The organism is Mesorhizobium sp. WSM4311 (assembly GCF_002295115.1).
GTDB lineage: Bacteria > Pseudomonadota > Alphaproteobacteria > Rhizobiales > Rhizobiaceae > Mesorhizobium.
The window spans coordinates 113,777-169,285 of record NZ_NSFV01000008.1; the positions used below are offsets into that span (position 1 = coordinate 113,777).

A 55,509-nucleotide genomic window follows, 5' to 3' on the forward strand; every position below is an offset into this window, starting at 1 on the left:
GCCGGCCAAGGTCGCCCGTTCCGTCCGCGCTGCCGACGCGAGTCACCATCGTGCCGGCGGCGATCGCGACCAGCAGCGCCGGGATCTGGGCCACCAGCCCGTCGCCCACGGTGAGCAACGAATAGGTCGCGGCCGCGTCCCCCAGCGACATGTCGTGCTGCAGCGTGCCGACGGCGAAACCGCCGATCAGGTTGACCAGGATGATGACTATGCCGGCAATGACATCGCCCTTGACGAATTTCATGGCGCCGTCCATCGCGCCGAACAGCTGGCTCTCGCGCTCCAGCTGCTGGCGCAGGCGGCGTGCTTCAGCTTGATCGATATCGCCGTTGCGCAGCTCGGCATCGATGCTCATCTGCTTGCCCGGCAGCGCATCGAGCGTGAAGCGCGCGGCCACTTCGGCGACGCGTTCCGCACCCCTCGCTACCACGATGAATTGCGCGACTGTGATAATCAGGAAGATAACGAGGCCGACCGCGATGCTGCCGCCGACGACGAAGGTGCCGAAGGCGGTGATGATCTTGCCGGCGTCGGCCTGCAGCAGGATCAACCGAGTTGTCGTGATCGTGATCGCCAGCCGGAACAAGGTGGCGATGAGGATGACCGACGGCAACGACGAAAACTGAAGCGGGTGAGAAACGTAAAACGACGCCAGTAGGATGAGCACGCTAATGGCGATATTTGCGGTGATGAGGAAGTCAACGAGAAAGGTCGGCAGGGGAATGAGCATCATCACCACTGCAACCAGCATCAGGACGGCGATGATCAGGTCGCTGCGGCGTGACAGCCTGGCAAGGAATTGCAGAAGTCGCTCCGACGCGGTCATCAGGCAGCCCGATGCGACAGGAAGCTGAGCAACGCGCTGTGCGCCTCGCTTTTGCGCCCGGCAACGAGCAGGGCCCGACTCTTCAGCAGTGCAAGCACCGGGTGGTCCATTCCTTCCAAAGTCTCCAGCCTGGCAATCGTCGAAAGCGCCTTTTCGGCCTCGCCATCCAGTATGAGCAGGTGCGCCAGTGTCCTGAGAACGCCGGCATTTCCCGGCGAGAGCTGCGCGGCGATAAGCAGGTACGCCGCGCCCCGCTTGGCCTGCCCATGACAACCGTGGAGATAGCCCAGGACATGCAGCAGATGGACGGTGTCATGCGGGTCTGTCAGATTTCGATTCCTTCCTGCATGCGGCCAAGCAGGTCGCGATGACGTTCGATTTCATCCTCGATCAGCGTTCTGGCGAGCGTCTTGAGTTGCTCGCCGCCCTCAAGGTCTGGGACCAGGTTCGCTATGAAATGCTGCAGAATAGGCACCGAGCGGCGCAAGATGGCCGGCTCCGGAATGGCGGGCATGACGAAGTTGCTGAGTATTTCATCCAGCGATTCGCCGGCGGCCTCTCCAGAGGCCTGGAATTCCGCCGTCTCAGGCCTCTCGGCGGCAGCGGCCGATTTCGTCCCCGGAGCACCCTTCGCGGCTTTGTCGGCGCCATTCATCCGTCGCCGGCTGATCGTTTGACCGCGCACGCCTTCGGCCTGATGCACGTCGCGGCCGGCAGTCTCCATCCTCGCCGAATCGAGGCGCGGCCCTTCGAGCCGGCGGTTCACGGATATTTCAGCGCGACCGTGGCGCCGCCCTTGGTCAGCAGAAGTTCCGTCTCGCCGATATGTTTGATGGTCCAGCCGTCATCGGTGAATGCGCCTTCGTGATAGCGTGCGCCGTCGGCTGCGATGACGTAGGGCCGGTCGCCATACCAGATCGCCTGCAGCATCAGGCGCGGCGCCTGCACTGCGTTGCCGGTCATGACGTTGGACACGAGAGTAACTTGACCGCCGAAGGTCTGGTCGAACCAGGATTGGGTCTCGGTCCAGACGCCGCTCTTGTCATCTGGGATCACGCCGGAAACCACGAGGCGCCCGGGCGATCGCTGGACGGTGACGGTGCTTATGCCGGACTGATCGAGACGTTGTTTGAGCTGGCTTTCCGCATCGGCGACTGTTTGAATCTGCGCCGGCGATGAATCGTCCAGCACTTCCTGCCCGCGCTCACCGGCGAATGCCATTCTGACCGGTTGATCGTCCCGAGAAGATGCCTGTGAGCCAATGTCTGACTTGGCGAGCGAGAACCCGTTGGCAGCGACAGAAACGGCAAAAACGGCAAGGAGAACGCTGCCGGCAACCAACATGGAGCGGTTGCCGAGCGACCACCGGCTCGATGGGCGTTCCGGATTGACCAGCCGGATTCGGGCGTCGCCGATACCGATGACGAACGGCAACCTGCAGCGACTGCCCTGTCCTTGACGAATGATTTCGCCTGTGAGGAGTGCAACATCGCCGCCAACGGCTTCGATTTCAAACTGGTTGCCCTTGCGCCGCAGCCTGGCGTGGATTGGAGCGATGCCGGCATCCCTGAGGACGATGTCAGATCCGGTGCTGGAGCCGATCGTATACAGCGCCTCAACCAGACTGAGTTCAGCGCCGGCATGAAAACCGTGGGTTACGCTGAGCGCGATGGACTGTGCGGATGACGGCGACGGGGCGATAATCGATCGCAGCCGACGCGCCGGCACAGCGTCCAGATATCTGCCGATAGGACTAGCGGTCATGCCACTTCATCTCCCGCCGATGGCGATTTCAAATGCAGCCGGACGATGGGCTTCCGCCATGCAACTGCGCCGCCGGTTGCTGTCGGCGGCGCATAGATTTGAGCATGCTTCGCGTCAGGCCTTCTCAGCCGACTCGCCGAGCGTCTTGGCGGTGCTCATCAGCATGTCATGCTGTGATTTCGCGATATCTTTCGTGATCTCCAGGTTAAACATGCGTTCCTGTTGCTTGATCATCTTGTCCAGGTTTTGTTCCGGTGACCCTGCAGAACCGGATGTAATGGGAGGGGTGGCAGCCATCATTGTCTCCTTGAGGGGCTGTTCAGGTTGCAAGCCCAGGCTCGTGCATGCGGTCCAGGACCTTGCAGTCGCAATCTAGGGCAGGGCGATCGAAAATGAAAGTCCGTTTGGAATATGTGAGCCATTTTTGTTCCAACTGTTGCGTTCGAGGCGTTCGCGGAGTAGCCTGAGCGATGGGGTGAATGGGGTGATTGGGAATGGAAAAAGGTCCTTTGGCGGAGCTGTTGGCCGAACGGTTTGAGACTATGCCGCCGCAACTGCGGATCGCGGCGCGTTTTGTGCTGGATCATCCCAAGGATGTGGCGCTGATGTCGATGCGCGAGCAGGCCCAGCAGGCCGGTGTTTCGCACAGTACGATGATGCGATTGGCGCGGTGGCTCGGCCTTGAAGGCTATGAGGACATGCGCAGCCTTTATGCGCGCGCGCTGCGCGAGACGACAGGAGGATTGCCGGCACGACAGGGCATCGAACGGGACGGCGGTTCGGGATTCTCGACGGTCGGCGTCGTTGCCGACGCCCTCGCCGCGCAGGTCTCAAGTCTTGGCGAATACGGTAGCGCCATGCAATTCATCGCAGCCGCCGACCTCGTTGCGGGATCGCGCAATCTTTTCGGCCTCGGCCTACGCTCGGCTTATCCGGTCACGAGCCATTTCGTTGACATCATGTCGTTCGCAGATAGCGGCGGCCGCAAGGTGATGCTGGTCGGCGAGATGGCCGGACAAGGTCTGGAGGCCCTTCAGCACGCGGGACGCGGCGACGTGCTCCTTGCCGTCGGCATGTCGCCGTACGAGCGCACGACGATAGAGGTGGCGCGCCAGTCGGCCCGGCAGGGCGTCGGCGTGGTGGCGATCACCGACAGCAGCGTGTCGCCGCTGACCCGGATTGCGCGGGAAGCGATCATCGTCACCTCCAATTCGCAATCATTCTTCCGAAGCATGGCGCCGGCATTCGCCGCCGTCGAAATCCTGGCGGCGCTGACGGCGGCGCGCTCCGGAATGGATGCCGCGGAGCGCGTGAAACAGTCGGAAGAACAGCTTGCTGCTTTCGGCATCTATTGGAAGCCCCCTCGATAATAGCGGAAGGCTGCGATCGGGGCGGGTGTGACGGCGGCCGGGCTGCCGGCAACAGTGATTTCCGGAGGTCGTCCAGATGGTTCGCCCGATAACGCTCACCAAGCCGCCCCTCCAGACACAGAAGGTCAATGCCAACGCGGATGCCGCCCAGGTAGCACGGCTGGAGGCGCAGGCGGCGGCACTGCGCGATCAGATCAGGCTCGCCAACAGAATGGGCGAGCGCGATTGGGCGGCACAGGCTCGCCAGGAACTGGCGCATGTAAACACGCAATTGAGTTCCCTTCAGCCGAAGCCGGCAACGGCACCGGCACCGGCGACACCGGGCGTCAATGTTGCGAACGCCGGCAATGGCACATCCGGCAATGGCACGACGGTGACGCCGGCACTCTACGTGAACACCAATCTCGCGACGCCGGCCGTGACTCTGGTGGACCTCGATGGGAGTCCGACCAGGGACGATCCCGCAGCAGCAAACACCGCCCGCGATATCGTCAACGACGTCACCGGAGGCAAAAGCATCGACCAGATCGCGTCTGACCGCCATATGACACGCGAGCAGGTTATCGCCGCGCTCAGGTCCGGCGGGATGACCGTGTCGGATGGAAGCGCGCCGAACGGCGACACGCAGACGACGAAAATCACGGATGCCAGCGGCCGCACCGTCACGCAGTTTTATGATTACCAGCACGACAGCTATTATGCGACCGTCCAGGAACAGCCCGGCGGCGCGACGACCACCTCGCCGGTCCGGGATGGGCTCGGACGCAAGGAAACCACCAGCTACAATTCAGACACCGGCGCCCTAACGACGCGCTATGAGGACGACCTCGGGACCGGAACCGTTACCGAGCGGACGTCGCTGCCCAATGGAGCGTCGGTGGAAACCGTGACGCCGGGCGCCGGTCCTTCTCTTCCCGTGACCACGGTCACAGGTCCGGACGGCCGCAAAACCATATTGGCGCCCGCCCAGGATCCAGGCGGATCCGACACGCCGAACATCAGGCAAGGCCTTGCCGACGGAAAAAGCATCGACCAGATCGCAAAGGAAAATGGCCTCACCGACCAACAGGTGATCGCCGAGATTGAAGGCGCCGGCTATCAGGTCAAGGCCACCGACAGCAGCGACGCGCAGTCGGTCGAGATCGTCGATCCGCGCAGCGGCGACAAGACCGTCTACTCCCACGACTATCAGCACGACGTACGCACCGTCACCACCACGGCTGACGGCAAGCAAACCTCGCAATCCGTCGATGGTAACGGAACCGAGACCAAGACCGTCACCGACAAGGACGGCCGGGTGACGACGACGATCACCGAGAAGATCAATGGCGGCAAGCCTGTCGAATACGAGGTCAAGGCGGGCGACAACCTGACCCTTATCGCGCAGCAATATGGCGTGACGCTGGATGATCTCAGGCGCGCGAATCCGGAGCTTTTCAGCTCGCACCGCGATCCGGACATCATCGACACCGGAGAAAAGGTCACCATCGATAACGGTACGCGCACGACCGTGAAGGTTACCTTCAACGGCTATACCCTGACCACCAAGCCCGATGGCAGCTCGACGTTGCACAACAACACCACCGGCACCGACCTGCAGATCGAGGCAGGAAGCACGGAGGAATCGCTGGCCAAGACACTGCTGGCGGCAAACCCCAACAGCAGCGATGCCAAGGAGGCAAAAGAAAGCCAGGTCGTGAAGACCTTCGTCGAGGGGTTGTTGGCCGGGGAGACCTTGCCCAGCCTGATCGCCGCCGCGCAAAAAGCCGGACATGACAAACAGGACCTGATCGACAAATACCACCTGGGTAAGCCCGTCACGCCCAAGCTTGACGGACAGAACAGGGTTGTCGATCCACTCGGCGATCCACCGCAGGGCAACGCGCCCTCCGGCGGAAAGTGGATGCCGATGAAGATGGACGGCGTCTGGACCTGGGTCGATCCCCAGGTTGCTCAGGCCATCATCGACGAGAACATCGCGCTGTCGCGCGTCACCGAGACGCGGGCTCTGGCGGGCCAGGAGCAGGAGCAGCTCAACGTCGATATGCTCGATCCCGCCTACAAGGATGGCGTCGGTGGCGCGCAGACCATCCTGAATAAGGCGTTGGCGCCGCACGGCCTGCAATGGAACGCTCAGAAACCGAAAGGCACGCTTGCCGATGCGCGCGAGCGGCTGACCAAGGCCAACACCTTGCTGCAGAACGCGCGGGATGCCCGCGGCGAATATGAGAACGCCGGGCGCGTCCTTAAGGACGCCATCGCCGGGCAGGGTCCGCTAACCCCGCTGGGCGATCCGAACGCGCCGGCAGTCAGCGCGCGGGGCACTCCCGACCTTCATCCGCAACGCGATCAAAGCGTCGCCGACCACTCTGCCGTCGACAAGCTGTTTTCCGAGGTCGGCCTGCATCTGAGCAAGGGCGACAAGCTCACCGTCGACTTCCTGGTAGGGCAGGCCGAGCTCAACGGCGTTCCCAAGGACTCGAAGGAATACAAGGAGCTCACGAGCCTACAGACGACGGCAGGCAGCCAACTCGAACTGGCTCAGGCCTACCAGAACTATTTCGACGCCCATGCCGACGCAACCAAGGTCAATGCGCGGCAGACGGATCTCGAGCAGAAGCTGTCCAACGAGTATCTTGGCGAGCAGAAGTTTAATTTTGACGAGAAGTACAATCGCATCAGCGGCGATTACCTCGGGCACTACAAGAGCTCGACACTGGAGATCCGTGACGGCCAGCTCTGGGTGGTCAACCATTTCGACGAGGGAACCACCGAACAGCAGCTGACCTACAGCCTGACCGACAAGAATGTCCGGGACGAATATCGCGATCGCCAACTCAACAAGGACTGGCAGACGCTTCTGGCCGGCTACGATGCCAACGCAAAAGTCTGCACGGCAAATGGTCTGCAATCGGTAAAGGCCAGCGAGGAACAGGCGGCAAAGAGCCTGAACGACGTCCTCGACAAGCAACTCGGCAACAGCATTGCCGACCTCAAGACCCAACTGCCGACGCTGCAGACCAATTTCGACAATGCGCTGACGAACCACAAACCAGGAACGGTCGATGCTCCCGCGGGCACGCTACCCGATGGCGCGCAGCCGGTCGAGATCGATGTCGGCGGGCAGAAGATCAAGGTGGCGCCCGACGTTGCCCAAAACTACGCCAAGACGGGGATCGATGCGCTGACCAAGGGCGGGAAGGCGGTTTGGATCGATCTTGACACGGAAGATGACGATACCAGCGGCCGCTGGGTCGACCCCGAAGTCGCGGTCGCCAGGCTCAAGCTGGGTGCCGTCAGGCTTCAGATATCGCAGGCCGAGGATCTGCGCAGGGTGGTGCAAGGCTTCAGCGACTATCACGAGCTTCGGCTCAGCGAGCCTTCGCTGCTGGTGGATGACAACACCACGGTCGACAAGACCTATCTGGACAAGCATGAGCCGCAGGCGCTCGACGGCATGTATCAGCCGAGGTTCCAGCAGTTGCTCGCCAACGGCTACGACAACGAGTTCAGGCAACAGCCGGGCGCGGCCCTTGATGAAACGGTCGCCAAGAAGCTCGGCCTGGACAGTTCGACCGATGATGGGCGCGACGCGATAGACAATGTGACGGACGAGATCCGCGATATCGGCGGCAACAATCCGTATGTGCGCAGCGTGCCGATCTTCTATGTCGACGACCAGGTCGGAACGCAGCAGGTTACTCTCTTTGCGGTGCGCGACGGGGACGGCAACACCCGATATGTCGATGCCACTGGCAAGAAGTTCGATGACCTTGGTGATTTCCAGGACAACAACAGTCAGTTTGGCGAGAACGGCAAGCTTGTCGTTCCCAAAAACCTGGAGATGAAGGCCGGCGCCGACGGCAAGATCGCGCTTGAGGTGGTGAAAGCGCGAAACGTCTCGGTCTGGGATAAGGTCGTCGATCCGCTGGTTGGCATCGGTACCGGCATTGCCACCATCCTGTCATTCACGCCAGCGGCGCCGGTCGCCGCGCCGCTGGCCTATACGGGCGCGGCCTATCTCGGAGCCAGAGCCGTTATAAACGAGGCCAACCACCTGGATCACGGTGGCGAGTGGTACGACACCGAATCGCTCACGAATATCGCAAGCGCCGCGACAACAGTTCTGCCCGTGGCCTCCAGCGGCCTGCGCACCATCGGCATGGCGGCGAAGAGCGAGTCATTGCTGGCAGGCCTTGCTGCCAGCCCCCGCGCCTTCGCCGGAAGCATAGGCGCGACACGGTCGAACTGGGCGTTGGCGTCAGAAACCCGCACCTACATGCAATCGACCGCCAAACTGAACAAGACGGCGTGGGGGCTGGACGTCGGCTCGGTGATTGTCGGCACACCTTTGCTGGCGACATCCGGGTACGATCTCGCCGCCAACGGGGACCAGATGAACGGTCTCCAGCTTGCCAACGCGCTGACGGGTCTTGGCACTGGCGTCACCGGCACGGGGCTCGGCATCCACGGTCTGCGCACCATGCGGCCAGGAACGGGAACACAGGCGAGCTCCAACGGCCCCGGCGCCAACCCGCCGCCGGGCAATGGCGGTCCGCATCAGCAGCCGCCCGGCGGCAAGGGACCGAGGCAGTCGCCGCCGGCGCTTGGCCCCGGCTCCTCCGGGCGCCCGATGAATATCTATGAAATGGGCGCCGATGGCGTTTACCGGCCGACGGGAGAGCAGGTCTTCCATGACCCCAGCCACCTGGTGATCCCGGGAGAAGCGATCAAGGGCGATGACGCCGGCGGCAATGATCCGACGGTACTGACGGGCCGCGATTCTGATGGCTCGACTGCCCAGGGCACACCGCATCCCGCTGATGGCGACTCCATCGTGGTGCCGGGTGAGCCGACAGGAAAAGACGGACCGGTACGCCTGGTCTGGGATCCGCAGACACGCAGCTTTGCCGGCATGCCCGAACGCGACACGAGCGGCTACGTCTACACCAGCGGCAAGGATCCGAAGACGTCCTCGGCCTATCTCGACGGCCTGAGCGCCGAGCAGCTGGTGGCTCGCTACGAGCAGGAGAAAAGCTATTATTCCAGCGCCGAGATGGCCGAGCGCTACGGCCCGGACGGCGTCCAGGTTCCACGCACGCCGCTTCGTGACGTACTGCCGGACTTCCGCGCCGGCCTCACCTTCCGGGTCCGGTTGAACACCGGCGACGCATTCGGGATAGGCTCGCCGACAATTGCGGCCGTTGGCTTCGGTGTCGGAACCAAGACCGATTTCGGCATGATCGGGTGGTCGATCGTCGACAGCGTCAGCCAACGCAGCCTGACGCCGTTCAAGGACGCGCTCGGCACCCAGGGCGTCGTATCCTACCGGGCACGCGAATACAGGAATATCACAAGCCTCCAGGCCGGCGTGTGGCCGGTGTCCAACCAGACGGCCTTCCCGGTTCGCAGCAGCGATCTGTCGGCGGCGGCGAGCAAGGCGATATTCCACGATGCCAGCGGCTATGAGGCCAATCCGGTCGATGCCGCTATCGTCGGGGTGACACCCGACGGCGAAGGCACTGTGATCGAGATGATCTACAAGCCTTCGCTGACTGGCAAGGAGGCTACCCTCGCGCCCGGCCAGCATGATTTCTTTGGGGTGCCGGCGGAAAACAGCTCCGGCCATGTCACGCTGCAAGGCGCGCTTCCGTTCGATCGTGTCATGACCGAGACCAAGGCCGGCATACGCCTGCCGATCGTAGCCAATCACGTCGCGGCGGTGGGCGAGATGCCACGCGTCGGCTTCGAGAGGCGCCCGGAACTGTCTGTCAAGGACACGTTGCAGCCGGGCGACATAGTGTCGACGCAGGCATTCGACCAGATCCAGTCCGCGCTCGGCTCGACAAGCCTGAAGATCCAGTTCGCGGTCAAGGACCCGGCGAAGGCGTCCGAACTGATCGCAGCCATCGGCCAGGGCGATGGCATCCGCTCGATCCGTGACCTCGTCAAGGCCGGTCAGATCGATCCGTCGAACACGGTTTCTCTGGTCGATGAGCCGACGCTGAGCGGATTGCGTCTTTCGGCAGTGCCGGGCAAGGCGGCCAGGGCAGACATCGTTTTGCTGACCGGCGAGAAGGCTCGCGTTGTAAATCCCGAGGCGATGCTGGTCGACGTCATCTTCAACGATCACAACAACCTGCCGGGCGTGCTGGGTTTCAATCCCGACCGGATGGTCACGTCCGCGACCTACAAGGTGAAATCGACAGTACAATCATGGCTTCCGGCACGCTTCCAACCCGACGGACCGCCTCAGTCCCGGTACATGCCGAGCGCCGGCAACATCTACAAGAACCTCTACGGTTCGCATGGCAGCCCGGCCACGCGCTACACGGTTTCACTGTCGACGCATCCTCTGCCCGCGGGTGCGCTGACTTTCAGCGCCGAGGTGAGGGTCCAGTACAAGTCCAAGGCGGCCAGCATGGCTCCTTCGATCGCCAAGAACGAAACCGCGACACTGACCTTCGATCGCGCCGACGGGCAAACCGAGGAACTGACGGTCCCGGCCTGGCTTGCCCATGCCGTGGAAACCTCGCATGACGGCGCGGCGACAGGCATCCCGAAGGGCGGCAAAGCCTCCCTGGAGCAGTTCCTCGGCGGACTGGAAAAAAACGCAAGACCTGATCAGCGCACCGCGATCGAGCAGTTCCGGACGGAATTCGGCCCGTCGATCGTCGATGGCGGCTTCATGCGCCAGAACGTCGCCGACGGTGTGCTGACGTTCCTCTCCTCGCAGGTGGGCAGCCGCCGAAACGGCCCGATTCAGATCAGGGACGAGCACGGGCAGTCCGTGACGGCAACCCGTTATGGACCGCTGCCGAAGAGCGCGGAGAATGTCTATGTGCCACCCGCCGACGGACCACCGGCGCGTGGCGACGAACCGGAGTTGATGCACAAGTCGCATATTTTGTTCCGCGATCCGGAGACCGGAGAAGCATACGTCCTGCCATGGATGCGCGGCGCCTCCGAGGACCATGTTCCGGGCAGTCGGCCGGAGGGCGAGGCCGTGTCGCCGGCGGCAACGCCGGTCAGGAAGGCGATCGAGACGGCGCCTCCAACGACCTATTCGCTGCAACAGGTCCGCAACATGCGGCAGCCCGAGAAATGGAAGGCCGGCGAGATCTATACGCGCGAACTCAATGGGTCGCCTGGAGAAGCGCATTTTCCGGTCGATGCCAACCCGGGTGGAGCCCACCCCGTCTCAGGCGCGGGTGGCCGGTATGTGGATGCGCCCGTCTTCAAGAGCGACGACGTGATCGAAGCCATCGAGGTCAAGACCTACCATCGCTGGACGACGATCAACGGTGTCGCGCAGATGCGCGAAGTGCCGCTCACGCCGAAATTGCAGGAGCAGATCAACAAGGATGTGGCGCTGCGGGATGAGAACCCGGGCTATCAACCGCGCTGGGTTTTCCTTGACGCGCCGCCTTCGCCCGAGTTGCAAGGGGCGCTCGATGATGCCGGGATCGTCGGCAACATCTTCGGACACAACAAACCTGCCGCTGCAACTTCACCATCCCAGTCCGCGGCGACCAAAAGCAGTTCGGGCCGAACTATCCAGCTCGAAGACGAGAGCGGCAAGGTGATCACGGCGGCGATGCTGGGCACCGAGCCAAGGGGACCGGAACGGGTCTATGTTCCGCCTTCCGACGGTCCACGGGCGTGGGGCGACGCCCCGGAGCTAGCGGACAAGACGCACATACTGGTGTACGACCCCAGTACGGGCGAAGCTGTGGTGCTGCCCTGGATACGCGGTGCTTCCGACGAACACGTGCCGGGAAGCCTGGATCGTCCGGAAGAGGGCGATCAGCCCGCTGGTGTAGACGAGGGAGCAAGCAATGTCGGCCGACCGTTGCGCGGCAATGTCGGCCCCTATGTTTTCCGCGCCGACACGCGCTCGCCGGGCGAGATCAGGGACGCGGGAGGCTTCTCGCCGCCGCTGCCGACAGGGATCTGGGTGGACAACCCGCAAGGCATCGCGCTGAGCAATTATGTCATGGGCAATACCCATGGCCGTTTCGTTGGCACGAGCCAGTCGGTCTCAGGGGCGAAGGCCTTCGTCTCGGAGGAGTCGCGGGCCGCGCGCCAGCAAGGCTACACCTATCTCTACACATTGAATCCGAGCCGGCCGCGCCTCCACGTACCGACCGAGTTCGAGGCGATGGGCCGGCCTGTCGGCGACAGGATGGCCCGTGTCGACGAGACCGCAGTCGACGGCAGCATACCGTGGGGCGAGGTCCATGGTTGGCGGATGATGGGCCCAGACGGCACCTTCGTCAGCGGATTTACCCGCAACGAGGATGCCGTTGCTCCAGGCGCATTGACGCCGAAACGCCCGCAGATCATCTTGCGGCCAGCCGACGAATTCTGGGATGTCGGCGCTCCGACGGAGGCGCCGGTAACCGAAGCGGTGGTCGACGAGACGCCATCCGTGACGGCCAACGAAACGCCGCAGGTGGTGGACACTTCGGCCGACACGTCCTCGCCGAGCGTCACTTGGCCGCCCGCGTCCGACGACGGCAGGGCGGTTTTTGACCCGGCAAGCGGAAGGATCGTCAGCCTTGAGCTTCCGGCGAGTTCCGCAGCGCAACCGGGACATGCCCAACCGGTACGGGCGCCGACCGGGCTGGAAGTCAGGGCATTTTCCACCGATCAGATTTCAGGGCTGACCGGCGCGCAGTTGCACGCCATCAAGCCGGAGCACATCGCCAAGCTGACGCCCGAGCAGGTTGCCACACTGAGCCCAGAGCAGATCGGGCAACTGACGATTGATCAACTTGCGGCGCTGCGGCCGAAGCAGTTGCGGGCGCTGAGCAGCGAACAGCTCCAGGCGATCAGGCCAAGCAGATTACAGGCCATTGCGCCTGGCCGCATCAGCGGCTTGCGACCGGATCAGGTTGCCGCCTTCTCGCCCGAGCAGCTCGCTGCCTTGACCTTGGAGCAAGTGCGCAAGCTGACGCCTGACCAGATCGCCAAGCTCAGCGATGAGCAGCGCAACGCCTTTACGTCGGAACAGTTCGCGGCCATGAGACCTGCCCAGTTCGGCCATCTCGATGGGACGCAGTTCGCGGCGTTCAATCCCGACCTTGTCGCGGCACGCAATCCCGCGACAACGGCAAAGCTGTCGCCGGACCATATATCGGCGCTGACGCGTGAGCAGCTAGGGACCCTGACCGTTCATCAGATCGAGGCGCTGACCAGGCAACAGATCGGCGCCCTGACGCCGAAGCAGCTTGGCGAACTGAGCCCCGGCCAGTTGCGCAAGTTCACGCCCACGCAGTTTACCTGGATGTCGACGGAGCAGACGAATGCGCTTTCCGTGCTGCAGGTGACAACCTTTCGGGCTACCCATAAAAAGGCGCTGACGCCGGATCAGGCGGCCGGCGTCGATCTGGCGCTGAGCCACACCAGGATGCGCGAAAACGCTCAGGCTCTCGCCACCTTTGGCGGCATGTCGACCACATCCTACGTGCTGTGGAGCTCGTTGCCTCCGACCTGGACCGCCACCGCCGGAGCGGTTGCGTTTGGCGTGCGGGGCTTCGTGTTCGGCACGCAGGCGATCTTTCCCAACGCGACGGCAAGCCACAGGCCGTTCGGGCGGTTCCTCAATGCGCTTGGCGGCGCCACGTTCATTGCCGCGGCGCCAGGGGCCGCGACCGGAATGGTCCAGGGCAAGGATCTTGTCGTCAACAGCACGTTCTCGCTCGGCAACGTCGTCTATGGCACGAAGTCAATGCTGCAGTCGTTCACCGGCAGGCCGGTGATCCGGAACCTGGCCGAGCATCTGGCTGGCCCCGGTTATGTGCTCGGCTGCGCTGTCTATACACTTCACTCCTGGCCGGCGCCGATCGCCACGGTCGCCGGCACCATGTTCACGTTCGGCTGCGCGGAGTTCTGGGCGTCGGCGATAAGGACGGACCGGATGAACCGCCGTTCGGTGCCGCGAACCGATGCCGATATCGCGGCCGCTGCGAAGTCCGACAAGAAATGGGCTGCATGGGATCGCTGGACGCTGGGCATCACTTTCGGCATCGGAATGCTTCTCTTCTCACTGGACTCGCTGCTCGCCCAACCTTGGGACCCCAAGACGGTCGCCCCGCCCGATCCGAACAAGCCGGATGGCGATGCGTCCTCCCAGCAGCCCGACGATCACCCGGATGTCCCAGACGAACCGAAGACCCCGCCCGAACATTTCCCGCAACTTGTGGTGTCGGCGGACGATGGCCTGAATTTGCGGAGCCAGCCCGAGGGCGACGCCGCCGTGGTGACGGTGCTGCGACCCGGCTCATTCGTCGAACAGACCGCGAGGCCTTCGACCGACCCGTCGGGAAAGGCCTGGATAGCCGTCGAAGGTTTCGGAACGGATGGCAAAATGCACAGCGGCTGGGCTTCCGGCAACTATGTCGAGGTTCATCCCGAAGGCAGCAGCAATCCGCAGGGCCGCACGAACCCGACACTGGAGCAGGACGGCTATCAGTGGGTCGAGGTCAGGAACGGTGACAGCATCCGCCTGATCGCCAAGGCGCATTCAGCCGATGTTGCCGATACGGTGGTGCTGAACATGGATCATATTCTAAGCCCGGATATGATTTTCTCCGGCGACCGCATCTACCTGCCGATTGCGGCGGTTGGCTGAGACGGCGCGGGTTCTAATCGGCAGGTTGGGCCTTGCCGATTCTTGCGGCGAATGCATGTGCGATGCAGCCGGCCAGCTTTGCCGCACGCTCCGCTATCGGATTGGACGGTTCGGAGGAGTATGAAGCGGTGAACCGCAGGTCGGAGGGATGCCATTCGCAATCGACGATGCGCAGCGAGCCGCTGGCAGTATGATCCTGAACGACTTCCCTGGGGAGGGAGGCGATACCGATCCCGTTCAGCGTCATCGTGATGGAGGCGGCCAGCGAATTGGCCGGAAAGATACGCGGCGTCGCTTCAAGCTCGCCGGTCAGCTTGCGGTAAAGTTCGCTGTAGGGTCTCGTCGTGCGCGCATAGCTGATAATCGGAAATTGCATCAGGTCGCTTAGCGTCAGCTTGCCTCGATTGGGCAATTTCAAGGACGGCGAGCAGACCCATACGAGCGGAAAGGAGGGCAGCTCCATATTCTCGATGCTGTATTCCTGAATGGGGCCCATCAGCACCGCAAGATCAAGCCGGTGGGACATGAGCTCATTGCGCAGCGTCGTCGTCGTGTCGACGACGATGTCGGTATCGACGAGCGGATAGTTCGCCTGCAATTCCTTAAGGAAATCCGCCAGCCAGGTGTGCACGATGGTCTCGGCAACCCCGAGCCTGAGCACGCCCGCTGTTTCCGAAAGGGAGCTTGCGGTCAATTGCAGCCGTTCGGCGACACGCAGGACCCGCTGCGCCGGCGGCAGCAGCCTTTGTCCCTCGGCGGTCAGCCTTACGGTGCTGCTCTGCCTTTCGAACAGCTTGGCGCCGAGCGCTTCTTCCAGACTGGCTATCCGGGTCGATACCGCCGGCTGCGTTGTGTTCAAGCGTTCCGCAGCCTTTCGGAAGCTTCCGAAAGTCGCCACCAGGAGAAAGGTTTCAAGCTGCTTGATGTTGAAAGGGATCACGATTCAATGCCGGACAATAATCTGGGCGCCGATCTTCACTCGGTCATATAGGTCGATAACGTCTTCATTGGTCATTCGAATGCAACCGGAGGAATTGGCCTGCCCGACGGTCCATGGCTGATTGGTGCCATGAACGCGATAAAGCGTGTTGCCGATGTAGAGCGCGCGTGCGCCCAGCGGGTTGTTCGGTCCTCCTGCGACGCGCGCCGGCAGCAAATGGCCCTTCGATGCTTCCCTGAACCGCATGTCGGCCGGTGGTCGCCAATCCGGCCAGTCCTTCTTGCTCGAAATCGTGTCGCGACCGGACCATTCCAGACCCTCCTTGCCGACGCCGACCGCATATCGCAGCGCCTTGCCGTTTCCCAATATGTAATAGAGACGCCGCTCCCTGGTGTTGATCACGATTGATCCCTTCGGTTGCGTCTCAGCGAAATCGACGATCTCCCTCGGTATTGCCGACCATGCCGGCCGTATTTCGCCATCCGAGGCCTGGCCGGGGGCGGATGGCGAGACAAGCACATTTCGGGCTTGATCGTAGCTCCAGCTTCTCGGGTCGTAGCCGCTGTTCGATTGACCTTGCGCCGGCGCCATCGCGGCAGTCAACGTGGCAGCGACCAGAACCGATTCACCCAAGCCCTTGCCGAGCCGCTCCCCGATCAGGGGCCATTGCCAAGCAATGCCGGTCGGACCATTCAGGCTCAAGAGCAGGTTCTTGCGTGCCGCCACCTGGGCTGATCCCTTCAAATCCGAGCAACAAACCGGCGACCGCGAGCCTTCGCTGCCCGATTCCAGCCCGCACCATATCGCTTTGCTCACTGACCGCAACATTTGGAACTAACTACGTGAGTTCAATCCAATTGGACTTCCATTTTAGCGACGCACGCGATAGGGTGAAATTGGCGGGTAACCCATGAGACGGGCGACGCGGGCTAGCTCCGCGCGTCCGTGATAGGATCAATTTTGACGGGTCGCGTTACCTGCCTCGTGGACCGGTTATCGGGAGCCAACGCTGCCTTCATGGCTGGTGTGATCCTGCTGTTCACGCTTGCTGCTTCGCAGGCGAACGCCGCCGAGCCGCGCTGGCCCGCGGGCCCCTACAAATATATCACCATCGACCAGTCGGTGACGGATGCGCTCGCCGAGCTTGGCCGCAACATGCGGGTGCCGATGCGCGTCAGCAAGCTCGTTAAGGGACGTTTGAGCGCCGGTATGCAAGTTGGAACGGCGCGCGAATTTCTGGAAGATATTTGCAATCGATACGGTCTGGTCTGGCATTTCGACGGTATCGTCATGAACGTCGCCACCGAAGCTGAAATCCAGACCGAACTGATCCCGCTCGATGCCAACACGGTCGCTGGCGCGGAAGATCGGCTTTCGCGGCTGGGCGTCATCGATCCGAGGTTTCCGACCAAGGTCTCCAGGCAAGATGACGTCGTCTCGGTGTCGGGGCCGCCCTCCTACATCGAACTGGTCAGGAAAACGCTCGGAGTTCCTGCGGCGACGGGCACCAAGCAAGAGCCGGGCAAAGTTGTTTCGGTCCGCGTTTTCCGCGGAACGCAGGCGGAGGTGTATAATGTCCCCTCCGCCCAACCGAACTAGGAAAGAGGAGGGCAGGTCCATGCAAATCGCGCCGATTGGAGCTCTGGAAGCTACGCTTGCAAACTTGACCACCAGCATAAGCTCACAACAGCAGATCACCGCCGGCCCTGCAGCGCAGCCTGGCAACGGAATGGTCGGAGCCAAGCAGGAAAAGCACGACGCCGCGAAGGTCAACACGCCTGAGCGCGGTGATGTCGCCACACGTGCGGGTCAGCAGGTGGCACAGGCATCGTCCGGCGCCAGTCCGGCAACGGCTGGACAGTCCTCAAAACCGGGAAGAACGGAGCCGATCGTTGAGCGCAAACTCTTCGACTATCTGGCCGAGGTGGAAAAGACCGGAGGGGGCCCGGCCACGGATCCCTCGGCCTTGTTCGGCTCCGCTGTCCAGTCGCTGGAAGGAACCATGCAGCAGGTCCAAAAGGCCCTTGGCAAGGCGAACATCCCGGCGCAAGCCGAAACCGCCGCCACGCCGGATGCCGCCGCGGCAGGCAAGGAAGCCGAAAATGCGCCGGCAAAGAATGCCCAGCACCTGCTCGAGCGATCCATTTCGGTGATGTGGGCAGCAGCCAATCTGGAAGTCGTGACCAGCAGCGTGAAGGCCGTGACGTCGTCCACCAGCACGTTGATCAAGCAACAGTAGGCGCCGCGGAATGCTCGTGCCCGAATTGTTCCCGTCGCGACGGTCGGCGCTGTTCAATCGATGTGCCGCACGGTGCCGCGTGGCGCTTGTCGTCGCCGGCATGCTGATGCTCCAGGCCTGTTCGGTGGAACTCTATTCCAACCTCGATCAGCGGCAGGCCAACGAAATCGTGGCCACGCTAATGCGTCACGGGATTTTGGCCCAGCGCGAGGCCGGCAAGGACGGCAAGATGACGGTTTCGGTGCAGAAGGGCCGCTTTGCCGAGGCAATGGCCCTTCTCGACGAAAGCGGTCTACCCAAACAGGAATTCCAGACGCTCGGCGACGTATTCAAGAGAGGCGGGCTCGTATCCTCGCCGGTGGAAGAGCGGGCAACGATGATCTATGGCCTGAGCCAGGAGCTGTCGCAGACAATCTCCGAAATCGACGGCGTGCTTTCCGCGCGGGTTCACCTGGTCCTGCCCGAGAATGATCCGCTGAGGCAGCAGTTGGTGCCGTCGTCCGCGTCGGTATTCATCAGGCATCGCGCATCGGTGCCGATGAACGAGCTGATCCCGCAGGTCAAGATGCTGGTGGCCAAGGGCATCGCCGGGCTGACCTACGACAATGTCTCCGTCACGCTCATTTCGGTCGCCGCGACCGCCCCGGAGCAGGAATCTGAGCCAGGGTTCATAACTTTCCTTGGTCTCTGGCTGCATCCGGACAGCGTGGCGGCGGCGATGTGGCTGTTCTACGGCATGGCGGCCGCGATACTCGCGCTGGCCGCCCGGTTGGCGTACCTGCAGTGGTACCGACGGCCTAATGTCTACGCCCTTGAAGCTTCCGCAATCCCCGCGAGGAAGGCATGACCGGGGCCGGCTCGGAGCAAGCGGCCAGCCCGGAATGGCAGGCCTTCATCTCTAGCCTCGCATCCTATGCGGACGCGGCCCGACTCGCCGAATGCTTTGACGATGCGATCAGCGAAGCTGCGTGCCAGCGCATGTTGCAGTCGCAACGCCTGCATGAGCGGTTGTCGAAGCTTCTGCTCGATCACTACCGGCTCTCTTGCGCGACCGATGAACCGTCGGACTACGTGGATCGGGCGATTGCCTTGTCGTCGGGCGAGGAATTGGAGGACCTAGCTCTTCGCTCGGGTGCGATCTACTGGGCCGGCAATCTTGCCGCCGCCATTGACGGGCGCGAAGCCGATGCGTTGCAGACTGCGCTGGGCGCGGATCTCTGCACTTTTGCGGTTGCCAATCGCGATCTGGCCGGTCCAACGCGGCCGTTGCACCCGCTTGAGGATATCCGCGGTCGTGTCTATGCCGATGGTTTGAGCTGCCTTGGCGGATGGTGCCAGGCGATGCCCCGCGAGACAGGCGCGCGCGTCCGCATCAAGCTCATGCCGCACGAATTCGTCGACCGGACCGCCAAGCCGTTCATCGAGGCCGGTCCGGCAATTGTGCGGCGAGCGATGGGTTAGCGCGATGGCCGAAGCGGACACCGCGACCGTTGAAATACCAAGGCGCCCCTATGCCCGCATCCTGCGCGCCGCTGAAGCGCGGGCCTGGCAGGATGGATATGCATTTCTCGATGCCGCGAGGCGTGATGCCCAGCAAATGCGCGAAGCCGCCCGGCGCGCCTACGCAGCCGAATACGCTCAGGGTTATGAGGACGGCAAGGCGCAAGGCGACGCGGATGCCAGCCGGCTGATAAGCGAAACGGCAGTCAAGGTGGATCGCTATCTCGGCGGGCTCGAAGCCGAAGTCACCGGGCTCGCCCTCGAGGTCGTCAGGCGAATTCTGGGGGAGTTCGACGTCGGCACGCTTGTCGCGAGGGCTGCTGGACAGGCCGTGACCGAAATTCGCCGTGCCAGATATCTGAAAATCCGTGTCCATCCCGCTTCCGTGGACCGGGTCCGCGAGGAGCTGGACACGGTCTTGCGCAACAGCGATCTGGGCATGATGGTTGAAATCGATGCGGATGATGCGCTGGCGCCGCCGGCCTGCATCCTCTCGACCGATATCGCCGTCATTGACGCCAGCATCGACGCCCAGCTCGATGCCGTCGCCGCCGCAATCCGGTCAAGGGCCGAGGCGCCGGCATGACAGGTCCCGCCATCGATATCGAAAGCCGTCTGGCGTCCATCATTCCAAACCTCCGTTCTGGCCTTCGCGACGATTCGAGCCGTCCCCGCAAAGGACGTGTCCGGCGGGTCACCGGAACGGTCATTCATGCGACCGTCGAAGAAGCCAGGATCGGTGAGATATGCGAGCTGGTCGACCCCAGAACCGGCCGGACGACCAAGGCGGAAGTCGTAGGCCTCATGGATGAGATGGCGGTCCTTGTTCCACTGGGCGATCTGGCCGGGCTTTCAAGCCTAACCGAAGTCGTTGCGACCGGGAAGGACCAGCTGGTGCCCGTCGGCCCCGGCCTTCTGGGCCGGGTGATCAGCGCGTTCGGCGAACCTTTGGATGGCAAGCCGCTTTCGCCGGACGGCATTGTCGGCAGCTATCCGGTCAATGCCTATCCGCCATCCCCGCTGGAGCGCAGTTTGATTTCCGAGCCGATCCAGCTCGGAATCCGCGCCCTCGACGGGCTGCTCACCTGCGCACGCGGGCAGCGCGTCGGTATCTTCGGCGAGCCAGGCGTCGGCAAGTCCATCCTGCTTTCCGATATCGTCAGCGGCACCGACGCCGATGTCGCCGTGGTCGCCCTGGTTGGCGAGCGCGGGCGCGAGGTGCGTGAATTCCTCGAACACCAGCTTGGATCGGAAGGGCGCGAGCGGGCGATCGTCGTCGTCGCGACTTCGGACCGGCCCGCCATCGAGCGTGTCAAGGCCGCCTATGTGGCGACAACCATAGCCGAATTTTTTCGGGACCAGGGCAAGCATGTGCTGCTTGCGATGGACAACATAACGCGGTTTGCGCGTGCGCAGCGCGAGATCGGCCTGGCCTCGGGCGAGCCGCCGACGCGCCGTGGTTTCCCGTCTTCGCTGTTTGCGGTCCTGCCGCGTCTGCTCGAGCGCTCGGGCCCCGGTCGAGTCGGGTCCATCACAAGCCTCTACAGCGTTCTCCTGGAAGGCGACGGCACGCTGGATCCGGTCGCCGAGGAAATCCAGGCGCTGCTCGACGGCCACGTCTTCCTGTCGAACGAGCTTGCGCAACGCAACCATTTTCCCGCCATCGACGTCCTGCGCAGCCGAAGCCGCCTGATGGATGCCGTCGTGCCGCCGGCACATCGGGCTGACGCCGGCCGCTTGCGCGAACTGCTCGCCCGCTATGCCGACATCGAACTGCTCCTGCGCGTCGGCGAGTACGAAAAGGGCAGCGATGCCGTGGCGGACGAGGCGGTAGCGAAGATCGATGCCATCAACGCCTTCCTGCGCCAGCCGTCCGCAACATATGAGACCATCGACGGGACACGCCAGCGCATGCGGGAGATCGTCAATGAAGGAGCCTGACATGATCGCTCGACTGCGCGACCTCAGACGCCGCCGCCAGGAGCGCGCACAGGAAGAGGTGATCATAAGGCGCGCCGCCGCCAACCAGGCCGCGAGGGAAGTTCAGGAGGCGGCCGCGGCCGTCACGGAACACCTCCTGCGCACTGCTAACGCCGAGGATGCGGCCTTCGATGCGCTGGTCGGGCAGCCGGTGAATGCCGCCAGCCTCCACCGGCTGCAGGGACGGTTCGAGGTCGCCGCCAGGAAAACCGGGCAGTTGCGGGAAGGCGAGAAAATGGCCGGCGTCGTCGAGAAGCGACGGAAAGTCGAGCTGTCGGCAGCCCGCAACGACCACCGTGCGAGCATCAAGGCTGTGACCAAGCTGGACAGGCTGTCGGAGCAATTGGCCAAACGCAACGCGCGTCGCCGCCAGGCCCTCGCCGAGCTTTCCGAGGAAGAGGAGCGCGGCCAGCCGCGCTTGTCCACAGAACGATAGCCCAATCCGTGATTGATATGGATGTGATGCCTCAAGACTTCGCGCCGGCAAGAACGAAAGCGCGGGCAAAACCGGCGAAACGCGCGGCGGCACAGTCGAGCAGCGGAGAGCCACTGACTTTAGCAACCGTAGCGACCGCGGATGTCGGGGCGTTGAACGCCTTCTACCGTCGCCGCACTGCCGCGCAGATCACGATTGCCGGGAAGGCCATGGCGATCGCGGCCGCCTGGCCGGGGCTGAATTCCGCGAACCAGCCGCTATGCGCTGTTGGCTTCACTGTCGGGGACATGGCCGGGCAATTGCGCCTGCCGCTTTCTGTTGTCGAGCGAGGTCTCGCCAGGGTCGACGGGGCGGTCGATATGAAACGGCTTGCGCCGGCCCACGCCGCGCTCTTGTTGGAGGCCACGTTCGAAGACGATCTCGAATATATCGAGGCCAGACTGGGCGAGAAGATCGCGATCACCTCGCTGGCACCGGCAGATGCCGTTTCGGGGGAAACTCCATTCGCTTTCGCCCTGACCGACAAGGATGACACCATAGGCTGCGTCCTGACGACGAATGACACCGGTCTGCCGGTACGGATCGGCCGCCTTCTCGACGAGCTCGGCAAAACCAGGCCGCCGATCCCGGCCGAATTTCCGCTGTCGGTCCGTCTTTGGCGCGGTCCGCTTGCGATCACCATTGGCGAGCTTCAAAGCCTGCAGGCTGACGATGTGGTGCTGTTCGACGACACGGCGGAAGAGGGCGTGGCGACGCTCATCATTGCCGAGCGCCTTTTCGCGCCGGTGGGCCTGACCGCCGGCGGCCCGCAATTGCTTGCCGCGCCGACCGCAATCACTGGATCGAACTGGGAGTGGGCCATGAACCAGAATACGCCGCCGCCGGACACCTTGGAAGAATCGACTTTGGACGAATTGCCGGTCGTCCTTGCCTTCGAGGTCGGCCGCACGGCAATGCCTCTTGGAGAAGTAAGGCAGCTTGCGCCCGGCGCCATCATTCCGCTCGTCGAGGTAACCGAGGCGACTGTCGACATCCTTGCCAATGGCAGGCGTGTCGGCCGCGGCGAGATCGCGCGGATCGGAGAAAGCCTGGGCGTGCGGGTCCTGCGCATGTTCGACAATGCTTGATAACTCGCCCAACCTGCTTGGAATCCTTATCGCCGTCGGTGTGGTTGGGTTGCTGCCTCTGGCAGTCGTCACGATGACGGGCTTCCTGAAGATATCGGTCGTGCTGTTCCTCATCCGCAACGCGCTCGGCGTTCAGCAGATGCCGCCCAATCTGGTGCTCTATGGCATAGCGCTCGTGCTGACGGTCTATGTCACCACGCCATTGCTGAGCGAAATGTCGAGCCGGCTTCAGGAAGGGCAGGTGCAGTTCCAGACAACGGATGACCTTGCCAGGGCAGCACAACTCGTCAGGGAGCCGTTGCAGCGCCACCTCATGAAGTTCACCCAGCCGCAGGAGCGGCAATTCTTTCTCGACGGAACGAACCGCCTTTGGCCGGAACAGGCGCGGCAAAACCTCAAGGACGACGACCTGTCAATCCTTGTCCCTGCCTTTGTCGCATCCGAGCTTACCCGTGCCTTCGAGATCGGCTTCCTACTTTATCTGCCTTTCCTGATCATCGATATCGTCGTTGCGAACGTGCTGATGACGCTCGGCATGATCATGGTTTCGCCGGTCCTGATTTCGATCCCGCTGAAACTGTTCCTTTTCGTCGCGATAGACGGCTGGTCGCGGCTGATGCATGGCCTCATCCTGAGCTACTCATGACGCCGCCGGGGTTTTCGCATGAGCAATGATTTTATTCTGGCGAAGGTCCAAGGCGCTCTTCTCACGGTTTTGCTGGCCTCCAGCCCGGCCATCGTCGCGGCACTGGCCGTCGGCGTGCTCGTCGGCCTTGCCCAGGCACTGACACAGATTCAAGATCAGTCGCTGCCGCAGACGATAAAGCTCGTCGTCATCCTTCTGGTTATCATCGTCTTTGGTCCATTGCTCGCGCAGCAGATTGCGCAACAGGCGTCGACCGCGCTGGACGAGTTTCCCATCGTCACCCGCTGAGATACGAGGATGCCGGTCGAACCGCTCTTCACCTCGGTCAAAGAGCTCCAGTTCTATCTTCTGGCAGGTGCTTTCGCGCTGGCGCGCATGACCGGGTTCATGCTGCTCATGCCGCTTTTTTCGCGTGTGCCCCTGTCAGGGCTTCTGCGCAATGGTGTTGCGTTGGCGCTGGCGGTTCCGGTCTTTCCGATGATCGTGAGCAAGCTGACGACCACCGATCTGCCGATGACGATGATCGTGCTGTACATGCTCAAGGAGGTCGTGGTCGGGGTGACACTCGGGCTGGCGATGGGCATACCGTTCTGGGCGGCGGAAGCGGCGGGCGATATACTGGATCTGCAGCGCGGCTCCTCGATGGGTGCGCTGATCGATCCGATGATGACCCATGAGACAGGGGCCACGGGCACCTTGCTCGCCATCATCATGGTCACGATCTACCTTGCAGCCGGCGGCCTGCAGCTTTCGCTGACAGGCCTCTACGACAGCTATGGTCTTTGGCCGATCGATCATCTTCTGCCTGTGTTCAGCAAGGACGCGGCTGGAATCTTTCTCGATCTCATGAACCGCATCCTGGTGATGGCGCTGACCCTCGTTTTCCCGCTCATCATCAGCATGCTCTTGTCTGATATTGTGCTGGCCTTCCTGGCGCGTGCCTCACCGCACCTGAATGTTTTTGCGCTTTCGCTGGTCGTCAAGACATTGGTCTTCAGCCTCGTCTTCGTCCTCTACGCGGCTTTCCTTCTCTCTTACATGAATCGCGATCTCGCCTTTCTGCACGAAGCGGGCCGGCAGATCGAAGCGATCGGCTGCCGCGATTGTCAGTGAGAGTCAGTATGTCTATGCAAAACTGCTAATAACTTAGACTTTGCCATCTAAGCAATAAATACAATTTATCGACGAGGAAAGATTCTGTTGATTTGACAATCCGCTAGGTCGCTATGATCCTACACTCTTTCCTGAAACGTGCGTATTTTCGGAAACCATGCCTCGCCAAGTCACTTCATTGTTCTATGACAATTTGCGGCTAGTCAATGCAGACAAACTGCGGACACTGGTCAGGACGGGCGAATATGAAGGGCGCACAGGAGGGCTTGCAGGAGGCAAGCTTCAAGCCAACGTCGTGATTGTGCCCCGTCGCTTTGCAAGCGATTTCCATCAGTTTTGCGTCCGCAACCCTAAAGCCTGCCCCTTGGTCGCGGTAGGCCGCGCCGGCAGCCCATTGCTTCCAGCGCTAGGCGATATCGATATCCGCACCGATGCTCCGCAATACAATATCTATCACTTTGGGGAGGTGATCCGTCAGAGGACAGATATCATCGACCTTTGGCGGGACGATTTTGCCGCCTTCGCGCTCGGCAGTGCGCTTACCGTCGAAGCGGCCCTCGTGGAAAAGGGCGTCAAGCTCCGCAGCATCGGCCACGGCAAAGCCCTCCCAAAGTTTCGGACCAAGATCATGACGCGCGGCGCGGGACCTTTTGGTGGCGAGATGGTCGTGTCCATGCGTCCCATGAGACGCTGCGATGTCGACAAGGTTCGCGCCCTCACCGCACGCTTCCCGCTTGCCCACGGTTCTCCCATCCATGTCGGAGATCCATCGATTATCGGAGTAAGAGATCTGACCGCTCCCGATTGGGGCGATGCGGTCGAAATCCTGGAAGGGGAGGTCCCAGTGTTCTGGGCCAGCAGCCTGACCGCGCAAGATGCACTTGCTCGCGCCGAACTCGCGATCTCGATCACGGTATCGCCAGGGCATATGTTGATTACCGACGTCGACGCCAAAGCGGATGCGGGCACTTTCAAGGTGTGATAGCAGCGGTTCTGGCATCCAGCGATACCGTTGTCCTCATGTTCGGAAGTTGACGACCGAGACATGTTGGGAGCATCCGTCGGCTTTTCAGGTCTAGCCCCGAACCCGTCAGTCCGCTTGCGACCCCAAAAGCGGTTCTGCAATTTGGGGGTTCCTGGAAGCCTTTCGAACTTTCTGCCTTGCGCCTCCAGGTGAATTGCGTTCGCTTATGATGGAAGTTCGATGTCTCTATCCGCAGCTATGCGAACTTGAGCAATACGAATTCTAGGGTTGGAGTCGGGAGAGGGCTACACAGCGAGACCCACTATCGAGGAAGCACTCTTCTACTATCGGCGATGCTCAGTCGAGAATTTAAACGTCGAAGAGGGCCTGGTATAAGGTGGTGCGCCCCCGGCACGTCGCCGGTGGGTCGTTTTGGTCGAAAAACCAGAGCGCCCGAGGTGGGACGCTCCAGAAGCCTGTCTCTACTAGGCCCTGGACTTGCGCTTGGCAGGGACTTTTTTAGCAGAGACCGGCCGCGGTTTGCGTCCTAGCCCCGCCGCCTTCGCAAGTGTTGATCTTTGAGCCGCGTAATTCGGCGCAACCATCGGGTAATCCGGCTTCAATCCCCATTTCTCGCGATATTCATCCGGAGAGAGTCCGTAGTGTACCGAGAGATGCCGTTTTAGCGATTTGAATTTCTTCCCGTCTTCGAGGCAGATGATGTAGTCCGGCGCTACCGACCGTTTCCGATTGATGGCTGGCTCCTGTTTCGGCAGCTCGGCCACATTCGGCTGGCCAAGGCCTGTCAGTGACGAATGGATCGACGCGATGAGATCTGACAACGCAGCAACGGGTAGTGGATTTTGGCTTACATAGGCAGAGACAATGTCTGCAGTCAGCCTGACGAGATCGGCCGTCTGGGCTTCGTTTTGATCGCTCAAGTATCAGCTCCTACGATAGGGATAAAGCTCGCCCCACGCATCTGTCGTATATCGCAATTTTGAGCGATGCCGAGAGAAATTCCACCAGCGGATACTGTTAGATGGATGTCACGGAGACCAAGCCACAGAGCGCATCCAATTCGCCTGGGCCTTCCTGGAAGCTTTTCGAACTTTCTGGATCGCGCCGCAGCCCGAGTTGCAGTTGCTTATGGACAAGGTGGGTCAGTAGATTCGATTTCGGATAAGAGGTGTCGACCTCTGGCACGTGTGCCTTGCTGATAGCGAGCGTCAGCACGAGCGCCTAAGTATTCCCAACGACAGCTTTGCGCCCATGCAGGCAGCGGCATACGTCAAAACAACGCTTAAAGCGTGTCGTCTGAATCCGTTGAGACGTGACGCTCGGTTCTGCCGCCCCATTCCTCGGGCGCGACATCGGCGATCGTCTGCGAGAAAGTCCAGGCGTGGCCGGCGAGATCGCGGCAGGAATATTGCCGTTCGCCATAGGGGTAGCTCGTCGGCGCGGTCAGCGCCATGGCGCCACGGCGCATCGCGCGGCGGTGGTGCGCATCGACATCCTCGACACGCACCATCACCGAGAATTCCTCGTCGCCGGGCGACGGCGCGGATCCGCCGCTCTTCAGGGTCGTGACCACGACGGCCCCGTCGCCGAAGCCGAGGTGGACGCGATGATTGCCGATCGTCAGCCGCAATTCGAATCCGAAGGCTTCGCAGAGCCAACGACTCGCCGCTTCCACATCTGGGTAGGCAAGCACCGGTATGACCGTATTGGCAGGCATGGAGCGGTTCTGCATGGGCGAGCCTCCTTCCGGGGTCGATGACGGCAGCGCCGCGTTTCAATTATAGGGCGACCGGCATTGCTGTAGAGGGCCGTCATAGGGCTGGTAGCTGTTATCCCAGGCGCGGTAGGAGCGGTAGTGGTCAAAGCACCAGCGCACATGGGCGGCCGCCAGGCGCGCCGCGGGGGGCGGCGGTGGCGCTACCGTGGCGGCCGCCACGCCGGCCGCGAAGGCGGCGGCCGGGAACCAATAGCCATTGTAGTAGCGGTAGCCGGGCCGTACACGCCAATAACCCCGGTAACCATTGTAGTAATAGGCGCCGCCGACAACGTAGAAACCGCGCCGGTACCAGACCGGCGTTGCCTGGCTGGTCACGGACGCCGGAACTGCCGGCGCCGCAAGCGGCATGGCCTCGGCCGGCGAGGCCAAGATCACGGCGCCGAGCATCAGGCCGCAGAAAGCAGTGATCATTCTCTTCATCGATAGTCTCCTCTGATTTGGTTTGGCATGGATCACGGGCGCTTCAGCGCCCGCAGTTCGGAAATCGAAAGCGCGCCGTCGCCGTCGGTGTCTGCCTGCAGCAGCCGGTCGGGAATGGCGGCCGTGAATTCGTCGCGCGAGATTTTGCCGTCGCCGTTGCGGTCCATGCGCCCCGCCTCGGCCTGCAGCCCCGTGAACCGTGCGGCCTGCACGTCGCGCTTCGCCTTGACCTGTGCCATGGCCGCCTGCACCTCGTCGGGGTCGAGCACGCCATTGTGGTTGGCGTCCAGCCGGTCGAACATCAGCGCCCGCGCTGCCTGGATCTCGCTGAATTCGAGCTTTCGGTCGCCATTGGTGTCGATGCGCCGGAACGCCTCCCTGGCGCCTTGGTCGGCTGCGAATGCGCTGCAGCCGCACAGAAGCAGCCCCGCAAAGGCGGTCACGATCTTGGTCATCTGGGTCTCCGCTGAAATCGACGGCCCGCCGCGGACCGTCCTTGCAGCGTCTCCTACGCAAGAGTTCGCCGGCTCCTACGCGCCGTCTTCGAATTTTTCGGAAGGTCGATGCACGGGGCACCGCGGTATGGCGGCCGCCAAAAATATCCGGACGTCGGCGTAGGAGCACGAACCGGGCTGCGTATTGGCCGACAGTCGCTCCCCCGCGACGTCACAATCGAAAGGAACCACCCATGAAACGCTCAGCGATCCTTGCGGGCCTGCTTCTAGGCCTCACGCCGATCTGCGCCGCCGCGGCGCAGGACATGCCCGGCCAGCGCATCCTCCAGCGCCTCGACACCAATGGCGACGGGGCGATATCGAAGGACGAGATCCTTGGCGCCCGTGAACGTCTCTTCAAAAGGCTCGACCGCAATGGCGACGGCGTCATCGACGAGAACGAGATCGAGACCGCCCGCCAGGCCATCGATGACCGCGCCCTGGCAGCCGAGGCCCGCCTCGGCAATCGCTGGCGGCGCATGGACAGGAATGGCGACGGCAAGGTCACCGAGAGCGAGTTCCAGGCCAGCACGCCGCTCTTCGATCTCGCCGACCGCAATGGCGACGGCAGGCTCTCCGCCGACGAGATCGCGGCGATCCGCAAGATCGTGGCTGCTCACGCCAACTGACCAACCTGCCTGCCAGAAAGGAAATGACATGCTTTCAAGACTCAAACTTCCGCTGCTTTGCCTTGGCGCGATGGTCGTCTGGTCGGCCGCTTCCCCGGCCTCCGCCGAGGAGTGGACGCGCAAGACCGCGCATGGCGGCGAACTGAGCCGCAGCGTCGACCGGGACGGCAATATCTACACCGGCTCGACCACGCGCACCGGACCGAACGGCGGCACCTACACGTCCAATGCAGCCTGCAAGGCCGGCGTTGTTGACCGCTGCTCCAGGAGCTATTCTGCCACCGGGCCGAACGGCAAGACCGTTTCAGGTCAGCGCTACAGCGCGGCCGGACCGTTTGGCGGCCGTTCTGTCGGCAGCTTCACGGGCCCGAACGGCAACACGGTTCACGGCTTCCGCCGTTGGCGCCGCTGATATCTGGTGGTGGACTTGACGTCGGAATTCGTTCTTCTCCCGAGCCGGATCGTCGCAGATTTCTCCCTCGCCGCCGGGGGCTCCTCGACCGGTGCCCGCCGCCGTGCGGGATGAAGCCTCCAATGGCGACGAGGAGCTTCTGGCCCGCATCGCCGCGGGCAGCCAGGCGGCTTTGTCCGCGCTCATGGCCCGTCACGGCCGTGGGCTGCGGACATTCGCCACGCGTTATCTCGGCCATGCGGCCGATGCCGAGGACGTGGTGCAGGAGGTGTTCGTGACCGTCTGGAAACAGGCCGCGCGCTTCGATCCCGGCAGGGCGCGCGCCTCGACATGGCTCTACCGGATCACGGCCAACCGCTGCATCGACCAGCGCCGGCGCCGCGCGCTGCGCAATTTCTTCGGCCTGGACGACATCGGCGAGGAGCCGGCCGCGCTGGAAGCGAATGCCGAGACTGCGACGGCGGCAAGGCAGGAGCTGGCGATCGTGCGCGATGGCCTGTCGCGCCTGCCGGAGCGCCAGCGGATGGCGCTGCTTCTGCGGGCGGTGGGCGAGCTTGACATCGCGGCGATAGCCGAGGTGATGGGCGCCAGCGCGGGCTCGGTCGAGCAGTTGCTCGTGCGCGGACGCCGCGCGCTCAGGGATCATTTGGCAGATGCGGCCGGGGGCCGCGAAAGGAAGTCCTCATGACACGCGAGGAATTCGAGAACAACCGGCGCCGCTTCGGCGACGACATCGACGCCTGGCCGGCGTCCTTGAAAGGCCCGGCCCTGGCATTCATGGCGCTGGAAGGCGATGCCGGCGCCGACGCGGCGCTCGACAGGCTCGTGCGGCAGGCCGCGCTGGTCGAGAGCGACGACCGCGCTTTGGCGCGCAAGGTGATGGCGCGCATCGATCGCGGCGCGGCGCGTCCTTCGCTGGTGCCGCGCTTCCTCTTTGCGCCGACGGGCCTCGCCGCTTGCGCCGCCGCCTTGCTTGTCACTGCGACAATCGCCGGCTACCAGGTGGCGCGCTTTCAGGACCAGTCCCAGGATTCCGAACTTCTGGCGCTCGCTGCGGGCGCCAGGCTTGCAGATGACGGAGGGTCGGCGATCACGGCCGATCCGGGCGAGGGGGATCCGCTATGACCAGGCGCTCATGGACCTGGGCGGCCGTGCTGGTTGTGCTCGCGCTGTCGCTTGCCCTCAACTTCTTCTTCATTGGCTATGCCACGCATGGCCTGCGCCAGGCGGCCGTTGCGCGCGGGCTGCTGGCGGAGGTCGCGGGCGCCTATTCACCTGAGGTGCGCAAGGAGTTCCGTGCGGTCATGCGCGACAACCGCGCCCGCACGTTCGAAGCGCTGCGGCAGCTGCGCGCGGCGCGCGCCGACCTTGCGGCGGCCGAGCAGGCCCGACCCTTCGACGAAGCGGCGGTCAGGCAGGCGATGGTCGCGGTGCGCGCCGCCACGACCAATCTTCAGGCAACGGTCCAGGATTATCTGCTTGCCGCCATGAAGAACGTCAATGCGAAGCCGGCCGGCGGCGGATGAGCGGTCGCCGCACTCGCGGCACAGTTGCCGTGACCTATTTCAACATCGGAAACATGCTGACGGACCGATGCTGCACGACAGGCTTGTCCTGATATTGCTCTGGCGAGAGCTGGTCGCCGGCCTGCGCGCGGTGCGACGCCGCGATCTTGCCTGGATTGCGTTCGGCGGCGGCGGGCTGCTCGTTTATGCACCTTTAAAGGCGGGTTAGTCGCGCGTCGTACACCGCGCACATGGTTGGTTCATCCAAAAAGGGAACGGACGCGCGACGGAGGCCGCTCGATGAATCGGGTCAAGTATCTGAAATGGGCCGAAAGTCGCAGCAGCAACCGACGCCAGGCCAGCCCCCTTTTTACTGTTTCTGCAAGCCGGACGCCCCCAGCAGGGACTAGACTAGACGCCTCACCTAGCGCCATGACGCATCGCGTCGGCAGTCTGGCCGTCGACGACATTGCCGCCGTCGCAGCGAAATAGCTTCCCGGGCTGCTTCTTCGAAACAATCCTGACCGCTGACTCGTCTGACGGGTAGGTTCTCGTGCCTCAGTCCGTGGCTTCGACAATGACAGCTAACCTCAACGTGCCAGGCGAGGCGCAATGTTAGCGGTCTGGCGGATGGAACTCGCGTAGAGTCCGCCAGAACTCGCGTAGATTTCGCCAGCGATCCGTCCAACTTGGGTTGCAGCTACAGCGCGTACGGCCATTCGGCGGCCACGAAACGGTAGCTGCCATTTTCGGAAGCGATGTGGCCAAAACCGGGAAACGGCATGTGCATCCCGGCTAGAAGGATGCGATCGTAAGCTGCCTGGTCAAACGCGCGCTTGCGGGACGCTGCAGCTTGGTTTCCATCAACGTCAAAGGCAGGACCCCATTCGGGATGGGCGAACTGAAATGCGGCATGGTGTACAATATCGGCCCAAATGAAGAGGGCATCGTCTCCGGAACGGACCATAACGCCGGTGTGGCCGGGTGTATGGCCGGGGAGCGGCACGGTCCTTAGCTCGCCGAATACCTCGGTTTCATCGGAAAACTGTGTCAGACGCTTTTGGTAAGCTTTGGCGACGGCGCGAGCTCCAGAGAAAAATGGCTTGAATGCTGCTGGAGCCTGGCCAAGAGCGCCCTCGTCGTGCCAGTAGCGAAAGTCAGCTCCCGAAACAATCAGCTCCGCGTTTGAATACACGGCCTTCCCATGCGGATCGATGGCGCCGCCAACGTGATCCGGATGCATATGGGTGAGCAGGACCGCATCAATCTGCTCGGGTTTGACCCCGACCGCGGCAAGTGCTTGCGACACCTTTCCGAGCGTTGGACCGAAGAGATCAGCTGCCCCTGTGTCGATCAGCACAAGGCGGTCGCCCAGGTTGATTAGATAGGCGTTGACCGGGCTCAAGCGCGGCGAGGGCGGCTGGAATTGTTCGCGGGCGAGGCGGGCAGCTTCTTCCTCCGGTGCTTTGAATAGGGTGGCGGGCATTTCCATATAACCGTCAAGAAGAGCGGTCACCTCGATCTTTCCGACCTTCCGGCGGATCACGCCGGGCACCGGGGTTGCGGCAGGGGGAACCGCGGCAAGAGCGGCAGGGGACCCGGGGAGAACGGCGAGCGAAGCGAGGCCGGCAGAGACGGCGAAAAGGTTTCGACGTGAGATAGACATGTCAGCTCCTGGAAGTTTCGGACGATTGGCTGAAGTGCTATATCGCGATTATCGCCGCTGATTAATTCCGCCAAACTTGATAACATTTATCTCGGCTACTTATAAATGGGACCGCCACCTTGGATCGTCTTTCGATGTTGTCGTGTTTCGTGCGCGTCGCAGAAAGCGGCAGCTTTTCGGCTGCGGCTCGTGATCTTCAGCGCGCGCAGTCTGCCGTAAGCCAGCAAATCCGGGCTTTAGAAACCCAGCTGCAGACTCGGTTATTCGATCGAACAACGCGAAAAGTTGCTTTGACGGAGGCGGGTGCTCTTTATCTGCAGCATGTCAGAGGCGTACTGGAGCGCATGGAGGAAGCCGACCAGATCGTCAGTGATCTAGACGCAGGAATCACGGGTCGATTGGCCGTTAGCGCGCCTGTTAGCTTTGGGACCCAAATTCTGGGCGCATACCTTTTTCAGTTCAGGGAAGAGCACCCGGGCATCGATTTGGACGTCTCACTCTCCGATCGCTTCGTTGATCTGGCCGCCGACGGCCTCGATCTCGCGGTTCGAATGGGACCGGTTACGGAAAGTCAGCTGATCGTGCGAAAGATAGGGCTACTGAAGCGCAGTCTCGCGGCGACGCCTCAGTATCTTGATGGGCATGGACGGCCGAGCCATCCTGCGGATCTGAAGCATCACGATTACGTCGTACGCTCGTATCTAGAAGGCGCCGAACAGATCCGTCTGACGCGATCCGCAGAGGTCACGGAAGTTCTCGTAAAGCCAGTACTCAGATCTGACAATTCACATCTTATATGCGAGGCGATCGTCGCAGGCATGGGTATTGGACTCGTCCATGACGTCCTTCTGGATCCGATGATTGCGTCGGGCACACTTGAACGCGTGCTTCCCGATTGGCGGCACGAGCCACAGGTCATTCAGGCCGTCTATCTTTCGAATCGCTATGTTCCTAGAAAGGTGCGCGCCTTCGTCGAGGGTCTGGCAAGATTTCTGCGGACACGTGGAGCGCTCGCAGAATGAGGGCACAAGCCGATCTTAGCGACAAGGTCGTCGCGGATAAGATCGATTCCGCGATTTTGATGGAGACGCATCCAGCCGTGCCAGCGACAGATTTCGTTCTTGCCGCTTCTGACCAGAAAATGATTCTCTCGCAGTCGCTTTGGCCGACGATGCCTGGCGCCGGTCGTCTTTCTCTTGGCGCTCGTCTTGGTTCTTGCAGAGCTGGTGCTGAGCCGGACTTGGTTCGGCCGGGCGCTTTATGCCGTCTGAGGTAACCGGACGGCTGACTCCGGATTTCGGAATTCCGGATCTGGGTCGCTGCCTATGCTGCCAGCGGCGGCATTTCGGCAGCGGTGAAGATCATCGTCTCCAGCGGCCGGGCGCTTGGCTCGCCGGAAAAGTTTGCCGAAGTGACCGCCGGCAGGCTCAGCGCCGCCGTCGGCGTCTCGAGCCGCGGTAGACGCGGGCTACGCGCCGAAAGACTTGCAAGTCGGCCAGACCGGAAAGATAGTCGCCCCGGACCTTTACATCGCCTGAGTGATTTCCGGCGCCGTACAGCATTTGGCCGGCATGAAGGATTCTAGGGTGATCGTGGCGATTAACACCGACGCCAACGCGCCAATCTTCCAAGTCGCCGATTACGGAATCGTTGCCGATCTTTTCGAGATCTTGCCCGAGCTCCAACAAACCCTCTGACGACTAGACGGACGACCGCAGCAGGGACCGTATCCAGCCGAGCACCGGGTCGCCATCTCTTTGCGCGAGCCACATCATATTGGCTGTGAAGCCAGCAACAGGCAGCGGCAGCTCGCGCAATCCTAGCGGCCAATGTGCCGCCGCCATCTTGCTGAAGCGCCGGCCGAGAGCGATGACGAGCCCTGTTTCGGCGACGATCTGCGGAGCGTGGAGGAAGTTCGGAACCGTGAGAAGGACTCGGCGCATTAGCCCCAAGGGCCGAAGTGCATCGTCGACCTGTCCGACCGGATCCCCAGAAGAGGAAACCAAGGCCCACTCGAAGCCCGTCATGTCGCGCGGCGCGAGGGTTTCCGCAGCCAGGATCGGATGGCCCTGATGCGCGACGATGACAAAGTCGTCCTCAAACAGCTGCTCGGTCCATGGAGCGCTCAACGCGGTCCCGACTGATGCTGCCACCCCTCACCACCATCATGCAGCCTTTGTCGCGTGGATGGTATGAAGCATCTCCGGCTTTAGACGAGTGTATCGCCGTAGCATCTTCCAATCTTTGTGCCCTGTGACCAGCGCGACTTGTTCAATTGTGAACCCAGCTTCAAACAGACGGCTCGTTCCTTCGTGCCGCAAGTCGTGAAAATGAAGGTCGTGGATGCCAAGGTCAGCACACCCCCGACGGAAGGCGGTGCCGACTGACCTATGATTGAACGGGAAAATTCGATCATCGTCGTTGCTGCGCCTTGCGCGTTCCTCCTCGATAATAGCCCACGCATCGTAGCCGGTTGCGGCGAACAGCGGTATGCGCTGATTGTTCCCGTTCTTGTTCCGAGGATCTTTTCGGTCGCGGATGAGTAGCATCCGCGTGCGAGAATCGACGTCAGACCAACGCGCCTTGCAAATCTCCTCCTGCCGCATGGCCGTAGCGATGGCAAAGCGTATGATGCGACCGACAGGCGCTATCTGCAGAGGGTTTGAATTGAAGTGGGCGATGAGCCCATCGATCTCATCTTGGGTGGGACGTCTGTCTCGCTCGTTCCCTTTACCCACAAGGCCAAGCCTTGTCAGGGCGATACGCGCCAGATCAACCGGTTCGACCTTGACTGGCAGACCGTGAACCGCCGCAGCATGAGAGAGGACAAGTTTTACAAAGCCGATATCGATACCAAGAGTCATCGGCCCGGCGCCCTGGACGGCCCGCTCTCGGCCGAAACGAATGATCCGTTCGCGATCGAGAGCCGCTATGTTGCACTTCCCCAGATGTCTTCGCAGCATATTGAGGGCTGCGGCCTTGGAGCGGCGAGGGGACTTGCCTACATCGCTCATGTCGCCGATATGAAGGTCGATGAGGTCGCCGAAAGTTTTCAGGCGCGCTATGCGGGACTCGGTCGGCGTCTCACCGCGATCGACCTGGCGCTCGGTGTCGGTCGCCCAGCGCCGTGCGTCGTCTCGGCGAAGGAAGGTCTCGCTAGCGTAGCGTCCTTTGCGACGGACCTGGAGGAACCGGACGAGAGCTTTGTGTAGGTGGCCATTTTTTCGTGTGCGCTCCGTGTGCACTGAGAGATCGAAACGTGGCGAAAAGGGTCGTATTCTGGCGTAAATTCGGGTTGGGCCGCCAGGACCTAAGAATTTGATGTTAAAGAAAAAATGCTGAAAAATCAAGATCATAGAGTCGCCGTGGCCCCGATGATGGACTGGACGGACCGGCATTGCCGGTTCTTCCATCGCCAGCTGACGAGCCATGCGCTGCTCTACACCGAAATGGTGGTGGCCGACGCGGTCATACAGGGCGCGCGCGAGAGGCTGCTCGGCTTCGATGACGTGGAGCATCCGGTCGCGCTACAGCTCGGCGGCTCGGATCCGGCGAAACTTGCCGAGGCGGCGCGCATTGGCGAAGCCTTCGGCTATGACGAGATCAACCTCAATGTCGGCTGCCCGTCCGACCGCGTTCAGTCGGGCACGTTCGGCGCCTGCCTGATGAAGGTGCCCGACCTCGTCGCCGACTGCGTCGCGGCAATGAAGGCGACCGTGACAATCCCCGTCACCGTCAAGTGCCGAATCGGCGTCGACGAACAGGATCCGGAGCTGGCGCTGGATGCGTTGGCGAACGGGGTTTTCGCGGCCGGCGCCGACACCCTGTGGGTGCATGCGCGCAAGGCGTGGCTGGAAGGGCTGAGCCCCAAGGAAAACCGCGACATCCCGCCGCTCGACTATGACAGGGTCTATCGCCTGAAGGCCAAAAAGCCGAACGAATTCATTGGGATCAACGGCGGACTTCAGTCGCTTGAAGAGGCGCGCGCGCATCTCGATCATGTCGACGGCGCCATGCTCGGCCGCGCCGCCTACCACACGCCAGGCATACTGGCCGGCGTCGACGCAGCCTTCTACGGCGCAAGGCCCGAGGCGTTCGATTTCGCTGGGCTGATCGATGCCATGGCGGACTATTCGGCGCGCCACATCGAACGGGGCGGGCGGCTCGGCCATGTTACCCGCCATATGGTCGGGCTGTTCCATGGGCTGCCCGGTGCACGCCGCTACCGCCAGATCCTGTCGACCGACGCAAACCGGCCCGGTGCCGGGCCCGACGTGCTGAAGACGGCTTTCGCGGCCGTCGAATTCGGTGGAAGGGCCGCCGAGGCGGCCTGAGCTCAGTCCCTGAGGATCATGCGGTCGCCACGCACGTCGAAGCCCGACAGCGAGCCAATGAAATTCATGCCGAGCAGACTTTGGCTCAGCATGCCGGGTGCCGCGACCATCACCGGCATGTCCTTGCGCACGATGCCGCCGATCGCCACCGCGTCGGTCTTCACCGCGGCGGCGCGCGCCATGCCGTTGGCTGTCGAAACCGGTATCGTGTAGTTGAGCGCCGCCGGATTGAAGCCGGCGGCCTGCGCATCTTCCGACGTCAGCACAGTGCTGGTCGCGCCTGTGTCGACAACGGCCCGGATCGGGTTGCCGTTGACCAGGATGCGCGCTTCGAAATGGCCATTGTCGGCCTTGTCGAGGGTCACCGTGGCGTGGCCGTCTTCGACACCAAGCGCCAGCGGGCTGCCGGGAACGAGGCCCGCGGTCACCCGGCTGGCGACGTCTTGCAGTTCGTAGCGGTACTGGTAGCCGGCGATCAGCGCCAGCACGATTGCCGCCCAGGCGCCGAAATTCCGTGCCAGGTCGCCCAACGGGCGGCCCGATCGCAGCAGGCCGGTGGCGATCAGGGCGCCGAAGGCGCCAAGCCATATCAGCCTGCCAAAATCGTAATTCTCGACGCCAAGCGTGCTGCCGGCGGAATCATTGAGCACGAGCAGGGCCGCTCCAACGCCGATCACCGCCATCAGAATCCAGAACAGTCGGCTGCTCATCCGTGCCTCGCTAGAGCAATTCCAGGAAAAGTGTGAAAACGGTATTCCATAGGAATTGCGTTAAAACAAAGAGTTGGAGCGGTTCGCCGCTTCCGTGAAACGGTGAAGGCTTTAGAGTACGTCGCGTTCGCGCGCCATGCGGGTGCGGCGCGTTTCGCGGCGCGGCCGGCGCTCGACCGTTTCCAGTCGGGCCGGCAGTTCGGCCATCACATTGCGGCGTGATTCGGGCGTCATCCCCATCCAGGCGCCGATTTCCTCGCGCGTGCGGCCGCAACCGAAGCAGAAGCCGGTTTTCATGTCGATCGAGCAGACCAGGATGCAGGGGGATTCGATGGCCGTCATGACTTTCTCTCGAGGGATCCGTGCGGACTCCGCTCTTCCACCTCCACATGGTGCAACGGCAAAGCCAATGCAAGCCCTCGCGATCGCGCCTTCCCGGGCCATCTTTGCGGCAATCAAGGCTGATGTTTGGGAGAGGTTGTGCCGATCACGCAACGCGGCTATGCCGCTCACCAAATCCAGGAATGATTGCTCACGACATGACCAGCGCTCTGCCTTTCGACGATTTTCGCAACCTGCTCGACAATCTGCCGGCAGCCGACCTGAAAGCCGAAGCGCGCGTGCGCGCGCTGTTTGCCAAGGCCGACAAGCCAGCGCATTCACTCGGCCGCATCGAGGACATCGCGGCGTGGCTTGCCGCCTCGAGCGGCCGGGCTCCGCCCGCGGTGACACGGCCGCTGATGGCAATCTTTGCCGGCAATCACGGCGTGACCCGTCATGGTATTTCGCCGCGTCCGGTGGCGGCAACCGCCAACGCGGTCGAGCTTTGCGCGGCAGGCGGTGCGGCGATCAACCAGATCTGCATTGCCTATGATCTCGGATTGAAGGTGTTCGATCTTGCCCTGCATATCCCGACCGGCGACATCGCAGAGGATGCCGCGCTCGACGAGCGCGGCTGCGCGGCGACCATGGCCTTCGGCATGGAAGCGATCGCGGGCGGCACCGACCTGCTTTGCCTCGGCGATCTCGGCGTCGGCAATTCCACCGTCGCCGCCGCCCTGCTCGCCGCCCTGTTCGGGGGAAGGGGTGCCGACTGGGTCGGTCCGGGATCCGGCGCCGACGCGGCGATGCAGGTCCGCAAGGCCGATTTGGTCGATGCGGCGCTGGCTTTTCACCACGGCCATCTCGACGACCCGCTGGAAGTGCTGCGCCGGGTCGGCGGCCGCGAGTTCGCCGCGATAGCCGGCGCCATTCTCGCCGCGCGGATGCAGAAGATACCCGTGCTGCTCGACGGTTTTGCCGCAACGGCTGCCGCGGCGGTGCTTTATGTCGCAAACCCCGCTGCGCTCAAGCATTGCCTTCTCGCCAGCCTGTCGCCGGAGCCCGCGCATGCAAGGGCCGCCGAACTGCTTGGCCTGCGCCCACTGCTAGACCTCGGCATAAGCCATGGCGAGGGGGCGGGGGCGGCACTTGGCGCGGGCCTGGTCAAGGCGGCGGCGCTGACCAGTTCAGGCATGGCGGCGGCGGTTCGGATCTAGAGGCTTCCCACCCGGCGCATCACCGCCTGGGATTGGGGAGACGATAGACGACCGAGGTGTATTTCGGATTGGAGCGGGTCTCGACGATCGAGCCGCCGAGGCTTTCCGCGATTCTTCGGCTCGCCACATTCTCTTCGGCGACAGGATATTCGAAGCCATCCGGATCGAGTTCCTCGGACGCCCATGCCACCACGGCGGCGACGGCCTCTCGGCCGATGCCGTTTCCATGGACGTCCTCCCTTATCCAAATTCCGATTTCTGGACAGGCCGTCTTCGCCGCATGCAGGCCGACAAGACCCAGACAGCGATCGTCCGCCAGCGAGCGCACAACAAAATGCAGATCCGATCCGTCGAGGATCGGCGCCAACCAGGATCGCCATACCTCGGCAAAGGCCGTTGATGATCGAAGTGGTTCCCACTGCATGAGACGGGTGATTGCGGGCGTGATGGCGGCAAAGACCTCGTCAGCATCAACGGCCGTAAACAGCTCGAGGCGAAGCCGCTGCGATTTGATTTCGACGCTGCCGGCATCCCAGTCTGCGGTCATTGCGGTCCGCGTTCCCCTTTGAGGCCGGTCGCCTAACGCCTTCGCGCCGCCACCGCCGCGGTTGGCAACGCCGGCAGCTCTTCCATCACCCGGCTCAGGGGGAAGATGGCAATCGCCTCCGTGCCTTCACGCAGCTTGGAATGCAGCTCGAATTCGCCGCCATGCATGGCAAGCAGGCCTTGCACGATCGGCAGACCGAGCCCGGTGCCTTGTTCGGCGCTCTTGATGGCGATCGAGCCCTGGCCGAAAGCCGAGAGCACGACCGGGATCTCGTCCTCGGGAATCCCCGGGCCATTGTCCTTGACGGAGATGTATTGCCCGCCGCCCGCCGTCCAGCCGACGCGGACGCGGATCTCGCCGCCGGTGGCGGTAAATTTGATGGCGTTGGAGAGAAGGTTGAGCGTGATCTGGCGCACGGCACGCTCGTCGGCGAACAGCCGCGGCAATGTCTGTTCGAAATCCTGGATGACGCGGATATCCTTGTTGCGCGCCTTCAACTCCATCATGTGGCAGCAATCCTCGACGATGTTGAGCAGCATCACCGGCTCTTCGTTGAGCTGGTAGCGACCGGCCTCGATGCGCGACAGGTCGAGGATCTCGTTGATCAGGTCGAGCAGGTGCTGGCCGGAATCATGCACGTCATGGGCATAATCGCGATAGGTGGGATTGCTCATCGGCCCCAGCACCTCGTTCGCCATCACCTCGGAAAAGCCGAGAATGGCGTTGAGCGGCGTGCGCAATTCATGGCTCATCGAAGCGAGGAACCGCGACTTTGCCAGATTGGCATCCTCGGCCCGCCGCCGCGCCTCATCCGACATGGATTTCGCTGTCTCCAGTTCGGCGATCAACGCATCCTTTTCGGAGCGGAACGACAACAGCATCAGCGAAGCGCGGTTGAGCTGACGGGCGACATAGACGAAGAAAGGCAGCGACAGGACAAGCAGCCCGGCCATGACCGCCTCGACCGGCATCCACAGCCTGGTGCCGACATAGGCGTAGAGCGCCACCGGCACGGCAAAAGTCGCCAGCAGCGCGCCGCTCAGCGATGAAGCCACGAGCGCCGTCCCGGCCATGGCAAAAAGCAGCACCACCGCCTTGACCACCTGAAACTGGTCGACAGCGCAGGCGCCGCAGCCGAGCACGACGAACCAGCCCCAGCCGAGGCCGCAAAGGAAATGACCGACCAGGAATTCCCGTCGCGTTTGCAAGGGGTTAAGCTCCGACGCTTCCGTGCGCTCGATGCGCCGCGCCATGAAGGCGACGATCGTATAGCAGATGAGCGTGAACAACGCCCAGAGCCCGATCTCATTACCGACGCCGGCGAGCCAGCCGCCAGCGGCGATCGCCAGGACGAACAGCGGGATCGCCACGGCGCCGCTTGTCATGGCGCCGGCGTGGAGTTTCAACAATTCGCGGTCGAAATCGGGATTGCCGGCTTGCTGCGAAAGACGGTCGCGCGTCTTGCGCACCGCACGCGCGACATCGCTGTTGCGATGCCGTTTCCTGCGGTCCACAATGAACTTGTCCGCTGTGTTCGAGCGTTGCAAGGGCATCAAAAACTTCGATTTATGCGTGCAGCGGTTCCAAGGTGTTAAGCTACGTTCGAATGATTAACCAACCGTTTGCCATATGAGCCGTTCCTGGTCGCCAAGATCGCGCCGGCGGTACGCGGCGCCGCGCCCGAGAAGCCTGTGGCGCAAGGTGCTGGACTATGGGCTGGCCATCATCATTCTGGGGCTGCTGATCCTGTTGGCGGCGCGCCTCGATCAGGTGGAGACGCGCCAGACTCAAGGCGCTGCCATCATCAATGATGGCGACTCGATCACGCTCGGCACCGAGCGCATCCGCATGCGCGGCATCGACGCCCCGGAATACACACAGACGTGCCGCAGGAACGGCGCCGACTATGCCTGCGGCACGCTTGCGCGCCAGTCGCTAGTGCGCCTGATCGCCGGCAGGCCCGTTACCTGCAGCGGCTGGCAGCGGGATCGCTATGGCCGGTTGCTCGGCGACTGCAAGGCCGGCGGCACCGACCTCAACCGCGCTCAGGTCGAGGCGGGTTGGGCGGTTGCCTTTGGCGACTTCGAAAGCGAGGAAGCGACCGCCCGGGCCGCCAAGGTCGGTATCTGGGCTGGTACGTTCGATCAACCGCAGGACTGGCGCGACAGCCATCACGGCGAAGTGGTGGAGCGAAAACACGGCACGCTGGCGTCGATCGGCGACGCCGTGCGGGAGATTTTTCGCTTCTGGTGAAGCGTATCGGCTTGGAAGGAAAGGGAGGATCGAAATGAAGCTCTTCGACGGTGGCCGGGCGCCCAATCCGCGGCGGGTACGCGTCTTTCTCGCCGAAAAGGGGATCGCGGTTCCGCTGGTGTCCGTCGACATGGGCGCGCTGGAGCACAAGGGCCAAACGGTGAGCTCTCGCAACCCTTTGCAGCGCCTGCCGGTGCTGGAGCTTGACGATGGCACCGTCATCACCGAATCCGTCGCTATTTGCCGGTATTTCGAGGAGTTGCATCCGGAGCCGGCCCTGTTCGGACGCGGCGCGCTCGGCAAGGCACAGGTCGAGATGTGGCAGAGACGGATGGAGTTCAACCTGCTCAGCTGCGTCGCGCAGGCGTTTCGCCACATTCATCCGGCCATGAAGGAATGGGAAATCCCACAAATCCCCGAATGGGGCGAGGCCAACAAGCCGAAGGCGTTGGAGTTCCTGAAAATCCTCGACGGCGAGTTGGCGAAGCGGGAATTCGCCGCCGGCGACAGCTATTCGATCGCCGATATCACCGGCCTGATCGCCATCGACTTCATGAAGCCGGCGCGCATCAACGTACCGGAGGAGTGCACCAATGTCCTGCGTTGGCATCAGGCGATCTCCAGCCGGCCGAGTGCCGCCGCTTGACCCTGGAACTGGACAATTTTGCCGCAGAAGTCCGGGCGTGCCGCATCTGCGTCGAAAACCCCGCCGGCAGGCCGCTGCCGCATGAGCCGCGGCCGGTGCTGCGGCCTTCGTCCAGTGCCTGCATCCTGATTGCCAGCCAGGCGCCGGGAACCAAGGTTCACCTGTCGGGCATGCCGTTCACCGATGCTTCGGGCGACCGCCTGCGCAACTGGCTCGGCGTGACCAGCGACGAATTCTACGACATCGAGAAATTCGCCATCGTGCCGATGGGCTTCTGCTTTCCCGGCCAGGATGCCAAGGGTGGTGACCTGCCGCCAAGGCGCGAATGCGCGCCGGCCTGGCGCACGCCCTTGATGGCGCTGATGCCGCGGATAGACCTGGTGCTGACGATCGGCATCTACGCGCAGTCCTGGCATATGGGCGCCGCGCGCCGGCCCTCGCTGACGGAGACGGTTAAGGACTGGCGGGCCATCTGGGAGAATTCCGTCGGCGCAAAGGTGCTGCCGCTGCCGCACCCATCCTGGCGCAACAGCGGCTGGCTGAAGCAGAATCCGTGGTTTGAAATGGATTTGCTGCCTTTCCTGCGCTCGGAAATCCGCTATCGCCTCGGTTAGGCATTCAGCAAGAAATCACTCGCTTTCATAGCGATTGGCAGAATTTCTTTCTTGTGAAAGCCCGAAATAAAGGGGAATATAGCCAAACTATTCCTCAGGAGCCTCTAATGGACCGCCTTGACCGAAAAATTCTCCGCCTCCTGCAGGAGGACGCGACACTCGCGGTGGCCGATGTCGCCAAGAAAGTAGGCCTGTCGACCACGCCCTGCTGGCGCCGCATCCAGAAGCTCGAGGAGGAAGGCGTCATCAAGCGTCGCGTCGCCATTCTCGACCATGAGAAGGTCAATGTGCGGGTCACCGTCTTCGTCTCCATCCGCACGAATTCGCACAGCCACGAATGGCTGCGCCGCTTTTCCGAGGTCATCCAGGAGTTTCCCGAGGTGGTCGAGTTCTACCGCATGAGCGGCGACGTCGACTATCTCTTGCGCGTCGTGGTGCCTGACATCGCCGCCTACGACGCCTTCTACAAGCGGCTGATCGCCAAGATCGAGATCCGTGACGTGTCGTCGTCCTTCGCCATGGAGCAGATCAAGTACACCACTGAAATCCCGCTCGATTACATGGTGCTGGACAAGGAATCGGGCGCCAACGCCGCCTGAGCGCAAGCCCGATTAGTTCTTCTTTTTGTTCAGGAACGTCCAGGGCGAGTTCACCGGCAGGGTGACGGCATCAGGCACGGTGTCGACCCCAACCACCTCTGCTCTGTGCACGCTATAGCCCGACTGGATGACGCTGACGCCATCCAGAATGAACAGCTGGCTTTTCTCCATGTCCGGCTTCAGGGCGCCGGTGACGGCGACCGACTGGTAGGCTTGCGACATCTTGTAGGGATGGGCTGGCGTCACCAGCACGATCTGATTGGCTGGTGGCGTCGGCATGTGGCTGCACGCGCCGGTCCATGGCACCAGCAGGAACTGATAGACGAGGTCGCCATCGCGATCGACCGGCAACGCGTAGCCGGCTAATTGTACCGTCTTGTCCTGCAAGCCGAGCGACAGCGTCTCACCATGATCGGGTAGTTTAGCCGCAATCATCGGCAGGCCGGCGTCTTCCGCGACGGCCTGGCTCGCCGGGCGCAAATCCTTCCAAAAGATGTGCATGGTTTCGGCCGAAGCGCCGGCAGCCCAGAGGGACAGCGCGGTCGCCAGAGCCAGGATTGATTTGAGATGAATGCTCATGCCGCTTCCTTTGCGGCCAAGTAAAGACGCCGCGGCCAATGACGTCAATGCGCGAGCCGCATCACATGTCGGCGAGAACCAGCCATGCCGACTTCACGGAAGCCGCGCGACGCGAACATGTCGCGAAAGCCCATGAAACGGTAGCTCGGCGACGCCTCCGCCACGGGATAGGCCTCGATGATGCGCGCGCCCTTGGCGAAAGCATGATCGATGGCTGCATCAAGCAAGGCCGAAGCTAGGCCGCCGCCGCGCAAGGCCCTCGGCACATAGAAGCAGGCGATCGACCATACGCCCGTCTCGCTGTCGTCCTGCCGCCTTGAAAGCCTGCGATAGGTCTCGCGCGGAGCGACCGAACACCAGGCAATGGTGTTGCCGTCGATCTCGGCGAGGATGCCGACCGGGGTGCCGGCATCGATGAGCGCCATCATCTGACGCTTCTTTTCATCGTTCTTGATGTGCTCGCGGTCAGAGTTCCGCCAGGCCATGCACCAGCAATATTTTGGCGCACCCGGCTGCTCGAACAGGGTCTCAAAGCTGCCGCGTGTTGCCGGCGTCACCTCGGTGAAGCGGATGTTGGCGAGGTCAAACGTTTCTGCCGGCGAGGCGTTCGAGCGTTTTGGCATCCGACAGTTCCTTCACGGCATCCTTGCCGATCCAGCGCGCGGTCTTGTCTGGGGAGTCGGCGAGTTTCTGTGCCAGGGTCAGGGCAGGGGCGTGCAGGCTCATCGATCGCTGCCGATCTGCCGCAGCGCCCAGTTGACGGCTTTCCTGACGAAGTTGCGCTGATCGCCGGCATGGACTTCGATCAAGGGCAGATAGGACAGGAAAGTCGCGTCCGGCTCCTCTTTCAAATGCACGGCCGCCCATGCCAACATGGCAAAGGCCGTGCGGCGGACGAATTCGCGCTCGTCGACCGCAAACTCCTCGATCAGCGTGCGCCAGAACGGCGTATCGACGAACAGGTCGGAGACGGTATCGACGACTTCCCAGGAATCGAAATCGTCGGCCCAGCTACGGCATTCCTCAATGGTGATCTTCTTCGGTTCGCCGGTGAAAGCCGCCAGCATCCGCGCTTCGCGAATGCCGCTGGTCCACAGCGCCAGGGATCGTTCGTGGTTGCGCTTCAGCTTGCGCGCCAAGGGCCGCAAATCCGTGTTGCCGACACCGAGCGCGGTCGCGATGTTGATGCCGAACCGCGCCATGCCAGCGCGGTTTTCCTCGGTGCCGATCGAGCGCAGATGCGCGACGATGTCCAGCGCGGTCCAGCCTGGAGCGGGCAGGGACATGATCGCCTACTTCTCCAGGCGCGCCAGCAGCGAGGAGGTGTCCCAGCGCTTGCCACCCATGGCCTGCACATCCTTGTAGAACTGGTCGACAAGCGCGGTCACCGGCAGCTTGGCGCCGTTGCGGTCGGCCTCCGCCAGGCAGATGCCAAGATCCTTGCGCATCCAGTCGACGGCAAAGCCGAAATCATACTTGCCGGCACTCATTGTCTTGTGGCGGTTTTCCATCTGCCAGGAACCGGCGGCTCCCTTGGAAATCACCTCGATCACCTTCTCGATATCGAGCCCGGCCTTCTTGCCGAAATGGATACCTTCCGACAGTCCCTGCACGAGCCCGGCGATGCAGATCTGGTTGATCATCTTGGTGAGCTGGCCGGCGCCAGCCGAGCCCATCAGCCCGACCATGCGGGCAAAAGCGTCGATAACGGGCCTCGCTCTGTCGAAGGCAGCCTGATCGCCGCCGACCATGACGGTCAGCACGCCGTTCTCGGCGCCGGCCTGGCCACCGGAGACCGGCGCGTCGAGAAATGAAAATCCACCTGCCTCCGCTGCTGCCGCCAGTTCGCGCGCGACTTCCGCCGAAGCCGTGGTGTTGTCGATGAAGACCGAGCCTTTCTTCATCGATTTGAAGGCGCCTTCGGGACCTGTCGTCACCGAGCGCAGATCGTCGTCATTGCCGACGCAGGAAAAGACGAAGTCCTTGTCCTTGGCTGCCTCTGCCGGCGTCACTGCAAGGCCGCCGCCATGCTGGCCGACCCATTGCTCGGCCTTGGCCTTGGTGCGGTTGTAGACGGTGATGTCGTGACCACCCTTGTTCTTCAAGTGGCCGGCCATGGGATAGCCCATCACGCCAAGACCGAGAAATGCCACAGATGCCATGAACTTGCCCTTCAGACGGAAACGAAATTGCTGCGGAAGCTCTAGAGCAATTCCAGGAAAAGTGTGAAGCGGTTTTCCCTCCGGAATTGCATCAAAACAAAGAGATAGAGCGGTTCGGCGTTTCTGCGAAACGGTGAACCGTTCTAGGCCCTGCGCTCAATTCGTCAAGACGCCTGCGGACTGATCGACTGGTGCAGGCAATATGGAAATCCGTCAACGCTTCAGGTGGATGGTGATCCGGCGCTCGATCCATTCGATCGCATGGCGCAACAACTCGACCATCACCAGGTACACCAGGGCGACCCAGATATAGGCCTGGATGTCGAAGGAATTGGCAAAGGCGAGTTTTGCATTACCCATCAGGTCGTACACGGTGATGATGGCGACGATGGCGGACGCCTTGACCATCAGGATCAGCTCATTGCCGTAGGGCCGCAAGGCGACGATCAGAGCTTGCGGCAGGATGATCTTGCGCAGCGTCTGCAATTTGTGCAGGCCGAGGGAGGCGGCGCCTTCCCATTGGCCCCTGGGCACGCTTTCGACGGCGCCGCGCAGGATTTCGGCCTGGTAGGCAGCGGTGTTGAGCGCAAAGGCGAAGACGCCGCAGTTGAAGGCGTCCTTGAAGAAATCCCAAAGCCCGATCATCTGGAGTTCCGGCCTGAACGACCCCAGCCCGTAATAGACCAGGAACGTCTGAACCAGCAGCGGCGTGCCCCGGAAAAAATAGACGTAACAGTAGGCAAGACCGGACAGGATCCGGTTCCTGGACATACGCCCGTAAGCAACCGGCATCGACAGGACGGCGCCAAGCACCATCGAAATGGCGACCAGCGACAAGGTAACGCCCAGCCCGCTCAGATAGGCCGGCGCATATTTGGCGAAGAAGGCCGGGTTCCAGGCAAAAAACAGATAGCCGACGATGCCGAGGCCAAAGGCGATCCACAGGCAGACCAGCGCGTAGCCGACGATGCGCGGTCGCGGCCAGCCGCGGGTCCGCGGTGGCGGCCGCTCGACCATGGCGGCTGTGGCGCTCATCGTTGTGCCTCCCGTTTGCCAAGCGAGCGCAAAATGGCGCTGGTGGCGAAGGATGACACGACGGCCAGACCCAGAAAGACTAGAGCCGCAATGCTGTAAAACAGGAACGAATGCTTGGTGACGCGAGCCGCCACACCGGCGTTGCGCAGCGTCTCGGCAAGACCGACGACCGAAACCAGCGACGTGTCCTTGAGAAGGCTAAGCCAGCAATTCTCGAGACCGGGGAAGGCAATGCGCAGCAGCTGCGGCAGGATCACCAAGCGCATTGTCTGCCATCTGGACAAACCAATGGAATAGCCACCCTCATACTGCCCCTTCGGGATGGCGCGGAAGGCCGAGAGGAAAACCTCGCTGGCATAGGACGAGAAGATCAGCGAGAGCACGATCATGCCGGCCACGAAACTGTTGACGTCGATGGTCGCTTCGGGGCGAAAATACCGGATGAGATGTTGCAGCAGGATCGGCATGCCGAAGAAGAACAGGAAAAGCGTCACCAGTTCCGGCAGGCCGCGAAAGACCGTGGTGTAGATATTGGCGGCGAGGCGCAGCGACGGCTCCTCGGATTGCTTGCCCAGCGCAATGAAAAAACCGATCGTCAACCCAATGGGGAGCGTCGCCAGCGCAAGCAGAACCGTTACAATGACGCCATAGGCAATGTCGTCACTCCAGCCATCAGGTCCCCAACTGAGAAGTGTCCATATGCTTTGGGCTGGCATTGACAGGTGTTATCCCCACGACGTTCCCAGGATGAATAGAAAGACGGCGGGGAATTTCCCCGCCGTCTTGATCCTGTCTATCAGGACTCGGCGCCGAAGACGTCGAACTTGAAGTACTTGTCGTTGATTTCCTTGTATTTTCCATTGGCGCGGATGGCGTCGATGGCCTCATTGAGCTTGTTGACCAAATCGGTCTCGCCCTTGCGCACGGCAATGCCGGCGCCCGGTCCGAAGATCTCGACCGGCTGCGGCGAGGGCTGGCCGAGAATCTTGCAGCAGGCACCATCTGGCGTGTCCAGCCATTGCTGCAGCACCACGATATCGTCCTCGATGGCGTCGAGGCGGCCGTTGGCCAGATCTGCCTGCTCCTCGGGGCTGCTCGGATAACCCTTCACAGTGCTGTCGGTGTAGGTCTTCGAGGCATAGTTGAAATGGGTGGTCGTCGTGGCGACGCCGATGGTCTTGCCGGCGAGATCTTCCTTGGTCACACCCTTCAGCGTGCTGTCTTTCGGCACTGCGAGAGCCGAGGGGGTGTTGTAGTATTTGTGGGTGAAGTCGACCTTCTCCTTGCGCTCCGGCGTGATCGACATCGAGGCGACGATAGCGTCGAACTTGCCGGCCTGAAGTGCCGGGATGATGCCGTCCCAATCCTGGGCGACGAAGGTGCACTTGACCTTCATCTGATCGCAAAGCGCCTGGGCGATGTCGATGTCGAAGCCGACGAGCTTGCCGTCGGAGGTGAGGTTGTTGAACGGGGGATAGGCGCCTTCGGTGCCGATCCGCAGGGTCTTTTCCTGGGCCTGGGCTACGCCGAGCGTCAGCAGCGCAGCCGATGCGGCGAGCGCGATACGCAGTGCAATACGCATGATAGTCCTCTCTTTATGGTCCCGGCCGTCGTTCCGAAACGGCTCTATGGGGCGGTGCTTTTGACCGCCCGCTGAGGCGATACTCCCACTCTTTCCAAGAAAAAAGCAACTGCAAAACCACCGAAATCGGCAATGGGGTTCTGCCGTTACGTTACATCCCAAGCAACGAGGCCGGTGATGCGCTCGATGAAGTCGACTATCGATTTTACGTCGTCGAGGTCGAATACCGGCAGGCTCTCGTCCGTGACGGCGAAATCGGCGGCGATGGCGACAATATTGGGATCGCCTGCCGAAAGCGGCGCCCGGTCCCTCGCTTCCAGGCGCCGCGTTTCGATCTTGCGGTGTGATTCGCGCTTGTAGCCTTCGACCAGCACGATGTCGCATGGGGCGAGTCGCGAGAGGATGCTCTCCAGTGGCGGCTCATCCTCGCCACGCAATTCATGCATCAGCGCCCAGCGGTTGCCCGACACGATCGCGACCTCGGTGGCGCCGGCCTGCCGATGGCGGAAGCTGTCGGCGCCCGGCTTGTCGATGTCGAAATCATGATGGGCGTGTTTGACCGTCGAGACCTTCCAGCCGCGCCGCACAAGCTCAGCGACCAGCTTTTCTGTGAGGGTGGTCTTGCCGGAGTTTTTCCAGCCGGTGATGCCGAAGACGTTCATGATGTCATGCTCTGCAACAGGCGCCCGGCCTGGGCAAGATCGTCCGGCACATTGATGTTGAAGAAAGGATCGAGCGGCCGGCCAGCGAATTGCACGACCTGGAATTCCACCTCGACATGGCCATGTCGCTCGATGAAGGCCGAAACGCGCCTGTTGTCCTCATCGACCAGGAAATGCCGCAAGGCGTCGCGACAGTCCGTCGGCCACAGCGCGAAGGTCGGGTGGAGCCGGCCGGCCGAGGAGGCGACGGCAATTGAACCTGGATGTTCGCCGGCTGCCGCCGCCAGACGCGCGACGAGGTCTAGCGGCAGGAAAGGCGTGTCGCCGGCGGCGGTGACGACCGCTTTGCAAGGTGTGCCAGCGGCCGCCCATTCGAGGCCGGACAGAATGCCGGCAAGCGGCCCGGCAAAGCCTTCGACGGTGTCGGCAAGCACCGGCAGTCCGAAACGGGAAAAGCGTTCGGGATCGCCATTGGCGCTCAGCGCCAGGGTTTCGATCTGCGGGCCAAGGCGCGACAGGACCTGCTCAAGCACGCTGCCGCCGCCGAGCGGCAACAGGCTCTTGTCGCCGCCTCCCATCCGCCTTGACTGGCCACCGGCCAGAACGATCCCTGCAATATCTCGCCTCATGCATCGAGCCTGTACGCCAGCCGCCGGAAATCACAAGACCCGGCTAGATTCCATCCGGCGCCATGGCCGGCCCGGTGGTTTCGGCGACGATCCTTCGCCGACCGACCACGCGCTCGCGATAGAGCGCGTAGAGACCCGAACCGACGACGATTGTCGCGCCGACGATCATCGGCATGTCCGGAATGTCGCCGAAGACGATCAAGCCAAGCAGGATGGACCAGAGGAGCGCTGTGTAGCGGAACGGCGCGATGAAGGAGATCTCGCCCGAGCGCATCGCCATGATGATGAATTGATAACCGATGAGCACCAGCACCGCGGCCAGCGCCAGCAGCGCCGTGCTTTTGCCGGTCATGGGCGTCCAGCCACCCATCGGCGACAACAGCACCACGCCGACGCCGGTCATTGCCAGCGCGGTCGCGGTCGAGACGAGCATGGTCGGTATGGTTTGGGGGATGCGCTTGGTGGCGAGGTCGCGCACGGTGCAGCAGGCGACGCTGGCCAGCGCCCAAAGGGAATAGATGCTGAAGCCATCAAAGCCGGGCCGCACGATGACCAGTACGCCGGCAAAACCGACTGCGATTGCCAGCCAGCGTCGCCAGCCGACCGCTTCGCCGAAAAACAGCGCGGCACCCATCGTCACCGCCAGCGGCAGCGCCTGAAGAACGGCCGAGACACTGCCGATCGGCAAATGGGCAAGCGCCACCAGGAACGACACGGTGGCGCCAGCTTCGCCCAGCACGCGGATTGCCACCAGCGGCTGCAGCATCAGGCGCGGCCGCAAAAGCGCGCCGCGTTGCCAGGCCAGCAGGCCGACGAAGAGCGAGGCAAAGGCTCCTCTGATCAGCATGACCTGCGCCATGTTCATCGATTGCGAAGAGTATTTGGTGATGGCGTCGTTGAGCGTGAAGCCAACCATCGCCACCATCATGAACAACGCGCCGCGAAGATTTGGGGAAAGAGGCAAGACATCCACCGGTTGCTTGGGAAGCAAGCCTGTAACAGCCCGCCACGAAACAGCAATGGCAAAGGGCTGGGCCAGGACCGGGCATTCGTCATCGCCGGCGTGAAATCACGTCCTCAATTCGGCGCGGATCTGGTCGGGAGGCGGCTTCGCCTCCCGGAACGTACCGGCTGCCGATGTCTATTGCTTCGGCGTCAGCACTTCGGTGCCGTTGCCTTCCTTGCCGGCGATGGTCCACAGGCCATGCAGCGACCCGTCATCCTCGACCTTGTAGACGACGAGGCCGATGTCCTTGCCCATGACATAGCCGGCGGAGAATGCATCGTCGTTGCGCATGCAGATGCCATCGGACGAAGAACCGCCAGTCTCCCAGTGGATCGCGCAAGTCGTCCCGCTGGTCAGCGTGATGGTGGCTTCGCCATCATATTTCGATCCGTCGAAATTGGTGCCGGCGACGGTATAGGTTCCACCGATCGACTGCGCCGCCGCGGGCACGGCCGCAAGGCCGAGCAATGCAAGAGAAAGAATGAGTTTGCGCATGACGTTTCCCCCTATCAGCGAAAAGCCGCTTTCAGGGGAAGGCTAGGCCGGAACAATGTGGCCGTAAATCCGGCGGCGGTTCGCGGACAAGACTTTTTCTGGGGTGTGATCCGAAATACTCACTGTCCCTTCAGACTGCCGGCAATCGCGCCGACCAGCGGGTCGTATTTCGACTTCAGGGCTGGCGGGTAATCGATCCAGACCGTGCGGATGACGCCATCTCTGCCGAACAGGCGCCGCTCATAAAAGATCTTTCCATCCTTCATGCCCGACAGCACCGCCCAGTTCTTGCCGGTCTTGCTGTAGGTAACGGTGTAGTCAGGTTCCTTGCTTGCCTTTTCATCGGCGACAAAGCCTTTCGGCGTGTCGTCATCGACGTTGAGGATGCCGGAGCAGGTCAGGCTGGCGCCATCCGCGCTCAGCCAAACCTGTCCGTCGCCATTTTCCGGCTCGGGCTGGCGATCGGTGAATATCTCATCGGGAAAGGTGCAGACGGTGCCGAAACGCGCGTTCGCATAGGTGAAGGGCTTGGCGTTTGCACTTGTTGTGACGGGCGTCGCCAAGAACAGAACAGTGGTCAGCGACGACAAGCCTATACGATAAAGACGCAGCACGATGCCCCCTTGGCCTTGTGACCAAAGATAGTCTTGCACCAAATCGGAGAAAAAATCAGCCGCCGGTGACGCTCATATGCCGGGACACCGACGGACGGCTGGTGCGGCGGTCGATGATGAAATCATGGCCTTTCGGCTTGCGGCCGATGGCCTCGTCGATCGCGTCGGCGACAAGTTCGTTGCCTTCGGATGCGCGCAACGGCGCGCGCAGATCGGCCGCGTCTTCCTGGCCGAGGCACATATAGAGCGTGCCCGTGCAGGTCAGCCGGACGCGATTGCAGCTTTCGCAGAAATTATGCGTCATGGGTGTGATGAAACCGAGCTTTCCGCCGGTCTCGGCGACGTGGACATAGCGTGCAGGGCCACCGGTCTTGAAGGGAATGTCGGCCAGCGTGAACTGGCGTTCCAGCGAGGCGCGCAGCAGCGACAGCGGCAGATACTGGTCGGTGCGGTCGGCGTCGATCTCGCCCATCGGCATGGTTTCGATGACAGTGAGATCCATGCCGCGGCCATGCGCCCAGCGCATCATGTCGGGCAGTTCGGCGTCGTTGAAATCCTTCAGCGCCACCGCGTTGAGCTTGACCTTGAGCCCGGCCGCCTGAGCGGCATCGATACCTTGCATGACCTTGTCGAGATGGCCCCAGCGGGTGATCTGGTGGAACTTGTCCGCATCCAGCGTGTCGAGCGAGACGTTGATGCGCTTGACGCCGCAATCGGCGAGCTCGGCGGCGAAGCGCGACAGCTGCGAGCCGTTGGTGGTGAGCGTCAGTTCTTCCAGCGCGCCGCTATCGAGGTGGCGCGAGAGCTGGCGCACCAGATGCATGATGTTCTTGCGCACCAGTGGCTCGCCGCCGGTGAGGCGCAGCCGTCTGACGCCCTTCTCGATGAAAACGGTGCAGAGCCGATCCAGCTCTTCCAGCGACAGCAGGTCCTTCTTCGGCAGGAAGGCCATGTCCTCGGCCATGCAGTAGGTGCAGCGAAAATCGCAGCGGTCGGTGACCGACACTCTGAGATAGCTGATCGTGCGACCGAAAGGGTCGATCATGTTCATGTTCGAGCGTTTCCCGTGGCCGTTACCGGCGTCGTTATATACAGCTATGTGATACGATCCAGCCCACCATTCAAGATACCGCTTCTCGATCTTTGGTAACATCCCGGAGCCGACACCTTGCGTCGGTCGTCTACCAGGACTTTTCCCCTGTCGCGAAGCGGCGTAGGGAAGGGCAATCGATACGGGATCAAACAGCATGACCGCGCCAAAAGAACTCCGGGTCTCCAAGGACCGCAAGCTGCTGTCGGTCACCTTTCCCAATCACCAGCCATTTGAACTGCCGGCGGAGCTTTTGCGCGTCGCCTCGCCATCGGCCGAGGTGCAGGGCCATTCGCCCGACCAGCGTGTGACGGTTCCCGGCAAGCGCAATGTGGCCATCCTGAAGATCGAGCCGGTCGGCAACTATGCGGTGCGCATCACCTTCGACGATTTCCACGACACCGGCATTTTCACCTGGAACTATCTGCACACGCTTGGCCACGAGAAGGATGAGCGCTGGAATGCCTATCTGGCGGAGCTTGCCGAAAAAGGACTGAGCCGCGATCGCTAAGCCGACGTCGTAAAGGCGTCACACATCTGGAGTAGCGCCGGCCAGGGTTCGGAGACGAAAAAGATGTCGCTTATCACCACGGTCGAACAGCTCGAGGCGCTCTACGGCGTTCCAGGCGAAGCCTCGCTGGTCAAGGAACTCGATCACGTCATTCCCGAATATGCCGCCTTCATCGAGGCGTCGCCCTTTGTTGCGCTTGCCACCAGTGGCCCGGAGGGATTGGACTGTTCGCCGCGCGGCGATCTCGCCGGCTTCGTGCGTATCGTTGATCCGAAGACGCTGATCATGCCGGACCGGCGCGGCAACAATCGCGCCGATTCGCTGCGCAACATCATCCGGGATCCGCGTGTCGGGTTGCTGTTCCTGGTGCCGGGTTCTGGCACGACGCTGCGCATCAACGGCCGCGCGCGCATCACCACGGACGCCGAACTTTGCGCATCCTTCATGGTCGACGGCAAGGCGGCGCGCTCGGTGACCGTCATCGACGTCGATTCGGTCTATTTCCAGTGCGCCCGCGCCATTGTGCGGTCGGAGCTTTGGAACCCGGCAAAACATGTCGATCCAAAATCGCTGCCGACGCCGGGAAAAATCCTGGAAATCACCAGCCGCAAGAACATCGACGGCGAGGCCTACGACAAGGAATGGCCGGAGCGGGCGAAGAAAACCATGTGGTGAGTGACCGAAAAGGCCGTCAGGCCTCCTTCAGCACCTCATAGATCTTGCGCATCTGTTCGCCGATCATGTCGCACTGCTCCGGCGTCGACTGGCTCATCGCTTTCTCGATCAGCGCCATATGCACTTTCAGCGCCTGCATCAGCAACGCCTCGCCAGCCTCGGTCAAGGCGAGCCGCAGGATGCGCTTGTCCTTCTCGTCGCCTTCGCGGCGCAGCAGGCCGCGCGTCTCCAGCTGCGGCAAAAGCATGGTGATGTTGGAGCGGCCGACGAGCAGCTTGCGGGCAAGATCGTGCTGCGACATGCCGGGATGGCGGTAGAGGTTCATCAGCACGTCGAGCTGCGCCGGCTTCAGGTCGAGCGGCGCGAGTTTCACCGCCAGCGTACGCTCCAGCACATGGCAGGCACGCGCCACCGCGACCCAGTTGCGAAAACGCGGGTTGTCCCAGGGTAGCTCTTGTTTATTGTTCATCTTTGAACTATTATGTTCATGCTTGAACGTATGGATGGATTCTCACTATGGCATCAATCGGGCTGAAGGTCATCCGGAGCGTATTTGGTGCGGCCGAGCATATTGCGCCACGCATCACCGGGCGCGCGGCTTTCGAACTGTTCTGCCGCACGCCGAGCACAAAGGCGCTGACCGATGGCGAGCGCCGCGCCATCGGCCGGGCCGCCGAGTTCATGACCGAGGCGCGCCATCATCGGCTGAAGACGGCAACCGGCTGCGTCATGGTGCACGAATTCCGGCCGGAACCGGGCGGGG

At 62.4% G+C, this 55,509-nt stretch carries 60 protein-coding genes and 2 pseudogenes (2 of these 62 only partly in view); 31 read left to right on the forward strand and 31 right to left on the reverse strand.

All coding sequences use genetic code 11. The features are described from left to right. The 4 genes from sctV to CK226_RS34475 all read right to left on the reverse strand — a co-directional run. On the reverse strand, window positions 1-1,099 hold the start of the coding sequence (sctV, locus tag CK226_RS21755; protein ID WP_245437809.1) for a type III secretion system export apparatus subunit SctV. Its footprint begins 1,337 nt before the window's first position; 1,099 of the gene's 2,436 nt are visible here — the first part of the coding sequence; the start codon lies at window positions 1,097-1,099; its stop codon lies beyond the left edge, outside the window. 52 nt (window positions 1,100-1,151) lie between these two features. After that, a complete protein-coding gene (locus tag CK226_RS21765; RefSeq protein ID WP_245437810.1) occupies window positions 1,152-1,592 on the reverse strand; it encodes a hypothetical protein in 441 nt (146 codons plus the stop codon). Then, window positions 1,589-2,590, reverse strand: coding sequence for an EscD/YscD/HrpQ family type III secretion system periplasmic domain-containing protein (locus CK226_RS21770; RefSeq protein ID WP_095793043.1), 1,002 nt, complete (start codon window positions 2,588-2,590; stop codon window positions 1,589-1,591). Before CK226_RS21770 ends, CK226_RS21765 begins: the two co-directional genes overlap by 4 nt. 114 nt (window positions 2,591-2,704) lie before the next feature. After that, window positions 2,705-2,887 carry a hypothetical protein gene (locus CK226_RS34475; protein WP_142875995.1) on the reverse strand — a complete coding sequence of 61 codons (183 nt, stop codon included), beginning with the start codon at window positions 2,885-2,887 and terminating at the stop codon, window positions 2,705-2,707. Window positions 2,888-3,084: 197 nt separating this feature from the next. Here CK226_RS34475 and CK226_RS21775 point away from each other — a divergent pair, with 197 nt between their 5' ends. Continuing rightward, window positions 3,085-3,960 (forward strand): MurR/RpiR family transcriptional regulator, encoded by an 876-nt coding sequence (locus tag CK226_RS21775; RefSeq protein WP_280951481.1) that lies wholly within the window; start codon window positions 3,085-3,087, stop codon window positions 3,958-3,960. Window positions 3,961-4,036: 76 nt separating this feature from the next. Beyond that, window positions 4,037-14,596, forward strand: a complete 10,560-nt coding sequence (locus tag CK226_RS21780) for a LysM peptidoglycan-binding domain-containing protein (protein WP_095793044.1) — start codon at window positions 4,037-4,039, stop codon at window positions 14,594-14,596. A gap of 13 nt (window positions 14,597-14,609) precedes the next feature. Here CK226_RS21780 and CK226_RS21785 read toward each other — a convergent pair whose 3' ends face one another. Then, the gene (locus CK226_RS21785; RefSeq protein WP_095774384.1) at window positions 14,610-15,536 is read right to left on the reverse strand and encodes a LysR family transcriptional regulator; all 927 of its coding nucleotides are present in this window, start codon (window positions 15,534-15,536) and stop codon (window positions 14,610-14,612) included. A 3-nt stretch (window positions 15,537-15,539) separates the two neighbouring features. Further along, the gene (locus CK226_RS21790) at window positions 15,540-16,352 is read right to left on the reverse strand and encodes a L,D-transpeptidase (RefSeq protein ID WP_348629096.1); all 813 of its coding nucleotides are present in this window, start codon (window positions 16,350-16,352) and stop codon (window positions 15,540-15,542) included. Window positions 16,353-16,553: 201 nt separating this feature from the next. Between CK226_RS21790 and CK226_RS21795 the strand changes: the two genes are divergently transcribed. The 12 genes from CK226_RS21795 (at window position 16,554) to CK226_RS21850 (ending at window position 25,559) form a co-directional block, all read left to right on the forward strand. Further along, complete coding sequence (locus CK226_RS21795; protein ID WP_245437812.1) at window positions 16,554-17,135, forward strand: type III secretion protein; 582 nt, start codon at window positions 16,554-16,556, stop codon at window positions 17,133-17,135. Between the two features lie 19 nt (window positions 17,136-17,154). Next, a complete protein-coding gene (locus CK226_RS21800; protein ID WP_142887647.1) occupies window positions 17,155-17,775 on the forward strand; it encodes a hypothetical protein in 621 nt (206 codons plus the stop codon). Window positions 17,776-17,785: 10 nt separating this feature from the next. Further along, window positions 17,786-18,622: a type III secretion inner membrane ring lipoprotein SctJ gene (gene sctJ / locus CK226_RS21805; RefSeq protein ID WP_095793046.1), complete on the forward strand. Its 837-nt coding sequence runs from the start codon at window positions 17,786-17,788 to the stop codon at window positions 18,620-18,622. After that, entirely contained in the window at window positions 18,619-19,236 is a 618-nt protein-coding gene (locus tag CK226_RS21810) for a SctK family type III secretion system sorting platform protein (protein ID WP_095793047.1), read from the forward strand. Before sctJ ends, CK226_RS21810 begins: the two co-directional genes overlap by 4 nt. A gap of 4 nt (window positions 19,237-19,240) precedes the next feature. Then, window positions 19,241-19,861 (forward strand): type III secretion system stator protein SctL, encoded by a 621-nt coding sequence (sctL, locus tag CK226_RS21815; protein WP_095793048.1) that lies wholly within the window; start codon window positions 19,241-19,243, stop codon window positions 19,859-19,861. Next, window positions 19,858-21,216: a FliI/YscN family ATPase gene (locus tag CK226_RS21820; protein WP_095793049.1), complete on the forward strand. Its 1,359-nt coding sequence runs from the start codon at window positions 19,858-19,860 to the stop codon at window positions 21,214-21,216. Before sctL ends, CK226_RS21820 begins: the two co-directional genes overlap by 4 nt. Continuing rightward, window positions 21,203-21,691, forward strand: coding sequence for a hypothetical protein (locus CK226_RS21825; protein ID WP_095793050.1), 489 nt, complete (start codon window positions 21,203-21,205; stop codon window positions 21,689-21,691). The genes CK226_RS21820 and CK226_RS21825 overlap by 14 nt, the downstream gene beginning before the upstream one ends. 152 nt (window positions 21,692-21,843) lie before the next feature. Further along, window positions 21,844-22,818: a type III secretion system cytoplasmic ring protein SctQ gene (gene sctQ / locus CK226_RS21830; RefSeq protein WP_179296502.1), complete on the forward strand. Its 975-nt coding sequence runs from the start codon at window positions 21,844-21,846 to the stop codon at window positions 22,816-22,818. Continuing rightward, complete coding sequence (gene sctR / locus CK226_RS21835) at window positions 22,811-23,464, forward strand: type III secretion system export apparatus subunit SctR (RefSeq protein WP_095774392.1); 654 nt, start codon at window positions 22,811-22,813, stop codon at window positions 23,462-23,464. Before sctQ ends, sctR begins: the two co-directional genes overlap by 8 nt. 18 nt (window positions 23,465-23,482) lie before the next feature. Beyond that, window positions 23,483-23,752, forward strand: a complete 270-nt coding sequence (locus CK226_RS21840; RefSeq protein WP_095774393.1) for a flagellar biosynthetic protein FliQ — start codon at window positions 23,483-23,485, stop codon at window positions 23,750-23,752. A gap of 9 nt (window positions 23,753-23,761) precedes the next feature. After that, entirely contained in the window at window positions 23,762-24,577 is an 816-nt protein-coding gene (gene sctT, locus CK226_RS21845) for a type III secretion system export apparatus subunit SctT (protein ID WP_095788779.1), read from the forward strand. A 178-nt stretch (window positions 24,578-24,755) separates the two neighbouring features. Then, window positions 24,756-25,559, forward strand: coding sequence for a DUF1445 domain-containing protein (locus CK226_RS21850; protein WP_245437813.1), 804 nt, complete (start codon window positions 24,756-24,758; stop codon window positions 25,557-25,559). A 467-nt stretch (window positions 25,560-26,026) separates the two neighbouring features. Here CK226_RS21850 and CK226_RS21855 read toward each other — a convergent pair whose 3' ends face one another. The 4 genes from CK226_RS21855 to CK226_RS21870 form a co-directional block, all read right to left on the reverse strand. Next, the gene (locus tag CK226_RS21855) at window positions 26,027-26,482 is read right to left on the reverse strand and encodes a MucR family transcriptional regulator (RefSeq protein ID WP_095793052.1); all 456 of its coding nucleotides are present in this window, start codon (window positions 26,480-26,482) and stop codon (window positions 26,027-26,029) included. A 362-nt stretch (window positions 26,483-26,844) separates the two neighbouring features. After that, window positions 26,845-27,294 carry a VOC family protein gene (locus tag CK226_RS21860; RefSeq protein WP_095793053.1) on the reverse strand — a complete coding sequence of 150 codons (450 nt, stop codon included), beginning with the start codon at window positions 27,292-27,294 and terminating at the stop codon, window positions 26,845-26,847. Between the two features lie 42 nt (window positions 27,295-27,336). Next, window positions 27,337-27,759, reverse strand: a complete 423-nt coding sequence (locus CK226_RS21865) for a BA14K family protein (RefSeq protein WP_095774398.1) — start codon at window positions 27,757-27,759, stop codon at window positions 27,337-27,339. Between the two features lie 32 nt (window positions 27,760-27,791). Continuing rightward, window positions 27,792-28,214, reverse strand: coding sequence for an EF-hand domain-containing protein (locus tag CK226_RS21870; protein WP_095774399.1), 423 nt, complete (start codon window positions 28,212-28,214; stop codon window positions 27,792-27,794). A gap of 233 nt (window positions 28,215-28,447) precedes the next feature. Between CK226_RS21870 and CK226_RS21875 the strand changes: the two genes are divergently transcribed. The 6 genes from CK226_RS21875 to CK226_RS34995 all read left to right on the forward strand — a co-directional run bounded on the left by CK226_RS21875 (window position 28,448) and on the right by CK226_RS34995 (window position 31,028). After that, window positions 28,448-28,882 (forward strand): EF-hand domain-containing protein, encoded by a 435-nt coding sequence (locus CK226_RS21875; RefSeq protein WP_095793054.1) that lies wholly within the window; start codon window positions 28,448-28,450, stop codon window positions 28,880-28,882. Window positions 28,883-28,910: 28 nt separating this feature from the next. Further along, window positions 28,911-29,294: a hypothetical protein gene (locus tag CK226_RS21880; RefSeq protein WP_095793055.1), complete on the forward strand. Its 384-nt coding sequence runs from the start codon at window positions 28,911-28,913 to the stop codon at window positions 29,292-29,294. A 91-nt stretch (window positions 29,295-29,385) separates the two neighbouring features. Continuing rightward, window positions 29,386-29,982, forward strand: coding sequence for a sigma-70 family RNA polymerase sigma factor (locus CK226_RS21885; RefSeq protein WP_095774402.1), 597 nt, complete (start codon window positions 29,386-29,388; stop codon window positions 29,980-29,982). Continuing rightward, a complete protein-coding gene (locus tag CK226_RS21890; protein ID WP_095788774.1) occupies window positions 29,979-30,419 on the forward strand; it encodes a hypothetical protein in 441 nt (146 codons plus the stop codon). Before CK226_RS21885 ends, CK226_RS21890 begins: the two co-directional genes overlap by 4 nt. Further along, window positions 30,416-30,820, forward strand: coding sequence for a periplasmic heavy metal sensor (locus tag CK226_RS21895; RefSeq protein ID WP_095788773.1), 405 nt, complete (start codon window positions 30,416-30,418; stop codon window positions 30,818-30,820). Before CK226_RS21890 ends, CK226_RS21895 begins: the two co-directional genes overlap by 4 nt. A 67-nt stretch (window positions 30,821-30,887) precedes the next feature. Then, entirely contained in the window at window positions 30,888-31,028 is a 141-nt protein-coding gene (locus tag CK226_RS34995; RefSeq protein WP_179301106.1) for a hypothetical protein, read from the forward strand. Window positions 31,029-31,499: 471 nt separating this feature from the next. Here CK226_RS34995 and CK226_RS21900 read toward each other — a convergent pair whose 3' ends face one another. Further along, window positions 31,500-32,345, reverse strand: coding sequence for an MBL fold metallo-hydrolase (locus CK226_RS21900; RefSeq protein ID WP_245437814.1), 846 nt, complete (start codon window positions 32,343-32,345; stop codon window positions 31,500-31,502). A 239-nt stretch (window positions 32,346-32,584) separates the two neighbouring features. On the opposite strand from CK226_RS21900, the gene CK226_RS21905 reads away from it, so the two are divergent. Both CK226_RS21905 and CK226_RS21915 read left to right on the forward strand, forming a co-directional pair. Beyond that, window positions 32,585-33,487: a LysR family transcriptional regulator gene (locus tag CK226_RS21905; RefSeq protein ID WP_142875980.1), complete on the forward strand. Its 903-nt coding sequence runs from the start codon at window positions 32,585-32,587 to the stop codon at window positions 33,485-33,487. Between the two features lie 329 nt (window positions 33,488-33,816). After that, window positions 33,817-34,162 (forward strand): annotated as a pseudogene (locus tag CK226_RS21915) (FAD-binding protein); the annotation flags it as partial. A gap of 3 nt (window positions 34,163-34,165) precedes the next feature. Here CK226_RS21915 and CK226_RS21920 read toward each other — a convergent pair. Both CK226_RS21920 and CK226_RS21925 read right to left on the reverse strand, forming a co-directional pair. Next, entirely contained in the window at window positions 34,166-34,618 is a 453-nt protein-coding gene (locus tag CK226_RS21920) for a LysR substrate-binding domain-containing protein (RefSeq protein ID WP_095793058.1), read from the reverse strand. Window positions 34,619-34,630: 12 nt separating this feature from the next. Next, the gene (locus CK226_RS21925) at window positions 34,631-35,821 is read right to left on the reverse strand and encodes a site-specific integrase (protein ID WP_245437815.1); all 1,191 of its coding nucleotides are present in this window, start codon (window positions 35,819-35,821) and stop codon (window positions 34,631-34,633) included. Between CK226_RS21925 and dusA the strand changes: the two genes are divergently transcribed. Then, on the forward strand, window positions 35,801-36,799 hold the full coding sequence (gene dusA, locus CK226_RS21930; RefSeq protein ID WP_095793059.1) for a tRNA dihydrouridine(20/20a) synthase DusA: 999 nt from the start codon (window positions 35,801-35,803) through the stop codon (window positions 36,797-36,799). The genes CK226_RS21925 and dusA overlap by 21 nt on opposite strands. Before the next feature lie 2 nt (window positions 36,800-36,801). Here dusA and CK226_RS21935 read toward each other — a convergent pair whose 3' ends face one another. After that, a complete protein-coding gene (locus CK226_RS21935) occupies window positions 36,802-37,509 on the reverse strand; it encodes a TIGR02281 family clan AA aspartic protease (RefSeq protein ID WP_095793060.1) in 708 nt (235 codons plus the stop codon). Between the two features lie 111 nt (window positions 37,510-37,620). Next, window positions 37,621-37,851 (reverse strand): DUF1289 domain-containing protein, encoded by a 231-nt coding sequence (locus CK226_RS21940; RefSeq protein WP_064988667.1) that lies wholly within the window; start codon window positions 37,849-37,851, stop codon window positions 37,621-37,623. Between the two features lie 197 nt (window positions 37,852-38,048). On the opposite strand from CK226_RS21940, the gene CK226_RS21945 reads away from it, so the two are divergent. Further along, entirely contained in the window at window positions 38,049-39,047 is a 999-nt protein-coding gene (locus CK226_RS21945) for a nicotinate-nucleotide--dimethylbenzimidazole phosphoribosyltransferase (protein ID WP_095793061.1), read from the forward strand. 19 nt (window positions 39,048-39,066) lie between these two features. On the opposite strand, the gene CK226_RS21950 is transcribed toward CK226_RS21945, so the two are convergent. Both CK226_RS21950 and CK226_RS21955 read right to left on the reverse strand, forming a co-directional pair. Continuing rightward, window positions 39,067-39,594: a GNAT family N-acetyltransferase gene (locus tag CK226_RS21950; protein ID WP_095793062.1), complete on the reverse strand. Its 528-nt coding sequence runs from the start codon at window positions 39,592-39,594 to the stop codon at window positions 39,067-39,069. Between the two features lie 32 nt (window positions 39,595-39,626). After that, the gene (locus CK226_RS21955) at window positions 39,627-41,147 is read right to left on the reverse strand and encodes an ATP-binding protein (RefSeq protein WP_095793063.1); all 1,521 of its coding nucleotides are present in this window, start codon (window positions 41,145-41,147) and stop codon (window positions 39,627-39,629) included. A gap of 76 nt (window positions 41,148-41,223) precedes the next feature. On the opposite strand from CK226_RS21955, the gene CK226_RS21960 reads away from it, so the two are divergent. The 4 genes from CK226_RS21960 to CK226_RS21975 all read left to right on the forward strand — a co-directional run bounded on the left by CK226_RS21960 (window position 41,224) and on the right by CK226_RS21975 (window position 43,706). Further along, window positions 41,224-41,847, forward strand: a complete 624-nt coding sequence (locus tag CK226_RS21960) for a thermonuclease family protein (protein ID WP_095774413.1) — start codon at window positions 41,224-41,226, stop codon at window positions 41,845-41,847. A gap of 34 nt (window positions 41,848-41,881) precedes the next feature. Then, window positions 41,882-42,493, forward strand: a complete 612-nt coding sequence (locus CK226_RS21965) for a glutathione S-transferase (protein ID WP_095774414.1) — start codon at window positions 41,882-41,884, stop codon at window positions 42,491-42,493. Beyond that, window positions 42,433-43,107, forward strand: coding sequence for a uracil-DNA glycosylase family protein (locus tag CK226_RS21970; RefSeq protein ID WP_095793064.1), 675 nt, complete (start codon window positions 42,433-42,435; stop codon window positions 43,105-43,107). The genes CK226_RS21965 and CK226_RS21970 overlap by 61 nt, the downstream gene beginning before the upstream one ends. Before the next feature lie 107 nt (window positions 43,108-43,214). Next, window positions 43,215-43,706, forward strand: a complete 492-nt coding sequence (locus CK226_RS21975) for an Lrp/AsnC family transcriptional regulator (protein ID WP_006205209.1) — start codon at window positions 43,215-43,217, stop codon at window positions 43,704-43,706. Between the two features lie 12 nt (window positions 43,707-43,718). Here CK226_RS21975 and CK226_RS21980 read toward each other — a convergent pair whose 3' ends face one another. The 13 genes and pseudogenes from CK226_RS21980 to moaA form a co-directional block, all read right to left on the reverse strand. Then, window positions 43,719-44,285 (reverse strand): DUF3299 domain-containing protein, encoded by a 567-nt coding sequence (locus tag CK226_RS21980; protein WP_095793065.1) that lies wholly within the window; start codon window positions 44,283-44,285, stop codon window positions 43,719-43,721. A gap of 44 nt (window positions 44,286-44,329) precedes the next feature. Beyond that, the gene (locus CK226_RS21985) at window positions 44,330-44,908 is read right to left on the reverse strand and encodes a GNAT family N-acetyltransferase (RefSeq protein WP_095788763.1); all 579 of its coding nucleotides are present in this window, start codon (window positions 44,906-44,908) and stop codon (window positions 44,330-44,332) included. Next, window positions 44,868-45,571, reverse strand: a pseudogene (locus CK226_RS21990) (DNA alkylation repair protein). Before CK226_RS21990 ends, CK226_RS21985 begins: the two are co-directional and overlap by 41 nt. 6 nt (window positions 45,572-45,577) lie before the next feature. After that, entirely contained in the window at window positions 45,578-46,447 is an 870-nt protein-coding gene (locus CK226_RS21995; RefSeq protein WP_095774419.1) for an NAD(P)-dependent oxidoreductase, read from the reverse strand. 213 nt (window positions 46,448-46,660) lie between these two features. Continuing rightward, window positions 46,661-47,482 carry an ABC transporter permease gene (locus CK226_RS22000; protein ID WP_095793066.1) on the reverse strand — a complete coding sequence of 274 codons (822 nt, stop codon included), beginning with the start codon at window positions 47,480-47,482 and terminating at the stop codon, window positions 46,661-46,663. Continuing rightward, window positions 47,479-48,198 carry an ABC transporter permease gene (locus CK226_RS22005; RefSeq protein WP_095774421.1) on the reverse strand — a complete coding sequence of 240 codons (720 nt, stop codon included), beginning with the start codon at window positions 48,196-48,198 and terminating at the stop codon, window positions 47,479-47,481. Before CK226_RS22005 ends, CK226_RS22000 begins: the two co-directional genes overlap by 4 nt. An 80-nt stretch (window positions 48,199-48,278) precedes the next feature. Next, window positions 48,279-49,064, reverse strand: coding sequence for an ABC transporter substrate-binding protein (locus CK226_RS22010; protein ID WP_095774422.1), 786 nt, complete (start codon window positions 49,062-49,064; stop codon window positions 48,279-48,281). Between the two features lie 146 nt (window positions 49,065-49,210). Continuing rightward, a complete protein-coding gene (gene mobB, locus CK226_RS22015) occupies window positions 49,211-49,726 on the reverse strand; it encodes a molybdopterin-guanine dinucleotide biosynthesis protein B (protein ID WP_095774423.1) in 516 nt (171 codons plus the stop codon). Further along, window positions 49,723-50,355: a molybdenum cofactor guanylyltransferase MobA gene (mobA, locus tag CK226_RS22020; protein ID WP_095774424.1), complete on the reverse strand. Its 633-nt coding sequence runs from the start codon at window positions 50,353-50,355 to the stop codon at window positions 49,723-49,725. Before mobA ends, mobB begins: the two co-directional genes overlap by 4 nt. Before the next feature lie 43 nt (window positions 50,356-50,398). Further along, window positions 50,399-51,319 carry a DMT family transporter gene (locus CK226_RS22025; protein ID WP_095774482.1) on the reverse strand — a complete coding sequence of 307 codons (921 nt, stop codon included), beginning with the start codon at window positions 51,317-51,319 and terminating at the stop codon, window positions 50,399-50,401. Window positions 51,320-51,496: 177 nt separating this feature from the next. Beyond that, window positions 51,497-51,856 (reverse strand): hypothetical protein, encoded by a 360-nt coding sequence (locus CK226_RS22030; RefSeq protein WP_095774425.1) that lies wholly within the window; start codon window positions 51,854-51,856, stop codon window positions 51,497-51,499. 119 nt (window positions 51,857-51,975) lie between these two features. Continuing rightward, on the reverse strand, window positions 51,976-52,470 hold the full coding sequence (locus CK226_RS22035) for a hypothetical protein (protein WP_179301107.1): 495 nt from the start codon (window positions 52,468-52,470) through the stop codon (window positions 51,976-51,978). A gap of 55 nt (window positions 52,471-52,525) precedes the next feature. After that, window positions 52,526-53,521, reverse strand: a complete 996-nt coding sequence (moaA, locus tag CK226_RS22040) for a GTP 3',8-cyclase MoaA (protein WP_095793068.1) — start codon at window positions 53,519-53,521, stop codon at window positions 52,526-52,528. A 196-nt stretch (window positions 53,522-53,717) separates the two neighbouring features. Here moaA and CK226_RS22045 point away from each other — a divergent pair, with 196 nt between their 5' ends. Both CK226_RS22045 and CK226_RS22050 read left to right on the forward strand, forming a co-directional pair. Then, entirely contained in the window at window positions 53,718-54,071 is a 354-nt protein-coding gene (locus CK226_RS22045; protein WP_010909462.1) for a DUF971 domain-containing protein, read from the forward strand. Window positions 54,072-54,134: 63 nt separating this feature from the next. Further along, window positions 54,135-54,746, forward strand: coding sequence for a pyridoxamine 5'-phosphate oxidase family protein (locus CK226_RS22050; protein WP_095774429.1), 612 nt, complete (start codon window positions 54,135-54,137; stop codon window positions 54,744-54,746). 16 nt (window positions 54,747-54,762) lie between these two features. Here CK226_RS22050 and CK226_RS22055 read toward each other — a convergent pair whose 3' ends face one another. After that, window positions 54,763-55,215 (reverse strand): MarR family transcriptional regulator, encoded by a 453-nt coding sequence (locus CK226_RS22055; RefSeq protein ID WP_019858112.1) that lies wholly within the window; start codon window positions 55,213-55,215, stop codon window positions 54,763-54,765. Window positions 55,216-55,262: 47 nt separating this feature from the next. Here CK226_RS22055 and CK226_RS22060 point away from each other — a divergent pair, with 47 nt between their 5' ends. Then, window positions 55,263-55,509, forward strand: partial view of an alpha/beta hydrolase gene (locus CK226_RS22060; RefSeq protein ID WP_095774430.1) — the start only. It continues 665 nt past the right edge of the window; 247 of the gene's 912 nt are visible here — the first part of the coding sequence; its start codon is at window positions 55,263-55,265; the stop codon falls past the right edge of the window.

Coding starts and splice junctions, on each gene's coding strand:
- CK226_RS21955 (WP_095793063.1), bottom strand. CDS start 41,147: ATGCCCTTGCAACGCTCGAACACAGCGGACAAGTTCATTGTGGACCGC.
- moaA (WP_095793068.1), bottom strand. CDS start 53,521: ATGAACATGATCGACCCTTTCGGTCGCACGATCAGCTATCTCAGAGTG.
- CK226_RS21950 (WP_095793062.1), bottom strand. CDS start 39,594: ATGACCGCAGACTGGGATGCCGGCAGCGTCGAAATCAAATCGCAGCGG.
- CK226_RS21875 (WP_095793054.1), top strand. CDS start 28,448: ATGAAACGCTCAGCGATCCTTGCGGGCCTGCTTCTAGGCCTCACGCCG.
- CK226_RS21800 (WP_142887647.1), top strand. CDS start 17,155: ATGCAAATCGCGCCGATTGGAGCTCTGGAAGCTACGCTTGCAAACTTG.
- sctJ (WP_095793046.1), top strand. CDS start 17,786: ATGCTCGTGCCCGAATTGTTCCCGTCGCGACGGTCGGCGCTGTTCAAT.
- CK226_RS21945 (WP_095793061.1), top strand. CDS start 38,049: ATGACCAGCGCTCTGCCTTTCGACGATTTTCGCAACCTGCTCGACAAT.
- CK226_RS21840 (WP_095774393.1), top strand. CDS start 23,483: ATGAGCAATGATTTTATTCTGGCGAAGGTCCAAGGCGCTCTTCTCACG.
- CK226_RS21895 (WP_095788773.1), top strand. CDS start 30,416: ATGACCAGGCGCTCATGGACCTGGGCGGCCGTGCTGGTTGTGCTCGCG.
- CK226_RS21780 (WP_095793044.1), top strand. CDS start 4,037: ATGGTTCGCCCGATAACGCTCACCAAGCCGCCCCTCCAGACACAGAAG.
- mobA (WP_095774424.1), bottom strand. CDS start 50,355: ATGAGGCGAGATATTGCAGGGATCGTTCTGGCCGGTGGCCAGTCAAGG.
- CK226_RS21975 (WP_006205209.1), top strand. CDS start 43,215: ATGGACCGCCTTGACCGAAAAATTCTCCGCCTCCTGCAGGAGGACGCG.
- CK226_RS21775 (WP_280951481.1), top strand. CDS start 3,085: ATGGAAAAAGGTCCTTTGGCGGAGCTGTTGGCCGAACGGTTTGAGACT.
- CK226_RS21860 (WP_095793053.1), bottom strand. CDS start 27,294: ATGCAGAACCGCTCCATGCCTGCCAATACGGTCATACCGGTGCTTGCC.
- CK226_RS21820 (WP_095793049.1), top strand. CDS start 19,858: ATGACAGGTCCCGCCATCGATATCGAAAGCCGTCTGGCGTCCATCATT.
- CK226_RS21935 (WP_095793060.1), bottom strand. CDS start 37,509: ATGAGCAGCCGACTGTTCTGGATTCTGATGGCGGTGATCGGCGTTGGA.
- CK226_RS21890 (WP_095788774.1), top strand. CDS start 29,979: ATGACACGCGAGGAATTCGAGAACAACCGGCGCCGCTTCGGCGACGAC.
- dusA (WP_095793059.1), top strand. CDS start 35,801: ATGCTGAAAAATCAAGATCATAGAGTCGCCGTGGCCCCGATGATGGAC.
- CK226_RS22030 (WP_095774425.1), bottom strand. CDS start 51,856: ATGCGCAAACTCATTCTTTCTCTTGCATTGCTCGGCCTTGCGGCCGTG.
- CK226_RS21925 (WP_245437815.1), bottom strand. CDS start 35,821: ATGATCTTGATTTTTCAGCATTTTTTCTTTAACATCAAATTCTTAGGT.
- CK226_RS22050 (WP_095774429.1), top strand. CDS start 54,135: ATGTCGCTTATCACCACGGTCGAACAGCTCGAGGCGCTCTACGGCGTT.
- CK226_RS21965 (WP_095774414.1), top strand. CDS start 41,882: ATGAAGCTCTTCGACGGTGGCCGGGCGCCCAATCCGCGGCGGGTACGC.
- CK226_RS22010 (WP_095774422.1), bottom strand. CDS start 49,064: ATGCGTATTGCACTGCGTATCGCGCTCGCCGCATCGGCTGCGCTGCTG.
- CK226_RS21810 (WP_095793047.1), top strand. CDS start 18,619: ATGACCGGGGCCGGCTCGGAGCAAGCGGCCAGCCCGGAATGGCAGGCC.
- sctT (WP_095788779.1), top strand. CDS start 23,762: ATGCCGGTCGAACCGCTCTTCACCTCGGTCAAAGAGCTCCAGTTCTAT.
- CK226_RS22045 (WP_010909462.1), top strand. CDS start 53,718: ATGACCGCGCCAAAAGAACTCCGGGTCTCCAAGGACCGCAAGCTGCTG.
- mobB (WP_095774423.1), bottom strand. CDS start 49,726: ATGAACGTCTTCGGCATCACCGGCTGGAAAAACTCCGGCAAGACCACC.
- CK226_RS22055 (WP_019858112.1), bottom strand. CDS start 55,215: ATGAACAATAAACAAGAGCTACCCTGGGACAACCCGCGTTTTCGCAAC.
- CK226_RS21880 (WP_095793055.1), top strand. CDS start 28,911: ATGCTTTCAAGACTCAAACTTCCGCTGCTTTGCCTTGGCGCGATGGTC.
- sctR (WP_095774392.1), top strand. CDS start 22,811: ATGCTTGATAACTCGCCCAACCTGCTTGGAATCCTTATCGCCGTCGGT.
- CK226_RS21940 (WP_064988667.1), bottom strand. CDS start 37,851: ATGACGGCCATCGAATCCCCCTGCATCCTGGTCTGCTCGATCGACATG.
- CK226_RS22005 (WP_095774421.1), bottom strand. CDS start 48,198: ATGCCAGCCCAAAGCATATGGACACTTCTCAGTTGGGGACCTGATGGC.
- CK226_RS34475 (WP_142875995.1), bottom strand. CDS start 2,887: ATGGCTGCCACCCCTCCCATTACATCCGGTTCTGCAGGGTCACCGGAA.
- CK226_RS22000 (WP_095793066.1), bottom strand. CDS start 47,482: ATGAGCGCCACAGCCGCCATGGTCGAGCGGCCGCCACCGCGGACCCGC.
- CK226_RS21960 (WP_095774413.1), top strand. CDS start 41,224: ATGAGCCGTTCCTGGTCGCCAAGATCGCGCCGGCGGTACGCGGCGCCG.
- CK226_RS21995 (WP_095774419.1), bottom strand. CDS start 46,447: ATGGCATCTGTGGCATTTCTCGGTCTTGGCGTGATGGGCTATCCCATG.
- CK226_RS21870 (WP_095774399.1), bottom strand. CDS start 28,214: ATGACCAAGATCGTGACCGCCTTTGCGGGGCTGCTTCTGTGCGGCTGC.
- CK226_RS21825 (WP_095793050.1), top strand. CDS start 21,203: ATGAAGGAGCCTGACATGATCGCTCGACTGCGCGACCTCAGACGCCGC.
- CK226_RS21980 (WP_095793065.1), bottom strand. CDS start 44,285: ATGAGCATTCATCTCAAATCAATCCTGGCTCTGGCGACCGCGCTGTCC.
- CK226_RS21865 (WP_095774398.1), bottom strand. CDS start 27,759: ATGAAGAGAATGATCACTGCTTTCTGCGGCCTGATGCTCGGCGCCGTG.
- sctL (WP_095793048.1), top strand. CDS start 19,241: ATGGCCGAAGCGGACACCGCGACCGTTGAAATACCAAGGCGCCCCTAT.
- CK226_RS34995 (WP_179301106.1), top strand. CDS start 30,888: ATGCTGCACGACAGGCTTGTCCTGATATTGCTCTGGCGAGAGCTGGTC.
- CK226_RS21985 (WP_095788763.1), bottom strand. CDS start 44,908: ATGCCAAAACGCTCGAACGCCTCGCCGGCAGAAACGTTTGACCTCGCC.
- CK226_RS21795 (WP_245437812.1), top strand. CDS start 16,554: ATGGCTGGTGTGATCCTGCTGTTCACGCTTGCTGCTTCGCAGGCGAAC.
- CK226_RS21770 (WP_095793043.1), bottom strand. CDS start 2,590: ATGACCGCTAGTCCTATCGGCAGATATCTGGACGCTGTGCCGGCGCGT.